We start from the raw sequence: 57,671 nt of genomic DNA, 5'->3' as shown, positions 1-57,671 counted from the left end.
TTCTGAGAAAGCTCAGTATGTACTGGAGCAATATCGTAAGCTATATGCGGTAGAAAAGCATTGCAGGGAGCAAGAGCTAAACTTTGATCAGCGACTAGAGATAAGAAAAGAGAAATCAGTGCCGGTGTTTAATGAACTTGCATCGTGGTGTAAGGATCAGTTGATCAATTTACGAAGCGATGAGAAGAAATCGCCGATTAAAACAGCACTTGGTTACTTCTGCGCAAGAGAAGAAGAACTTTCCAGGTTCCTGCACTATGGCATGTTGGAAATAGATACCAATCTTATTGAAAGGTCTATCCGTCCTATAGCGCTTGGAAGAAAGAATTACATGTTTGCCGGTTCACATGAAGCTGCACAGAATGCTGCGATGATCTACTCACTGCTTGCAACCTGCAAGCTTCAGAATATCGATCCATACAATTGGCTAAAGAGTGTGATCAAGTTAATGCCAACGCACCCTGCATCCAGGATCGAAGATTTACTTCCGCAGTACTGGAACAGCCGCATAGCGCAGTAATCCATAATTAGAAGTCTTTTAAAACAAAATTATTTAACCAAACATGGTGGGCAATAGGTTAACCCCCTGTCGTTCGCCGTACGATTACGAAGCAATCTCCCTCTACGAAGCCTCATTTTTACCCCGTCATTGCGGCCATTAAATTGTACGTCATTGCGCCTCCTTTTCTCTTTCGTCATTGCGATGAGCGTGATAAAGCTTTCGGTGAAAACTACGTCCATGCGAGGAAGCAATCTCCTTCTACGAAGCCTATTTTTACCCCGTCATTGCGGCCATTAAATTGAACGTCATTGCGCCTCCTTTTCTCTTCCGTCATTGCGATGAGCGAGAAAAACCATTCGGTGAGTAATAATGTCAATGCGAGGAAGCAATCTCCTTCTACGAAGCCTCATTTTTACCCCGTCATTGCATCCATTAAATTGTACGTCATTGCGCCTCCTTTTCTCTTCCGTCATTGCGATGAGCGAGAAAAACCATTCGGTGAGTAATAATGTCAATGCGAGGAAGCAATCTCCTTCTACGAAGCCTCATTTTTACCCCGTCATTGCATCCATTAAATTGTACGTCATTGCGCCTCCTTTTCTCTTCCGTCATTGCGATGAGCGTGATAAAGCTTTCGGTGAAAACTACGCCGCTGCGAGGAAGCAATCTCCCTTTACGAAGAACGTCACTTATGGTAGAACGTCATTGCGCGGAGCTAGAAAAACGATTCGGTAAGTAGTACCATTTTGCGACACCAGTCCCGATTCTTGCGACAACCTGTCCCACTTATTGCGGGAAGCAACAATTTCATCTAGACCAAAATAAAATAATAGCCTTCTCGATAATCCCCCTCTACGAAGCATTCTATGTGCCTATGTCCACTCTATGTGTCTAAGTGGTAAAAAAACATCCAGGGCTACGACTATTCAAAAATTATCCAAATTAAAATCCACGTCCAGCGCCTCATTTCGAGATCCTTAACTATAGCTGTCATTGCGATGAGCTGGAAAAGCCATTCGGTGAGTGAAAACGTTAGGCGAGGAAGCAATCTCCCTCTACGAAGTGTTATTATCACCTCAATTTTAACGACAACCTAAAAAACTCTCCGATCTAAAGCGTGTCTGCAGCGCCTCATTGCGGGTATTCGATTCCTGCGCTGCTTATCTTTTACCGCACCCTCCGCAATTCAGCGCCCTTTGTCCGCCGTAGCGAAGCGAAGGAGGATTCACCCTCCGCGCATATCACGTCTTCGCTTTAAAGCCTTGTACTATTTGTAATGAAGCTGCAACTGTAAATGAAAGGTTGAAATCATAATGACTGAAGTATTCTGTAGTAAAGACCGTTGTGCGTTGGCCCCGCAGGCATACGCGGAGTCCCGCCATTGCGGGATGCCCTGCGCGTCTTTTTGCCTGCCCCGACGAGCGCAGTGGAACTCGGGGCTCCACTTTTTGGGCGAGCAACTGCGAAGCACCTCAGCGAGGCAAATAAAAAATATAAACCTTCGAGCTAAAAGAAATGGACAATAAACTTGCCGAAGGCAATAAAAACTATTGCACCTTACACCGATCCATATCATTTAAGATACCTCTTTCCCCAGGCGACGACAACATAAAAACATCTCGATCTAAAGACTGCCTGCAGCGCCTCATTGCGGATATTCGATTCCTCCGGCTTTTATCGTTACCGTAATGTCCGCAATTCAGCGCCTTCAGCATCTGCGCATATCACGTGATCGATCTAAATAACGTTCTACTTCGTAGTGAGGCAAACACAGTCAAGGTAAGATTGTAGTCGTATTGAATCTACCAACCAGTAGTAAAGACCGTTGTGCGCTGGCCCCGCTGCATACGCGGAGCGTTTATGTCAGCGTGCCTTTTCTTTGGTTACTTTCTTTGGGCAAGCAAAGAAAGTGACAAACAAAACTTGCCGAAGGCAAAAAAACTACACCTATATAAAAATCACTATTAAACAATTAACCCCGGCGGCAGCCCCTCATAATTTCCTCACCACGCACCGTACAAACGCCTCTCTCGGCCTTGGCGCCGACATCTGCCAGCAGCAGGAAGCAATCGCAGCCCTGATGCTGCTCTCCATCTTACCCGGAAAATGTTTCTTTATCATTTTCACCAGGTAATCCACTTCCCAGTGCTCATCACAGGAAAAAAAGAATCGGTCAGTATATATTTTCTTCTTCTGGTCATATTCCGACCAGTCATCATTCAATATTCGGTCCGGCATGGTACTTAAGTTTATAGATTATAGCTTGTAAATGTAGGCAGCTACAACTCAACAGCATATCCGGTATTTTACGGATATTTTTTCCTCCACTTGTAGTACTAATGATTAAGCCAACCGTCATTACTATTATCCTGCCCTTGATGTTGTTTAAAGTCCATTAATCTTATTGTATGAACCAGATCTATCTCGATAACGCCGCCACTACCCGTACACATCCCGAAGTACTTCATGCCATGTTGCCTTTCCTCTCGCATTGTTACGGCAATCCTTCCTCCACGCATTTTTACGGACGTGAAGCCAGGATTGCCATTGAGGAAAGCCGTAAAAAAGTGGCCGGATTGCTGGGTGTGAAGCCTGGAACCATTGTATTCACTTCGGGAGGCACTGAGTCCAGTAACACAGCCATCACGGCAGCTGTCAGGGATGATGGGTGCAATCACCTTATTACCTCGCCGCTGGAGCATCACGCGGTATTGCATCCATTTGAGCACTGGAGCGACAATGTAGGAATAAGCTCCTCACTCGTATCCTTAACCAATGAAGGCGGCGTATATTACAATAACCTCGAAGATCAGTTGATACAGTTTGATAAAGTGGGCAGAAAATGTTTCGTCACCTTAATGGGGGCCAATAATGAAACAGGTATATTACTGGACACCAAAAGGGTGGCGGATCTCTGCCTTCGCTACGATGCCATTTTTCATTGCGATGCTGTACAAACCGTGGGTCATTACCCACTCAACCTGGAAGAATTGGGTATGCATTATCTGTCTGCCGCAGCCCATAAGTTTGGTGGTCCCAAAGGCGTTGGCCTTTTATATATAAAAGATAAAGAAACCAGTTTCAGACCATTATTGCTGGGTGGAGCACAGGAGAGGGGCAATCGCGCCGGCACGGAAAATGTAGCAGGCATTGTAGGTTTTGCCAAAGCCCTGGAGCTCGCCATGGCCGGGTATGAGGAAAATAAAAAGTACATACTGCGGTTAAAAAATTACCTGGCCCAGCAACTAAGAGACCATATTCCCGGCATTCAATTTAATGGACCAGTGAATGACACACTATATACGGTGTTATCGGTCAACTTCCCCCGCAATGAAGACTCAGAAATGCTTCTTTTAAATCTGGATATGAAAGGCATCTGTGCCTCGGGAGGTTCGGCCTGTAGCAGTGGAGCTGCTTCGCATGTCATGCGCGAATTGGGTAAGCACAATGATTATGTAACAGTACGTTTTTCTTTTTCACCGGAAAATACTTTGAAAGAAATGGATACGGTCATTGGGGCCTGCGTATCTATTTTGAATCCGCAACAACAATTAAAACAAAAAACGGCCTGATAAAGAAGTTCTCACAAGCAGACTATAAGATCCAGCATCCGTGAATTCACCAGCCGCTATTCTTTCTTATGAAAAACCAACGATCCTGATCCTGTTGATATCGAATGGCCGTTTATCCGTACCCTTTCCCTAAAAACGGATGAACGCCGCAAAGGCACTAAGGCGCCAAGGAACGCTAAGATCTGCTGCGCAGGCTTGCAAGATTTGAACCACGGATACATTACGACACATTGATGCACAGAGTGAATGGCCATAAAGACACCAAGACACAAAGAAGCACAAAGGATAAATACTCGTGCCTATTATCCTACCCGTCATTGATCGCTCAACTCACCGTCATTGCACCCCTCAAACTCACCGTCATTGCGAAGAGCGTGATAAAGCATTAGGTTAAGACCATGCAATTGCGAGGAAGCAATCTCCCTCTACGAAGCCTTCTATGTGCTTATGAATTTCCCTCTGTGTTCTATGTGGTAAAAGAATCCTTCCGGTCTTGACTGCAAGCGCTCAACTTATCGTCATTGCGAGGAGCTTGAAAAACCATTCGGTGAGTGAAACGTCATTGCGAGGAAGCAATCTCCCTCTACGAAGCCCTCTAATAATCCCAATTTTACGACAAGGCAAAAAAACTTCGATCTAAGGACTGCCTGCAGCGCCTCATTGCGGGTATTCGATCCCTCTACCTTTCATCGCCAGTGCACCGTCCGCAATTCAGCGCCTTCAGACTCTGCGCATATCACGTCTACGATTAAAGGCCTTGAGCTACAAGTAGGAAAATTGCATCTGTAAATGAAAAACCGTAATCATAGTGTAACTCCCAACCAGTAGTACTGACCCTTGTGCGCCGGCCCCCGCTGCATATGCGGAGCATTTATGGCAGCGGTGTCCTTTTTGCTCCACTTTTTGGACAAGCAAAAAGTGGAATTAATAAAACTTTGCCGAAGGCAACTCATCCCAAACTTTCCAATTACCATCTATGATTCTAAAACCAAATGAATTAGTTTAACGCAGTTATTTAATGCTTACGATTATAACTAAAACTCCATCTAAAAAACCTTTCCCAAAAAATGGCTTCCTTTCTCAATACCCAGCAAATCATCCAAAGCATTTCAACCATTATTTCCAATTCAAAAAAAGAACTAGTACTCATAAGCCCCTTTATCCAGATAAATGATTCATTTGCTGAATCGTTAACACGGATAGATGCTAACGGCAGAAAAACTACTCTTGTTTTTGGAAAATGTATTCTTAACCCATACGAAGAAAATTTTCTGACTAGATTAAAGAACCTTGACCTAAGATATTTTGAACATTTACATGCGAAGTGCTACTATAACGAATCTTATATGATAATAGGTTCCATGAATATGTATGAAGCATCAGAACGTAATAATGAAATGGGTGTTTTGATTAATGCTGAAACTGAAGACGATATGAAGTTATATAAGGATGCAAAAATGGAAGCCGAGTTTATTATAGATCATGCTGAACGAATATCCTTAAATGAGATTGTAACCTGCACATTATATGTTCCCCCTAAATATGAAAGAAAATCTCTTGGTCCGGTTTTAAATGCTATATGGCTAGATTTTAAAAACACTTATAAGAATTATGAGGTTATTCCAACTATGATTGAAGAACTTGAAATGGTAGTGATTGAAAATTGGCTTTTTCGTGGTATTGAACTTAGAGTAGGAGGTGTTATACAGGTGGTTTTTTATAACACCAACAATCACTTAATTGAATGTTTAAAAGAATCAATGGAAACTGAATTAAATGAGGTTTTGAACAACTGTAAGATATACTGGAATAAATATTGGAATCGTACACAATTGTCCATCTATCCTCAAAAAATTGATTATGATGTAAATAAAATTCATTGGATTCAGTCGAAAGTTGTCCAACTTCAATATTTATTATCCAAAAATGCTTCAATATTGAATAGCATTCCTCAGATCAGCTAGTAATTTTTAATTGCTTTTAGAAATAACAATACTGCTTATGAAATAATATTACCTATCCTAAATAAAATACTTACTTCCTCCCATTCATGCCCGACTCAACCCCCTCTATATAAAACTCCGGTTCCACAGGGAAGGCCCTGTCTATCTCCGCCGCATAGCTTGATTTCAATTCATCCACCAGTTCCTGGATATAATTCTTCTCTTTCATCCGCACAGGATCCACTAACACCCCATCCAACTCCTGGCCATGTAAGGAAATCTTTAAGGTCATGTTCTCTAAATTAATTTTTAATTCCAAATTCTTGAAATGCCACACCTCTTTCCAGGGCAAAATGCTCATAACCCAATATCTTGTTCAATATTGTAGCATTCCGGTAAGGACCCATCCCCAGGTCCGGCGCACAAAAGCCATGGCTATGCAATTCAGCATTCTGCACAAATATTCTCTTGCCCCTCACATCAATAGCATACTCCCTGCTGATGTCCAGTTGATCCTCATCCCGGTTCAGTTGATCCTTGATGGATTCAAGAAAGGTAGGCACGCCTGGCCGGTAGCCTGTGGCCAAAATAACCGCACTCGTGTCCATTTGAAATGATTGCTCCACCTCTGTATCCAAAAACTGGAGTGAAATATTTTCGCCGGTAATGTTATAACCAAGCAGCTCACTGTTAGTTTTCAAACCAATTGAACAGTCGGCGTTTTCCAATCCTTTCAAATAAAGAAGGTCATAAATTTCGTTGATCAGCGAGCTGTTAATGCCCTTGTAAAGAACATCCTGCTGACTCAATACTTTTTTCTTTTTTGCACCTGGCAAGGAATAAAAATGATCAATATAATCCAGCGAGGTCATCTCCAGGGTCAGCTTGCTATATTCCATAGGGTAGAAGCGCATACTCCTGGTCATCCAGTTCAGCGATTGCAATGAATCGGTATAGGAAAGCAGGTCATAAAACACTTCAGCAGCGCTCTGTCCACTGCCCACTACTGTTATGGATCCTTTGGTCAATAATCCCTCTTTTCGCTTCAGGTAGGCTGAAGAATGTACAATGGAATCATGTCCATGGTCACGGATGCATTCTGGAATATACGGAACCGTACCAATACCAATTACCAGGTGTTTGCAATAATAAAATTCCAGCGTCTCTGAATACAGGTTATGCACCATCACACAATAAATATCTTCCCGCGGATCATAATGCACATCTGCCACCTTGTGATTGAATCGTAATGAGTCCAGTTGGCCTGCCACCCAACGGCAATAATCATTATACTCACGGCGGGTAACAAAATTATTTTCATGAATCGCAAACCTGAATAGCCTTTTCTTTTCTCTCAGGTAATTAAGGTAGGAATACCAGCTGCAGGGATCAATTACTGTTACCAGGTCGGCATAGAAGGGTACCTGCAGACGCGCATTGGGAAGCAGCATACCTTCATGCCATACAAATTCCCTGGACTGGTCAAAAAACAGGCAGGAGAGTTGAGGCAGACTGTCCGCTATTGCTGCCATTCCCAAATTGAACGGCCCGATGCCAATGCCAATAATATCATATACTTTCTTATCTATAAACATAGTGTCCGGATTTTTATTAAGTATTAATCTAGCCTCAGTTACCCCAAATTTTCATAGCGCCAAACACGGCTATGTTCACCATCACTATCATTACCAGGGTGCCGCACATGTTCAAATCATGATAACCTACCAGTCCCAGCAACAAAAAGATTACAATCCATTGCAACAGGTAGATCAGGGTGATATGCTTACTGCAATAACAGAGGAATCTTGTCAGCTTCGCTATTTGCACCTGCAGCCATTCAAACTTTCTATTGTTCTTATTCATAAGTAAATGTTTCATCATTAATTCCACCGGCTCATCCAGGTGCATCCACAGGCTCACCCATAGCAACACAAACCCCAGGTGCATAATTGTTTTATCAGGATAGGTTCTCCAGAAGCTCGTCTCCGGGAAGTGCACATCTGCTAATCCCATCACCCATCCACTGGCCAGCAGAAAAGCGCCTGTAATGGTCAGGGCTAAAACAGAGGTCCATTGCGATTTCAGGTATTGACCCACAGCCATACCCACCAGCGGGTAGGCCAGCCAGGGAAACAATGGAAAGAAAACAGCATTCGGTTTGCCACCTATTAAATGGAGCAGGTGATCAGGAATAAAATGTTTATGGTGCATGTCCCAGAACAGGGGTGCACATAAGATCACTATATACGCCAGGAACAATGCAAATACCTGTGAATACGGAAGACGTTTTATTAGGGTTAGAACCATTAGCGATATCCCCGCGCATTGCAGTATATCACCAATCATCAGTAAATGAAATTCCACCGGCCAGTTATGCTCAAAATTCAATTCTGCTAAAAAATCAGCAGGCAATATTTCCATCCATAGCGGTACCAAAAATTTAAAAGCATTTAAAGCATACCCGGTTAGCACCAGTATCAATGCTCTTCCCAGTTGTGCAGCTGTTCCTTTTCTGGAGAAGCAAATGCTCATACCCATAACAAATAGTAGCAATTGAGCTCCCGGCCATTCGGCAATGAAAGCAAGCACATGTCCCAAAAAGCTTTGTTGTACCTCAGGTTTGCTATACAGCATCACGCAATGAATAGTAGGAATAAAAGCAACCGTGAACCCCCTCGCGAGGTCCAGCGACAGTAGTCTTGGCATCGATTATAATTTAGTGTTGGAAAAAATCTTCGCGATCCATGCAGTACAATGCTGCTGTTTTGTAGGAGAGCGTAACATTCTTTAGGAACCGGAACCTGGCTCTTTCCAGGATGGCTATGGCGTTGGTATTCCGCACATCCGGCTCACCATAGATTCTCTGTGCATTCCTGAAAGAAAAATAATAGGATAAGAAAGCATGCACCACAGCTGCTGTCAATCCATGTACAGGTTTGTCATTAGGACCCATCAGCAGGTGAAAGCCGCAATGGCTGCCTTCATCAGGCAAATGAATGCCTAATTCATCGGCAGCAATGCGGTAAACATCCACCTGGCAAATAAGTTTGTTGTCATAATAACCCACCAGGGAATGCGCGTCCGGGTTAAGGAGTATATCGGTGTATGTTTTAACTAATTCTTCAAAACTTCCGGCCATCTGCCAGAACCTTTGTGTATAGGGTAGGTTTACCCATTGGTGAATAACAGGCAGATGCTTTTCCAGGTCCAGGGAATAAAAAACGACTGGACTGGGCAAAGCAGCCGGCTTGGAATAAAATAAAGCCGGTCTTTGCAATTGCGGTTTACAAAATAGCCTGGGAAAAGTTGTGGTGAATGATTGGTGCATATACGTAAATCGTACAGCAAACCTATTAGCACCCCCCACATTTATCTGAGTGCAATCAGGAATCAGATGAATGCAATCAGGATAACCTCTGAACAGGAATGAACAAATCTCTTCCCTGTTGCTGCCACAAAGACACAAAGGAACAAAGCATCGCCAAGAGCTCGCATGCTCGCAAATGTTTTTGAACCACAGGGACACAATGACACAGAGATAGTGAGCCCGCGAACCCAAAGCTTTCAACCTTAGAAATGCCAGCTATTGAACCGCATCTTCAACCTAAAAAACTATAAACTATAAACTTCAAACTAGAAACTGCTTATGTGCCTATGTGCCCCTTTGTGCCCTATGTGGTAAAAAATCCATAGTGAGCGAAGCGGAACAAAACTTTCAACCTTAGAAATGCTTGCTATCAAATAGATTCTCCAACCTAAACAACTACAAACTTCAAACTAAAAACTTCTCTTCGCGTTACTTCGCGCCTTAGTGCCTTCGTGGCAAAATTCCCCGTGCCCCTCCGTGCCGCCTTGCCTCTGTGGTTCAATCTTCATAAAAAAAATCAGGAATTATCCGGAGTTTCCATTCCCTGCATCCGTTTAATTTTACATCCTGCTTTTGATTCCATCCCTTAACAAAACCAAATCAACCGTATGGAATTTCAACTCATTGCACCAGGTGCATCCGAATTGCAGATCATCGAAGCCTTGCCCTCCAGTTTTACAGGTCACATACTTCCCGCACCCCACGCAGTAGAAGTCAAAGCAGCCTTTGGCAATATGGTCTTCCAGCAATACAAAGGTGATGGGTTCACCATCTGGTACAGCAACTATAATATCCTCCATCCCACAGAGCTCATTGGCCGGGGAGATGTCCCGGTCCTCGAGTTGCACATGCAGTTTTTGAATGATTTCTCTACCCAATGGGATGGAGTAGGAGAAAAGCTGGTAAGGTGTTACCAGTATAACCTCACCTACACCCCATTTGTATTTAACAGGGCCAGCTTCGCTGGTAGAAATGAGTATCATACATTCGATGTTCATTTCACGCTCGCTTTCCTGGAACATTGGGCCAAAGAATTCCCGGTGCTGCATCGTTTTCTTGAAATAGTGCACAAAAAGCAACCAACAACAATCTTTGACGTTGATCATTACCTCACTCATTCCATGATCGACATAGTGCAACATGTGCTGCATGCTCCTTACACAGGCAATGTGCTTCAATATTATGTGCAATCAAAAGTTATTGAGCTGCTGCTGGCCGCATTAGAACAGGCCTCAAATATTCATCCTTTGGCTCCGGTTAAGCTAAGTCCTTATGATATCGACAGGCTTTACGAAGCCAGAGAATTATTAAAGGACTTTGGTAATCCTTTAACCATCATGCAGCTAGCACGCAAACTCGGTATAAATGACAATAAGTTAAAGAAGGGGTTCAAATACCTTTTCAATACTACCATTTTCGAATTTGTGCAAAACGAAAGGATGCTTCATGCCAAAAATTTATTATTGGAAACCAACAGTCCACTGGAAGAAATTGCCTATGAAACCGGGTATGGTCATGTTTCCAATTTCAAGAAAGCTTTTCAGCGGCATTTTAATTATTCAACTGCTTATCTCAGAAAACATAAAAAGGAGTAAGCTATTTTCTGCGATCATAGATCGCTCTCATCTTCAGGTATTCAGGATCGTTACTAGTTTTCTTTAGTTCGAATATAGCCTTTGAAATTTCATTACTTGTTTTGTATAAAGATTGATTTAGCCTTTCGGCTATTGCTTTTTGTGTGAGGTTATCCTCAAAATAAAGTTTAAGCATGAACAATGATTTATCTTTTAATAGAGACTTATCAACGTTTTCGTATAGTTGTCTTTCGTATAACAATTTATGTTTCATAAAATACTTAGTGTTTACTAAGTGGGCTCCCCATACAATTCTGGCAACTTAGCTATTGCTAAGTGAAGCCAATGAAGTCAAAGATTGACTTATACGTAATTAACAAGGTAAAAGAAAAGCGACTGGCTAATGGCTGGTCTCAGCTTGACTTGGCTATTGAGTTAGGATTATCTACCGGGTTTGTTGGCCAGGTGGAGAGTTCAAAATATCAAACCAAATATAATTTGCAGCATCTCAACCAACTCTCCAAAATATTCAACTGCAGTCCTCGGGACTTCCTTCGTCAAAAGCCTTTGTAACGCTTTCTCAAAATTATATTACAGGTCTGTTACTTAGTGTTTACTAAGTGGCCAAAATTTATAAAATATAAAAATTATCCCAATCGCATTCAATTAAGCTCTGCACAAATAGGACATTGTACGTAAATTATTCAGTCAATGTAGTATTTTAGAGCTTCGGGTAATGAAATCTAAAATTGATCTGTATGTTATCAGTAAGGTCAGGGAAAAGAGGCTTGAGAAAGGAATTTCTCAAGTCGATTTAGCCAATGAACTTGATGTTTCGGTAGGTTTTATCGGAAAAATTGAAAGCCCGAATTATTCAACGCATTATAACATCCGCCATTTAAACCTCCTGGCTTTGATTCTTGAATGTAGTCCTAAGGATTTCTTCCCTGATAAACCTATTAAGCGTTAGATACATTATAAAATAGTGGTGATTGCTTGTCTGAGCAAGATGACTAATTGTCCGGATCGCATTTATTTTGCCATCTGCAGATAAAAAATAAATGAACTTTTATTGTAAATATGAAACGAGTCAAAAAAGGCAGGACAAATTATAGGGATGACGATTTGCTAAAAGCCATTGGAGAAAAAATCAGGCTCGTCCGAAAATCAAAAGGATACACGCAGGAAGGCTTTGCCAATTTTATCGAAGTAGATTATAGCCAGATAAATCGAATGGAACTGGGCAAGGTAAATGTTACCGTATCTATGTTCTCCCGCATTGCTATCGCACTGGAAGTTCCATTGCAAAGTTTACTTCCGTAAACAATCACCCAGATTCCTATTTCTTCAAACGATCATCAAACCGAAACGCCTCTGTCCTCAATAATTTGATTTTCTTGAAATCTACATGCGCAGGATTGATCAGGTAATTAAATTCCTGTGGTATTATTGCCGAAGGCACTTGTAATAAAACAGTAGAAGATTCTTTCACCCAGGCATCACCCATGGCCTGCGTATAGGGAAAGCTTTCGTATGAAGACCAGTTAGCCTTTAGTTTTTCACTATTGATGATCGTCATCGGTAAGGTATCAGGCACCTCAATTACCATGGTCCTGAAAAGCTCCTGCAGACCCAGTGCATTCCTGTGCACCACGTTCTCCAGGCAGGCTAGGGATCGACTGGAAGCAGCATAAATTACCTTCACATCCTTTGAATTCCACCGCGCCGGGTTTCCCGAGGCCACCAGGCCCTTCGCATATTTCGCCAGTGCAATCCTGTAAACTTCCATTTATTGTATAAGAATCCGTGAAAAATGAAGGTGATTATTGAATAATGATCGGGCAGTATTATTAATCAGGCTAGATCACCATAACTGATTCTCATCAGCTCCTCGTTGATCAGTTCCAGTCCCGTCATGGTATCCATGATATCCTGGGGCACTTTATTGCCAATGCCGTAGGCAGGCTTCGACAACCATTCAGAAAAAGCATCCACCGAGCCAAATACTTCAGCACCCTTATTGTATAGGGCAAATAGTTTTAAAAGTTTTTCGCTGGTAGGAGCGTCCAGCAATGTTTTTTTGCCCTGGTAGTTTTGAAAGGTTTTCATGCTCTTGCTCAGCACAGACTCCACCATATCCTGGCTCAGGTGCGATAAGCTCACAAATTCAAATACAGCCTTAGCATCCAGTCCCTTCTTGGCCTTACCCAATAAGGAAATAGAATTCCTGAAATAGGGCTCATACTTCAGTAGTAATTTGATCGCCCCACTATCCGCTTGTTTCACACCCGTTACTGCCATACCATAAAATTAAGAAAAATTTCCAAAAATTCAGGAAAATATTCTATTTAGGACCACAGCGACAGATAGGCACAGAGATGCACGGCGAGATAGCCACAAAGGCACGAAGGCACAAAGTTGCACAAAGAAGCACAATGAAATGAAGCACAGCCCTCCCATTTGAGGAGGAGATGAGGAGGGTTTCTATGTGTCTATGTCCACTCTATGTGCCTATGTGGTAAACTTCTTATAGTGAGCCTGCGAACCCTGTAACTTCACCCTAAGAAATGCCTGATATCAAAAAGCATCTGAAACCTAAAAAACTACAAACTATAATCTAGAAACTGCCTCCGTGCCTATGTGTTTCCTATGTGTTCTACGTGGTAAAAATTTATAGTGAGCGAAGCGAACCATTTTTGGCTCTTTAATAATGCCGGGGATCAAAATGCATCTTCAACCTAAACAACCACAAACTACAAACTAAAAACCGTCTCCCGTATCCCTCCCTGTCGCTCTGCCCCCGTGGTTCCTCTCTGTTTCAAGCTTGCGCAGAAACCTTCGCGTTCTTCATTCCTTCATCCTAAGAAAACCCTGCTATCATAATGTATCTCCGACCTAACCTCCTTCGAAATTCGATATTCCTTGTTCTATTGTTCGACATTCACCTTTCCTTGTTCTATTGTTCTTCATTCTTTCTCCTTCGTGTCCCTTCGCGTCTTAGCGCCTTAGCGGCAAAAAAACTCCCTGTGATCCGCTGTGTCGTCCGTGTCCCCGTGGTTCAAATCCCCGCGAGCCAGCGAGCCCTTTATCCTCTTCCCACTCATTTCCCTCCAGCAAGCACTCATTTTCCACAGCTCACACCCCCATCTTTACACCCTCCTCATTTCAGGTTGGATGTTTTGGAAGGGTGTGGTGCGAAATGAGGAGATTTTCTCCAGCTAAATAACCACAACATATGTCCATAGAAATCATGACAAGGGCCGATTGGCAACTGTTTAAAACCGAATTACTCCAGGAAATCAAAGCCCTGGCAAATCAAAAAACAGAACCAAGAAAATGGCTCAAGTCAGAAGAAGTACGCAAATTATTAAAGATCTCTTCCGGCACATTGCAAACACTCCGTATCAACGGTACCCTAGAATATTCCCGCATTGGAAATATTATTTACTACGACGCAGAGCACCTCAATAAAATACTCGAAGCAAACAAGGTAAAGGCTTTCAAATAATACAAACCCGCAAAGCCTCATGCATTAATCATTCACCACCCAAATTATCCTTATGCAATTATCATCCTTCCTCAATAAAATTACCAAACACAAACAGGTTCAATCCACCCATATTTCCGTTTATCTTTTGCTGTATCACTATTGGCATTTGAAAGAAGACCAAAACCATATCAACATCTCCCGGTCCGAGATCATGAAAAAAACCAAGATCCTTTCCACCGCCACCTACCACAAATGCATTCGCGACTTGCAGGAACTGGGTTATATCAATTATTATCCTTCCTATCATCCGCAACAGGGTAGCAGGGTAGAGCTGGTGGATATGGAATAATAAGAAAGTGCCGTGAACTACATCCGCCACCTCAATGCCTTCTTTGCCAGGATCAAAAATGAAGATTCAGTCAAACCCTTCCACATCAGTCTCTACCTGGCCCTCTTCCAGTATTGGAATTTCAACCGATTCCGTAATCCATTTCCTGTGTATAGAGAAAATATCATGCAGCTAAGCAAAATAGGCTCCAAGGCCACCTATCACAAGGGTATAAAACTATTGCATGGCAAAGGTTATATCATTTATCATCCTGCACCATCAAAATACATCCCGGTTAACATAACTGTCATCAGGCTCGATGTGAAAAGCATCAATCCACCCTTCAAACAATTAAATCTTTTTACAAAAGTAGGCACTCAAGAACCTGAACTCACACCCTTATTACTCTCAAAGGCACAAGTACCACATCTGGCCCTTGCTGGTCCCATAAATGATACTTGCCGGGTACCATTTGCGGGACACACTATAAAACAGGAAAACATTGAAATAAACAATGTACAGCACACACACATAATAGCAGAAGGAAAGGATAAGGAAAAAAATAAAGCACCGAAACAAGTTGCCAGGATCCCATTGCTTGCAGAAGTGGAATTGTTCTTTCAAAAAGAAAACATGTCCATCCTGGATGCACAGAAATTTTATTATTACAACCAGTCCAAAAACTGGATGATCAGCGATACGCCCATCTGGCAATGGAAAGCACTGGCCCGCAAATGGATCCTGAACGTCAGAGATAAACAGGAAACCAACCTGCCCGAATCAACCCACACGCAGCAGGAGCTTCAATTCATTTACGATCTCTTTCTCCAGGGGCAGCCAGTATCAAAATACATTAAACCCCAATTTTTTGAATTCCTTCAGCTTCACCTCTCCGAAGACCATATGAAAGAAGCCGTCCGCCGCCGCATCAACCAGCTTTCGGGTAGTAATGAGTATGCACATAGCCAGTTATGGCAACATTATACCAGCGGCCTGTGGACCAGTGAAATAATTCAAAAAGATAACGACAATCTTATTAATCTTGCCCGCCGTTTAGCAGTCTTAAATTATTTTGAACAGCTAAAACTTGAAGGGCAAGCCATCATAACCATTCAAAAACACTAACCATGGAAAAATTGGATTTTGAAAATCACCAGTTCCCCTCGAAATTATTCACCAGCTACCTGTCCATTTCCCATATTCTTTTTTCCAATGCCCATTCCCAGGTCACCTTACTGGGATGCTATGGCAATCTCCTTGATGGCTTGGTCTCCAGCATCACCATAGAAACCAATTTTCGAATGTTGAATACCTTGCTTGACCAGGCAGGGGAGCAGGCTGAAACTGTCATTGAGCAGTTAGCCGACAAGATCTCCCATCCCGAAAGAGAATTGGATATCATCGATATTTCAGTGGAAGGCATCACTTTCGAAGATCATCTGTTTGCTCTCTCAGCAATGATTTATGAAAATGAAGAAGGGGAATTAGAAAAACCGGAAGGATTTGCGTACAGGTTAGCGGGCTTCATGTACCGGGAAGATATCCTGGATGAATTCAATGTCTATGGTCCTCCTGCAGATCAACAGGAGCTCGCGGTTTATTTCAACAAGCTGCTCGCCATGCAATATCATTTTTATCTTTTGTTTAGCACCCAGCTTTCCATTGAAAAGGGTTTGATCTGTTCCAATCTCACTGATCCTTTCTATTTCTACCTGGCTCAGAACCAATACAATTTATTGAACCCTCCTGCGCAGGAATAATTTCAATATCGGCTACCTGGATTCTGTACAGAATAATCATGCTTCATGCAATAAAAAGTATACTTCGAACAAATAAGCTATTGTTGGTTTGTTTATTACAGCATTCGCTATCCATATTTGCAACTTTCTGATACATCTTTTTAGCAGTCACCCCCGGTCTCTACCAGGGGTTTCTTTTTGCACCAAAAGAGAGAACCGCTTATTACTGTAAGAATATTTTAAAGGGGTAACTGTGCTTTAAATAATTTCTTCCGTCCAAAGTTAATGACCACGGATTGACACTTTTTGTTGAAACGGTCTGATAATAAGTTAATAGAGAATTCACCCTTAGGCACGCTCCAGGAGACATTTCATGGGGTGTCATTTAACTTTTTTAGCTCTTCCCAAGTTTTAGAATACGGCTTCGGAAAACTCATACTAAACTTGTAAGGTATTTGTCTGATATGGACTTGAGGCGAAGGATTATCATCAAAGAATTGCTGAATCCTTTTAAGTTGGCTGAAGTCTCTATCGGAAGGATTGGGAATCTGAACTGGTATAATACATTTATAATCTATTTCTTTTATTAGTGCAGGTATATTCACGAACATTGACATAATTTCTTTTGGGTTTTGGATATATACCATACCTGTAGGAATTTTGATTCCCTTGTGTATTTCGGGTTTGTTATCAAACCAGAGAGTTGGGACTTTAATAGGGTAATCGCATTTATCATTTAGTACATTTCTGAACAATTCCCCGGCAAGTGAAAATACAAATTCATACCCCCAGTAATCAAAACAATAGAGATACGCGGCCTTTAGAATTGCTTTAGCAGCTTTATTGTCATTTACTTCCTGGATTTTGATAACCATTTTAAAACCCTTACCATCATTGTTCGTGACATGCTGATGCTCCGTCAATTTCGGAATTCTATTTAGGGCCTTCTCATTTAATTTTAGTCCTAATGTAATGTCCTGGTTTACTAAAACATTGCTATGCATCCAGCCCTTCACATTCTCTAGATTAGCGATGGCAGGCATAGATATATTTGGAATTTTCCTATTATAGCCTTCCTTAAGAACTCTATCTCTAAAGCTGCTTTCAAATGAATAGCCAGCGGTATTGTTGCAGTCTTTGCAGATTAGCATTTTCATTTTACCACCTACATTCTTAGGAGGAAAATGATCCAGAGAAAACTGCGCTTTATAATACCAAGCCGTATTTTCTGCATAAAAGAAATTTTCCACACATAAAGGACATAGATAGGCCAAATGCTTCGTGGGTTGGTTGTATTCTTGAAAGACTAGTGGCAAATATTTTTCTGGATATTTTTGTAATGCGCCAAAAAATCTAAACAAATAGCTTTTCAGAACCTCCTCTGTTACTTCTAACTTCATATCTAAATTTACGAAAGCAATATTTTCTATTCACAACCACAGGAAATAAATAGCAGGCAAAAAATGAAACATCATTAGATGCATTTTTGACACGCCTACTTTTCATAATACTTAGCTACAGTAAAATAAGAATTCGGCTGAATACAAAAAAGGGAATTCTACCTGTTTAATTTCAAACTTTATGATAATCAATACCTTTTCAAATTTATAGATTCACAGCAAAAAGGGAGTTACTCTTGAAGCCCCTTTTTTGTTGTCATTGAGGGACAATGTCATGTCATTAACTTATTAGTCCGATTTCAATCAGTTATCTATAATTACTTAGAAAACTTTGTTTTACCACCTTGAGTAGCCAATTTTATAATAAAACTAAATTATGACAGCTCGAACAGTATTAGTATTTATGGTCGTAGCAATCTTTTTTTGCTTCGTGGCCATATGGATTTTCTCTCTTCCGGCGTTAATACCAGGTTTTAACCTTGCAAATGACGCAAATGGTAATATAGGTTCGGCAATTGGAGGTATTACTTCTCCAATTATTGGCTTGCTCTCTACTGTGTTATTAATACTTACTTTAAACAAACAAATTGAATCAATACGAGACCAAAGACTACGAAATGATACGGACTTAATTTACTCGCTGATAACTCAAATGGAAAAAGAATTAGACGGAATGTATTATAAGTTTAATGAAGAAAAAACCGAAAATGGTGTGCGGATTAGAAGAGAAATTCGGTTTACAGGTGTAGAAGCTCTGGATGAATTTACAAGGAAACTGAGATATGAATTTGATCTCAGCAAATTGGGCTTTACTTTCAGGCAATTTTTCCAGGCACATCAGTTACTGATCATCATACAATCTTTCAAAATGATCCAACATCGTATTGAAAATTCTCTTTTGCCAAAAGAAAGCAAAAATCTTTTTAAGGAAAAAACCAAATCGTTTTACATCTGTAGACTACATTTCCCATTAAAGAAACTTAATGAGACGATGGAAAAATACCCTCATTTTAAAGATGAACTATCAAATGAATTGAATGAGTTTTATCATTTAATGGAAGAGAAAATACATGAAATGCCATCGGAATGATATGATTAAAATTCAGATTGAAAATCCAAATTCCTTTTCAAAAGAATAAATAGAGTTCGTATGTATAACCCTTTTAAAAACAAGCAATTAGTTGAATTAACTCACGATGATATCTTTTCGTTATTGGAATCCGAAATTGGTGAAGGCTGGTACATTGAATATAAACAAGATGTACCAAAACTTGGTTCCAACAAACTCGATACTATTAAAATTGCAAAATCTATTTCGTCTTTTGCAAATACAAAAGGTGGCTGGATCTTTTGGGGTATTAGTTGTGACAATAAAAACAAACCTATCGCAATTGATGGGATCTGCTTGACAGCGTATCCGGACTTCGACGACCAAGTCGCGAAAATCATTAATTCCAATATCAGCCCTCAACCCTTTTATCACTTCAAAAGAATTGAATTGGATAATGGGAAATCAATTTTTATTATCCAGGTGGAAGAAAGCCCCACACCACCCTACATAACAAGTCAGGGAGTTATCTATCAAAGGGAGAATAATGAAAGCAAACCAATTCGGGATAGATACATACTTGAAAAACTACAGGAAAAAACCGATGAATATTATGAGTCTATACAACGTTTTACCAATTTTGAACTAGGTGAAACCAGGGGACAATCGGAATCAGATCAGGCTTACTTAGAACTTTATCTCTTTCCGTTACCTTTTGATAGTTATCATTTCGAAGACTTCTATTCCTCTGATTTCTTTAAAAACGTGGCCTTGCGTTTTTATCAAAATGTTGACGTGAGCTTCGATCTTGGCAACGACGAGCAAAGTGTAATACCTCTTAATCTTGGCTTCAATAGCATTTACAGTTCCGAGCGATCATTAATCATACGACCACTAAATGAAAAAAACCTCATTTACAAGTCAACCACGACGGAATTATTTTCAAATGGAAATCTTAAATTTCTAATGCCCATTTTTACATTCGATACCAAAAGCATTCCCAAACACTATAAAGACTCGAAAACGATTGAATATCTTTTGGACAAGTATTCTCCATATGAAACTGTTCAGCAACTATCCTACTTGCGGTCAACAGCCCTTAGCTCAGTACCGGTTACAAGAAGAAAGGATACGGATTTTGTAAATCACATACAGTTAATTGATGGATTGGAGTTGATATTTTCAATGTTGGTTCTTATTTCCAAGTATAAAGCGGTATTGGAAGACAATAAGTTTGATATGGATACACAGATTGGATTTAGAGCGAAGGTTATAAACAGTTGGAGAAAATTTGTATTCTTTGATGGCGATGACTACCTGGAAAAAATTAAATTATATAATCTTCCGGTTGCGCCCAAAAATGACATTGAAATTCCATCATTCACAAAGGGAAGTGCCTATAAGGTCAAGCTAATTGAAAATGAAACTTTCTTTGACATCTCTAGACTTATCTTAAATGGGATTGGATTGCCCGATGCCCACTCAATTAATTTCTCGGACATCATCAAAAATGGAATCAACAGATTTGAAACCAAAATGTAAATATTTTTTTCAAATGTTCTGAATACATGGTATCATTCGAAAAAAAAATAAATCTTTAAAGATTTACCTCAGGCAATGAAAAACTATATTAATAATCATGAACCAACCAATAATGTAATGACCGAAGTGCTTTGGCCTTGCAAGCCTGCGGATCAGGTATGCCCTTCGCGTCTTTTTTGCCTGCCCTGACGAGCGCAGCGGAACTCGGGGGTTCTTTTTTGGGCAACTATCCCGCTGAATTGCGGGAAGCAAAAAGTGACATATAAAATTTGCCGAAGCAACAGATTTAACCCCATAGTTAGTAATGAAATAACCTCTCACACTATAACCTTACAGTCTTCCCCTTGGGAATGGGACGTCGAATAGGGATCAATTAAAACCCATATTTTTTTATTAAGTATAAATAATTACTTAATTTAGTACAAATATATACTATGGCTAAGCAAACTAAACATCCGGCCAGGGTAAACAAGGGAAAGATCAAAGGCACTTCTCCTAAGGAAAGCTATATAATAAATCCTCGTAAAGAAGCTGCAGTTAATGTGCTTAAAGAAGCCCAGGTTCCATCAGCTGCCATGATAGAAGAAGCTCAACTTCCTTATTTACATAAAAAAACCTCTCAGCAAAGCAAGAGAATACCCGAGAGAAAAAACGATTATTTTTCAATTTTTTTGTTTTTCAACCAGAATGAATTATCCGAATTTAACTATACCACCCTCGATAAAATGGCAATAATCGAAGAAGGTGTAAGTAAAAAAACATTGGAATTATTCAAAACATCCGCTCAATTGGATTATGACCAGCTTGCAGATAATTTACATGTTGCAAGAGCCACCCTTATCAATAAAAAAGGTGATGAAAAGTTCAACCAGGATCTTAGTGATAAAATAGTAAGCCTGATTGATATTTATTCTTATGGTTACCAGGTATTCGAAGATAAAAATAAATTCAACGAATGGATTTTCAGGCCTAACAAAGCTTTAGGAAAAAAGCCTCCATTTGATTTTTTAGGTAATTCATTTGGAAGACAGGAAGTGAAAAATCTGATCGGCAGAATTGATTACGGTGTTTATTCTTAATTATGATTGTATATAGACTTTCTCCCACGCGGTGGGCAAATCTATTAAATGGGGAAGGAGCCAGGTTAAATGGCGGGCGATGGAATGAAATCGGAACTCCGTGTGTGTATACTTCCGAAAGCAGGGCGCTGGCTGTTTTAGAATATACTGTCAATATTGATATACATAGCATACCTAGAGCTTTGAGCATTGTTACTATTGAAATTCCGGATGATTACTATGCAAATCCTGTTTCGGTTCTTCCGGGTGATTGGACAGATTACCCTGCACCTGCTTCCACGCATGCCTATGGAACCAGGCTATTGAGATCCGGCAGCCATTGTGTTATCCAATTTCCTTCCACCATTATCCCCGAAGAAAATAATTACATATTAAATCCCCTTCACAAACTCGCTTCTGACATTAAAATCCTTGATATCTCAGACTTCATATATGATCTTCGCATCAAAACAACCTAACACTTTTCCTGGCTTTTGCAAATTGTCATGTAAAGTATTTTTATGACAATGGAAACTCTATAATTTGCCCAAGCTGTTCTACTATGGCCTTCCGACACTTTAAAGCAAAATTATTATCGTTGTGTTCTATGATATGTCGGCAAACTATAAATAAATCGGAAGTTTTAATCAATCCAAATTTTTCTCTTTTGGCTCCTGTTACACACTTTATTGTAAACGATAAAGTCCTCTCGGCAGGGTCCATAACCCTTTGTGGATTTCCAAAAAGCAAACCAAATGCTTTTTCTTGAACAGTTTCTTTTTCAAAATCTGCATTTAAACCATCAAGCAGCTGTCTAAATTTAGAAACATCAATGTCTTTTGTATCTTTTCCTTCACATTCACCAATAAATCTTTCGCCTTCTGGAGACAAAATAATCTGATCTAATTCCAATGTGCCGTCATTATAATTTTCAGCTTTATAACCTAGAATTTTCAAAGCTTTTATAACCGCTTGTTCAAGCGGTTTGCCAGTCTCAAATAATAAATCTTTTAAACTTTCATTTTCTTCAAGTCCAAGTTCTAATTTTTCAATTTCCTTTTGCCTTCTTAAGATCTCAGATTTATTTGTGTTTATTAACTCTGCGATTTTTTCGGATTCTTGCAAAATAAAAGATTCGTTCTGAAGCCAGTTTGGTTTAGGGGATTTCTCCATCGACTTTCTTAGAACCTTGTCAATTTCTACAATAGAATTTATAAACATTTTGCCTACTTTGATAGCCTCAGGCGTCCAAAGACTTTTTTCAGTTTTTTCATTATACTTTCTAAGTTTAAGGTCTTTAAAACTTATGTCTGGAACGAATATTACATTTCCTTTATTTATCTGTAATGATGCCCCTAATATTCGATCTTTATTTTTTGTTGTAAATAGTATGTTCGAAATTTTATCACCTTTAATATAAGTCTGAAAAGAAAGGTAATCTTTACAATTTTGGTATAGATCATTTACAATATTGTTATTTGGAAAAACTGATTTGCCGCTTGCAGAGTGAAATTTAATTGTAGAAAAAGGTAGAAAGTTATAATTCGAGTAGGGTATTACGTGATAAGTTGTTTTTTGGTTTTTTCCAGTTCCTGTAAAAGATTTTTCCCCAGTGTAAATATAAAAGTCCTCTATTTTGGATAGAACAACAATCATCATTCCACCATTTTCCACAAAATGTAATATTTCACTTTTCCAATGATTTGTATGATCAATGATTTTTGCAGAAGACACTTTATTGTATAATTTTTTTCCCTCGTATTGCTCATTTCCATTAAAACTACTGCTATCATAGCTGGAATATATAGTATTGCTAAAGTCAGGGCAGAATATTGCTATATCTGTTTCTGACAAGGATTCATTACTATCTAATCGTATGTAATTGTCCTCGTCAGAAGGTATGTCTATACCAATGTTAGATATTCGTTTCATTTACTTTAAAAAATTTGATAAGTACACTAGTAAATCTATTTATAGCTAGGAATATATCCAATAAATTTCATGATTCTGGGTTCTAGAATAGTTTTTTGCACCCCCAGCATCAAAGGCAAACTCGTTATTTATGAGTATTAAATTTTCGCGACACGGATCTTGAAAAACCATTCGGTGAGTAATACGTTCATGCGACAACCTGTCCCGATTATTTCGGGAAGCAACTACTTCATCGAGACCAAAATAAAATAATTCCCTTCTCGATAATCTCAGTTTACAGAGAAATCAATTCCATTAGCAAATCAATCTTGCAACAAAAACCTGGTTGTACCACATAAAGTTTCTCGCACTTTCCTCCAGGCATCCTTAACGCAAAAACTCTCCGAATTAAAACCTGCCTGCAGCGCCTCATTGCGGAAATTCGATACCACTGCCCATAATAGGCCGAAGCCCGCCGTCCGCAATTCAGTGCCTCCAGTCTTCCCGCATATCACGTGATCGATCTAAAGCCAGGTACTACCAGTAAGAAATTGCCACTGTAAATAAAAGATTGTATTCATAATGCATCAACTACCCAATAGTAATGACCGTTGTGCGTTGGCCCCGTAGGCATACGCGGAGCGATTATGTCCTGCGTGTCCTTTTTGCTCCACTTTTTGGACACCTGTCCCGCAGAATTGCGGGAAGCAAAAAGTGGAATAAAAAAAATTGCCGAAGGCAACAAAATCTTTTAAAAGTAGGGTATCTATCATCCAACAGTCCTGACCGTTGTGCGCTGGCCTTGCAAAGCCTGCGGTCCCGCCATTGCGGGCCTTTTTTGACTGTCCCGACGAGCGCAGTGGAACTCGGGGGTTACTTTCTTTGGGCACCTGTCCCGCAGAATTGCGGAAAGCAAAAAGTGGAAATGAAAAAATTGCCGAAGGCAACACATTTATTTCAATAAGTTAAAATACTAAACGAATTAAGCCAACCAAAGCAAGAAAGTCATTAAGTATTTTTTTTAATTTTAAATTCAGTTTATAAAAATCCATGACCAAAGTAGACCCCATCATAGCTGTCAAAGATGTGGAAGCCAGTACAAATTGGTACCAACAGGTACTTGGATTGAGAAGAACCTCAGGCGCCAAAGACATATTTGCCGTTTTAGTATCAGAAAATGATGAAATTGTTCTTTGTTTGCATAAATGGGAATCCCATGAACACCCTACAATGAAAAATCCTGCAATTACACCCGGTAATGGTCTCATCCTTTACTTCAGAACACAAAATATCAATGCGATAAGAGAAAATATAAATAAGATAGGCGTCACCTTTGAAGAAGAACCTCATTTAAATTCCAACTCATTAAAGCATGAGTTTTCACTTAGAGATCCAGACGGTTACTATTTAACGATAACTGAATTTCATAAGTACGAAGGATAAAAACAATAATAAGTAATGCTTTCCAACTATGCCAACGTATACCACTTTTCAGAATTTCGCTTTGTTTGTTTTAAGGCTCATAATTGCTGCCATATTCTATGTAGCAGCTTACTACAAGATATCTATTTGGAGTTCAGCGCCTGAAGGCATGTCACCCTTTCTGTTATTTACAATGAAGTTGCTTTCCATAGCAGAACCCCTGGGCGCTACGGCCATCCTTATTGGTTATTTAACCAGGTGGGCAGCAGCAGGCCTTATTATTATCATGTTAGGCGCCATTTATGTCTCCCGGTTTGTTTATGGGATCAAATTTGTAATGCCCACCGGTGCAGGATGGAACTTTCCCCTGGTGGTGCTTGCCGCTTGTCTCATTCTCTTAGCTTTCGGACCAGGACAATGGTCTGTGAGCAAATCAAAAAGATAATTTCCTGTAATTGCTCAACCCCTTATCTAACCTGTAATCTGTTTCTACGAAGAAAATAATACCATTTGGATAATTGTTCTCCAATAAAAACCTGGTCGTAATAAATAAAGTATCCTAAATTTTCGTCCAGGCAATGACAACTCAAAAACTCTCCGAACTAAAGCCTGCCCGCAGCGCCTCATTGCGGAAATTCGATTCCTATACCGCTTGTCGTTACGATATCCTCCGCAATTCAGCGCCTATATTCTCTCTGCATATCACGTGTTCGACCTAAAGTTTGTCTGAATGTATAGTAAGCCATCACCACCAAGGAAAGACTGAATTCATATTGCATCTCTCATCCAATAGGAAGGACTGTTGTGCGCTGGCCCCGCAGGCATACGCGGAGCGTTTTTGTCCTGCGTGTCCTTTTTGCTCCACTTTTTGGACAAGCAAAAAGTGGAATAAAAAAAATTGCCGAAGGCAACAAAATCTTTTAAAAGTAGGATATCTATCATCCAATAGTCTTAACTATTGTGCGTTTGCCTTTCAAAGTCTGCTATCCCCCCATTACTGGATTGCATGCCTTTTTTGCCTGCCCCGACGAGCGTAGCGGAACTCTGGGGTTACTTTCTTTGGGCACCTGTCCCGCAGAATTGCGGGAAGCAGAAAGTGACAAACCTTGCCGAAGGCAAGCTCATTACCCCATCCCCCCCAAATAATTTTCAAAAAAATCCCCCTTCTCTCTGTGCGTTCCCTCTTCCCCAATCGTCTTACCCTATACAAGCCATCATTTTTGGCCCAAAATCAATCAATTTTATGCCCCAGGCAGACCGGCTCAAACACTTAATGGAAAAACATTCACTGGACACTCTGTCCAGGGAGGAGTTCACCGAGCTGCTTGACATGATCCGTGACCCTGGAAATGAATCCCAGGTCAAATCCCTGCTGACCTCCGACCTTGAAAATATCCCACGGGAAAATTATGACCAGCCCTTCTGGGACCAGTTCTTTAGCGGCATGATGCAAAGCCGCAAGGCACCAGTCAGGAAGCTCTTCCCGGGCAGTAGGCCAGCATTCATCCGTTGGGTAGCCGCAGCAGCCATCCTGGTCTTTGTGGTCATGGGAGTATGGTTTTTAACTCGCTCACCATTCGGCAACGATAAACAACCACAGGCAAAGATTGAAACCAACATCAATGATATCCCGGCTCCAACCGCTACAAGAGCAGTCATCACCCTTGCCGATGGCACCAGGGTCTATCTCGATAGCGCTGATAGTGGCACCATAGCCCAGCAGTCGGGTACCAACCTAATCAAAAATACAAACGGGGAGATCAGCTACCAGCTAAATACGAATAGCCATCAGCTAACGACAAATAGCCCTTTAGCTTACAATACCTTGCAAAACCCCCGCGGTTCCCGCCTCATCATGCTTACCCTTACCGACGGTACCAAAGTATGGCTCAATGCAGGATCCTCACTCAGGTATCCAACAGCATTCACCGGTACCACACGTGAAGTTGAAATCACTGGCGAAGCCTATTTCGAAGTAGCCCATGATGCCTCCAAACCTTTTAAGGTAGCATTGCCCGGCAAAGTAGGAGAGGTTGAAGTGCTCGGTACCCATTTCAATGTAAACGCCTACGAAGATGAAGACGCCTTAAAAGTTACGTTGTTGGAAGGAAGTGTAAAGCTTACCAGCCATCCTCAAAAGTCAACAGCTAACAGCCATCAGCTAAAAGACAATAGCATAACCATCAAACCCGGCCAGCAGGCGGTTCTTACTAACAGCTATCAGCTAACAGCTAATAGCCAAGTCGACCTCGATGCCGTCATGGCCTGGCAGCATGGCACCTTCGAATTCAATAAAACAGAATTGCCGGTCATTATGCGGCAGATCAGCCGTTGGTACGATGTAGACATAGTGTATGAAGGTCAGCCTTCCAATACAAAATATGGAGGAGGTATCTCCAGGAATTTACCGTTATCAGATGTGCTGGATCTGCTAAAGGCAAATGGAGTGAAGTTCAGGCTCGAAGGCAAAAAATTAATTGTCCAATCATAGCCCTATGAAGATATACAGCCAGGAAATAACCAAAACAAATAAACACTAAAACTAAACGGGTTATTAAAAACAAAACCGCCTCGTGGTCAGACGAAGCGGTGAAAGTTCAGTAATAATAAACGCTTCGACAGGGAATCATTTATTAAATCACCAAACCTATCCGGCAGGACTGCCGGAGAATGCAAAGCTATGCATTTAACAGTTGAAAATCCCGCTTATTGCGGGGACAAAATTTGCTCCGTAAGCAGTAGGAGCAAAAGAACCAAAACAGATACAGGATCTACCTGGTTTACAAACCTGGTAGCCTGTAGCAACAAGATAAAAACTGTTATCCGGTCAATGAGATGTATCCCGCCAAAGTGGGAGAAGTCCCCAGGCTTCATAACAAAAACAGTAGCGAATGCTATGAAACTAACAGCCTTCATACTACTAATTGCCTGTTTAGGAGCCGCTGCTAAAGGAGACGCGCAAACGGTTACGCTTTCCCTTAAAAACGTGCCTGTCCAAACCGTATTCCGAGAGGTCATCCGTCAGACCGGCGTCTCCATTATTTACAATGAAGACATCTTCCAGGACATGCCCCCTGTCTCCGTCCAGGTAAAAAATGCCACGGTAAAGGAGGTTCTCGACAACTGCCTTTCTGGCCAGTCTTTTACCTATTCACTTGAAGGCAATAAGATCATCATCACAAAAAAGTTAGAACCCGCCTTGCCCACCGAAGCCCTGGCACAGGCGGCGCCAATTGATATCACCGGTAGGGTTACGGACGCTGACGGAAATCCACTGGTAGGTGCAACTGTGAAAGTAAAAGGCACAGGCAAAGGAACAACAACCAATACTGATGGTGTATTTACGCTTAAGGGTGTTGATGATGATGCGGTGTTGGAAATTTCGTATGTCGGTTTTCTTACGCAAACAATTTCTATTAACAGCAGAACTAGCATTGTTCTTAGTTTGAAAAGAAACGAGAGCCCTCTTGACCAGGTTCAAATAATTGCCTATGGTACTACAACAAAGCGGTTATCTACTGGAAATGTAAACACTGTAAATGCCTCTGATATTGAAAAGCAACCTGTAAATAATCCCTTACTGGCTTTGGAGGGACGTGTGCCAGGTTTATTCATTACACAGAATACTGGTATTGCAGGTGGTGGCGTCACTGTTAGAATACAGGGAGAAATTAGTTTGTTAAGTGGTAGTGACCCTTTATATGTTGTTGATGGAGTTCCGTATAACTCGCAAAATTTACCAGATATATTAGGCACTAATGGTATTTTGGGCTTTAACGGTAATAACTCACGAAGTTCTCTTGGAGGTGGAAGCCCATTGAGCTATATTAACCCTAGTGATATCGAAAGTATTGAAATTTTAAAGGATGCTGATGCAACTTCAATTTATGGAAGCAGAGCTGCAGCTGGAGCGATTCTTATAACGACTAAAAAGGGTAAATCAGGGAAGACTTCGGTTGAAGCTAGTTTTGAAAAAGCATGGGGAAAAGTGGCGGGTAAACTTAAACTGCTCAATACTGACCAGTACCTGCAAATGCGAAAAGAAGCTTATTTTAAAAATGATGGCTTGACAACTTCGTCTCCCCGCTATTTAACTTCTTTTGATATTAATGGAACGTGGGATACTACGAGGTATACGGATTGGCAAAACGTATTAATAGGAAATACATGTAATTATTATGACGCACACGTGAGTTTATCTGGAGGAAATGACTTTACACAATTTCTGATTGGAGGAACATATCACAGAGAAACAGCAGTATTCCCAGGCGATTTTGCTGATACAAAAAACAGTGTTCATTTCAACTTGAACCATTTGTCTGCTAACAAAAAATTACATTTCAATTTTACTGGAAATTATCTAATTGATGACAACAAGTTACCGGGAGAAGACCTCACGAACTACGCTATCAAGCTGGCTCCAGTGGCTCCCGCTTTGTACAACTCAGATGGATCGCTGAACTGGGCGCCATTGCCAAATGGAAACTCTTCCTGGTATAACCCATTGGCGTATACAAATGCTAAATACTCGAGAAAGGTAAATAATCTAATAAGTAACGCCGTGATTAGTTATGATATTATTACTGGCTTGACAGTTAGCACAAACTTGGGATACTCAAATCAAAACCTAAATGAAAAAAGTGTCTATCCGTTAAGCGTTAATGCACCAGAATTGCAACCCACATCAACGCGATATGGAGAATTTGGCGATGGTTCTGTAGTATCGACGATAGCTGAGCCTCAGATTAGTTATAAAAGGAAATTCGAAGTTGGTTCTTTTGATTTTCTCATTGGAGGCACATTTTTAAAATCGGAAAATAATGCGCAACAAATTTTTGGGTCTGGATTCAGTAGTGATTTGGTTATGGAAGATATAAAATCAGCTCCTACTGTAGTAGTTTCAAACACTTTATTATCCACATATCGATATAATGCAGTTTTTGGCAGACTGAATTACAACTACAGAAATAAATATATATTGAACCTGAGTGCTAGGAGGGATGGTAGTTCTCGTTTTGGATCAGAAAATCTTTTTCACAACTTTGGATCAATAGGAGGCAGTTGGATTTTTTCAAATGAAAAATTTATTGCTGATAAAATTAAGTTTTTATCATTTGGTAAAATCAAAGGCAGTTATGGAAACACAGGAAACGATCAAATAGGGGACTATCAGTTTATGGGTCTGTATAATGCAGTATCTGCAGCAACACCGTATCAAGGTGCAACCGGTTTGGCAACTGATCAACTGACAAATTCATTACTTCAATGGGAAGAAACGAGAAAACTTTCTCTCGGAGCAGAGCTGGGATTTTTGAATGACAATTTACTGTTCAGTTCAAATTATTTTTTGAATCGTTCGTCAAACCTGCTTCAGTCATACACCCTTCCAAATCTAACTGGTTTTACAAGTATAATGGAGAACTTTCCTGCTACAATTCAAAATTCAGGCCTTGAATTAGGAGTAGATGCTAAAATTATTTCTTCCAAAAAATTTAGGTGGACAACGTCCATTAATTTGACCCTACCTAAAAATAAATTAGTCAAATATCAAGATTTAGAAAAATCGAGTGTGGCAAATTCATATGTTTTGGGAGAACCTATTCCAATTGGCAAATCATACAAAATGAACGGAGTCGATCCTGTCACAGGCTTGTTTACTTTTATTGACTCTAAAGGTACTGTTACTTCTCACCCTGTATTTCCGACAGATTTGACAGTCCTGAATAATGGTTTTCCCTCGTTATACGGTGGTATTCAGAACAATCTTAATTATAGGCACTTCGAATTAAGCGTGCTTTTTCAATTTGTGCGACAAAAAGGTCCCAATTATTCTTTGGGCAATAGACCAGGCGCTTTTACTAGTAATAATTTCGGTACAGTTAGGGCTAATCAGCCGCTTACTGTGTTCAATCGTTGGCAGAAACCTGGCGATATAGCAACATTTCAAAAATTTAGCGTTACTTATCCCGCAGATGCAGGGACAGCTATTATTGCCGCAGGAGAATCCGACGCAGCATTTTCAGATGCTTCTTTCGGAAGAGTCAAAAATCTGTACTTGTCTTGGCAATTGCCCGATAGAATAAAGAATCGCCTTCATATTCAAAATGCTACGATTTTTGTTCAAGGGCAGAATCTATTTACTTTCTCAAATTATCAAGGCTTAGATCCTGAAACAAAAAGCATTAATAACCTTCCGCCATTGAAAGTCATTACTGCAGGTTTAAAAATAAAATTATGAAATCCTAATTCTGTTTACAATGAAAAATTTTGATACAAAAAAGGATAAAAATACTAGATTGTCTATTCACTGCTCTTTTCGAATTTTGTACGTAAAGTTCATCACGGTTGTTTCATTAATTCTTATATGTTTCATTCTTCTAGGGTGTAAAAAAAATATCGAAGTTGGTCCTCCTCCAACAAGTATAAACACAGCTAATGTCTTTACAAATGATGCAACTGCAGCTGCAGTCCTCACTGGTGTCTATACAGAAATCAGCAATTTAAATGAAGATCTCGGCGGCGATGGATTGACAAGTATATCGTTGTATGCAGGACTTTCTGCCGACGAATTCTCATTATATGATTTGGGTGATGTGAGGTACTCTCCCTTTTATATGAACGACTTAACACCTATGACAAACTCAGGAACTTTTTGGAACAGAATATATTCAATGCTATATAACATAAATTCGGCCATCGAGGGGGTTACACGTTCAAATAGCCTGACAAGCGGGGTTAAAGATCAGCTTATCGGCGAAGCATTATTTCTTAGAGCGTTTTCATATTTCTACCTTGTTAATCTATATGGAAATGTACCTCTTATTCTAAGCACAGATTACAAGCATAATGCACTCGCTGAGCGTTCATCAGCCACAGATGTTTATAAGCAGATTATAAATGATTTAATCAAAGCAAAAGGATTGTTGAACTCATCTTTCTTACAATCGGATGCTGCTACGCCTTATACACCTTTGTCCATTTTGAGAGTAAGACCTACAAAGTGGGCTGCTTCAGCCTTGTTAGCTAGAGTTTACTTGTATACGAAAGATTACAGTAATGCTGAACTGGAAGCTTCCTTGTTAATTAATAATTCCTTGTTTTCACTAAGTCCAATTGCAAATACATTTAAAATGAACAGTAGCGAAACTATATGGGCATTACAACCAGTTGGCTCTGGAACTCTAAGTAACACAGGAGACGGGGCACTTTTTATTTTGCCTTCGTCCGGGCCGAATTCAAATCCAAATAATGTTTATCTCAATTCTGATTTAGTTAACAGTTTTGAGGCTAATGACCAGAGAAAAGTTAATTGGCTCGATAGTGTCATTACTAGTGTCGGTACGTATTATTATCCATACAAGTATAAAGTTGGATTGTCCGCTGAACCAACTAGTGAATACATAATGGTTTTAAGGCTTGCTGAACAATATTTAATTAGAGCAGAGGCAAGGTTAATGCAAGGAAAATATCAAGAGGCTATTGATGATATAAATACAATTAGAAATCAGCATGGGGGATTATCCACTCCTCTTCTTGCGCCAAATACATTGGATGATGGAATAAATATTATCCTACATGAAAGAAGGATAGAACTATTTTCTGAATGGGGACACAGATGGTTTGATTTGAAAAGAACTAATAAAATTGATAGTGTTATGATGATAGTTGCCTCTCAAAAAGCCGGATCATGGAACTCCTATAAAGCGTATTATCCAATTCCTCAAAGTGAGTTAGATGCTGACCCTTTTTTGAGACAAAACGATGGTTACTAAGTGTCGGAGATAAACGACTATTTTAAAATGTTTTTGGAATCTACTATTAATTCTACAAACACAAATTATAATCGCAGGTTGGTTTACAAAACTTATCATTTAGCTTAAAATCAATTTAACAAAATCGAAGGAACAAAATGACATACTGGGTGACCTCTCGGAACTTTAAAAATTCTAAGTTATAACAAGAGTGTTTATTTGTTCAATTTTCGTCAAACACATTTTATTACAAAATGAAAAATGCTATTATTTACTTAATACTAGTTTTCCCACAATTTGTTACAGCGCAAGTATCCGAGAAAGGAATTCAATTTGACGTTAAGTCATCATGGGGTGAAGTAAAGCAAAAAGCTGCGGAAGAAAATAAGATGATATTTATTGATGTATATACTACGTGGTGCGGTCCATGCAAAAAAATGGAAAAGGAAGTATATACAAATGATACTGTCGCGCAATATTTTAATCAAAATTTTATTTCAGTTAAAATACAGTTTGATAGCACCAAAAATGATTCAAAAAATGTCAGGATGTGGCGGCCAATAGCCATCGAGTTTGCTAATAAATATGAAATAGAAGGTTTCCCTACATTTCTTTTTTTTAATAGCAATGGCGAAATAATAAACAAAGGACTTGGATATCATACAACTTCTCAGCTGATTTGGACTGCGAAAGAAAGTAAAGGGTTATCTGGCTTAAACAATGAATTAAAAAGATACCTTTCAGGGTTTGTAGATTCAATTCACTTTAAGGAGTTAGCAGTATATGCGAATAAAATTGGCAATAAAAAGCTCTCAAAGAAATTAGCAGATTTATATTTGGTAAATATTGACAAATCTTCTCCCTCGAAGGAGTTAATTGAATTTACGAGGAATATTGCAAAAAACTATAGATTGGCTGATAGTCTGTCTTTGATTTATAAGCGTACAGTATTTGATACACTATCAGATAGAAGTTTATTGCAGGCTGAAATTTTGAATTTTGCATATTACTATTTATTAAAATTTTGCACGCCCTCCGACAAGCTATTTCAAATTAGTTATAATAATCCCACCAAAATAAATAGCGTGGCATTAAATGAGCCGTGGTTAGCCCAAAATATCGTTTATTCGGTTATATACAAAACAATAACCGAAAGTCTAAAAGCAAATGCTGGACCTCCGGATTGGGACACTCTCTTGTTAATGTTAAAGGATCGGTTTCCGAAGGTGAATGGTGACTCAATCATTAGTGACTACAAAGTGGGATACTATTATCAAAAAAAAGATTGGAGTAATTATACAAGCTCAATAATCAAGAGGGTTAAAAAATATGGTGAGTTCGGTATGGATGGAGGAGAAAATGCAGACTTAAATTTTAATAATTTGGCCTGGGAATTATTTCAACACTCCAATGATGCATCTGAACTCCAGATTGCTCTACAATGGTCAGATAAAGCGGTAAACTTGCAAAAGAAAACATTGAAACGCATTGACCTCGGCAACTTTATGGATACCAAGGCTAATATCCTTTACAAGTTAGGACATAAGAAAAATGCAATTAGGCTTGAAGAAGAAGCGTTGGCTTTGAATCCTCCCGAAGCAAAGACAATCCAACAAAACCTGAATAAAATGCGGAAAGGTGTGCGCACCTGGTAGAATATTAATCTTTAATTTATGGTTTCTTTATTAAGAAAGGAAATAGGCTCTTTAATTGTATTCTTTGCTATTGGCATAAATATTTTTGCGAATCCTTTTCAGCGGACAAAGCCAGTTATTGATACTTCATCTTATTCCTGGCCAATGGTTAATGGTTCTGGGATTTCTAACAATGGAAAATATTGTTATTATTTCACGAGTACGGATGCATATAGTAATCAAGGTCAACTTACACTTACTGATCAGAATGGAAGCTCTATTTTGAAACTTGATAAAATAAATTTAAGAAGTGCTTCTTTTAGCAAAAGAAGTGAAGATTTGATATTCATGAACATTAATGATAGCATTGGAATCATTAATGTTCGATCTAAGAAAATCAATTACATAAGTGATGCAAAAGATTATCGACTAATTGAAGATACTATTAATAGCTACTGTCTAATTGAGAAGAAATCAATCACACAACAAATATTAATACGAGATCTTTATAACAATAGTAGCCTCACTTTTGATTCGATATCATCATATTCACTTAGTCCAACAAAAATGGAACTTATTTTTAGTAAAGTCCAATCGTTGTCCGGCAGGTTTCTTTCTTGCTTAAGCAAAGTTAATTTGAGGTTTGGTACTTCAGAACTGCTATGGAAGGGTTCTGATATATATAAACCAGTATTTAGCACTGATGGTGAAAAAATAGCTTTTTTTGGAAGGCGATTATTGACTGACTCTCTGAAGTTGTTTGTTTTAGATAGGAATAATAAATCAGAAAAAAATATTTCTATTCAATTTGATGGTTCGCTAACTATAGATACTAACGTCCTTAATTTTAGCCCGAATGATTCTGGTTTATTTTTTAATCTGCGTAAAAATGGGAATGTTGATTATGAAGATATGAAAGCATCTGTAGAAGTTTGGAGTTATTCTAAATTATTTTTGCCAACTCAATTTTTGGAGGAAATAAGTAGCGATTATATATCTAACAAAGAACTTCATGCATTTTATTCTCTTCAATCGAATAAAAGTATATTATTAGACACCGGAGACATACATCTTATTACTGGCGTGGGTGGTATTAAGTATGTAATTGCGGTATCTAAAAATTATCCTGATAAGTTTTACAAAAAAAGCTTGCGGCCTTCATTTTACTTAATCAACTTAAAAACAGGAAAGAGAACAAAATTTCTGAATGAAGCTTCGTATGGAAGTGTGTTATTGTCTCCTAATGAAAAATATGTTGTCTGGTTTAGCACGGATAACCTCAGTTACTTCTGTTATAATGTAAACAGAAATCAAGTATTCAACTTATCAAAGGAAATCAAAACATTTTTATACGATGATCAGGAATTGAAAAACGGCCGAAAGAATCCTTTTGGAATTGCAGGTTGGTGTAATGAAGGGAATTCTATTATAATTTATGACCGATATGATGCATGGCTGATTGATTTGAGCGGGCAGCATCGGCCTATTAATATAACGCAAGGTACTGGTTCGAAGGATAAAATTGTTTTTGGACTTATTTCAAAAAATGAGTCGAAAGATATAGCACATTATGACTTAAGTTCTGGTGATTTCTTGCTTTCCGCATTTGAGACCAAGACCAAAAAAAGTGGTTATTATAAATTAACAATCGGCGCGCGGTTAAAGTTGCAAAAGTTGGGGCTATATAACGAAGCGCACTACATTTCAAAATCAAATACTTGCTATAGAATTGGGAGAACCGGTTTCGAAGAATTTGCAAGTGCTTCATTGAAACCAACAAAAGCACTAGATTCTAATGTTTGGCTTGTTGAAAAAATGAGTGCTGTTAGTTCTCCCAATTATTTTGTAACAAATGATTTTCAGAACTTTTCGGAGATTTCCAATATTCATCCTGAAAGGAATATAAACTGGATAACTTCAGAACTATTAACTTGGAGTTTTGATTCCAAAAAAACTATTCAGGGTATCATTTATAAGCCCCAAAACTTTGACTCATCAAGAAAATACCCATGCATTATAACTTACTATGAGAAGAGAAGTGATGAATTGAATAAGTTTTTAAGGCCGAATTTTAGTGATTCAAGAATTGACATTCCAACATTTGTTAGCAACGGATACGTTGTCTTCGTTCCCGATCTGCTTTTTGAGCAAGCACATAATGGTAAAAGTGCAGTTAAAATAATCGCTTCATGCAAAGTTCTCTTGAGTAAATTCAATTTTATCGATCACTCTAAAATTGGATTACAAGGGCATTCGTTTGGGGGATGGACAACCAATTATTTGGTTACGCATCTAAATGGTTTCAAGGCTGCTTGCGAGGCCTCAGGCGTCAGCGATCAGGTTAGTGGTTATGGGCAATTAGTGGGCGGCACTAACTCCCGACAAGAGCTTTATGAAGTAAGCTCTCAAGGGAGTGCCTACGGCATAGGCGTCACACCTTGGACAAAACCTGACTTATATATAGAGAATTCTCCGATTTTTTTTATTGACAAGATAAAAACTCCACTGTTAATGATGCATGGCGAAAATGATCAGTCGGTGCCTTTTGCACAGGCCTTAGAATTTTTTTTGGCTTTAAGGCGGGCGGCCAAGCCTTCATGGCTATTGCAGTACATAGATGCAGGTCACACTTTAAATGGCCTTTCTGCAAAAGATTATAGTATAAGGGTGCAAGAGTTTTTTGATCACTACTTGAAAGGTGCACCGGCACCACTTTGGATGACGCATGGCATTCCTGCAAAACTCAAACAAATCATTACTGGCTATAATCTAGATCCATCCGGCAACTGCGGTAAGGATTGCAATGTTTGTAAATTTTGGAATGAGAAGATGAAGAAAGATAGTGCGGCAACGCGGAAGGAGATTGAAGAAAAAACAAAGAGTGAGCATTGGATGGGTGGAAAGTAACGACTTCGCCGCCCGCAGGCGGGGAGATTGCTTCGACTCAGATGTTAAATTGTGCACCACAGCACCATTACGGAAATATTAATGGCTCTTTAAAAATTGCAAGATGGTATTTAAAATGGGCCAGAATGCAACCATTAAAATTGCAAAATGGTTCGGATTAACCTCACCGGCAAATTATTAATTAAATTATATTATTAAAAGTCAATTTTCGCACGCCCAATAATCTTCTTTGAAAACCGCATAAAATCTGGATTTTTTCGATTTTTCTGACATGGTAACCGGCGAACTGCCACAGGCGAAAATCGCTTGAATCAAATAAAATATTACCTAGGTCATTCGGCGAAAGGTTCTCTTTTGCAAAACTAAGTCTATCTGGTTAAATGGAGTTTTAGATTGGTTTTATAGTGTTCCCTTTTGAAAACTTAAAGATTTATAATATGCAAATTGGTTCGTTAAGAGTAAAAAGCTCATCTACAAAATGCCGAATTGGATTAAAGTAAACCACAAAGGTGATAATTATTCTGATTAATATTTAGGAACACATTTTTCTCTACAACCAACTTAACATTAAATTTTCTTTGTAATAATTTATCCCCTAAAATGCCTCAATACGATCATCACCACAGCCACACTTGTTCCTCCTTTGCTTTGCAAATACTCTTTAATAAATTGCAATGCACTGGTCACCTGATTACTCACTGTTCGTTTTGAAATATTCAGTTCCTGTGCTATTTCCTCATGACTCAATCCCTTTTGCCTGCTCAATAAATAGATTTTCCTTTGTGCAGGTGGAAGCCTGTCCACTGCCTGGTTTACCAGGCTTTGTGTTTCATTAAAGTCAACCATTTCTTCAGTAGTCGTTCTTTCGGCTTCTATGGCATCCCAAAGTTGTTTTTGTACCCTGGTTTCCAAAGCTGCTCTTTTAAAATGGCTATACGCCAGGTTCACCCCCATCATAAAAATATACGAACGGTAATTATCAATCTCATGCAGCGAGTTTCGTTTGTCCCACAACTTCAAAAAAACATCCTGCACCATTTCTTCCGCCAGCTCACGTGACTTCACCTTGCTGATCAAAAATGGAAATAAACTTTTGTTGTAATGATGAAATATTTTGGCAAAAGCATCTTCATCCCCACCAGCCATCCGCGCAAAAAGCTGCCTCTCATCAGCAAGTATCGTATTGTTTTCTGCCATGGTGGTGATTGACTATAAAATTAAGAAAAATATTCCCGCTAAACACCTCAAAAATGCTTCTCAATTCCATATCTTATTTGAACCACAAGTTCACTTCCGCACAAAGCCGCAAAGAAAAAATTCAACCCCAATCACCTAAGACACAAAGCCACCTTATGTTGCTGCACACTCTATAAATTAACCACCAATTTCATCTAATACGGGCCATAGGAAATTGTGACTCAAATAAAACATTCAGACCCCTGTCCCTTAAGTCCCTCTTGTCCCCATGGTCTTACTTTTCCCTTAGATTATTCTCTAAAACAACGACAATACAAATACTCTCCGAACTAAAAACCTGCCTGCAGCCCCTCTTTATGCAAATTCTAAATCTTTTCCCTCATTGCGTGGAGCTGGAATATAATTTCGGTGAGTAGTCCGCTTTTGCGACACTCGTCTAGATTATTTCGGGAACCTGTCCCGCTTATAGCGTGAAGCAACAACTTCATCGAGTCTAAAATAAAATAATAGCCTTCTCGATAATCTCACTCGCGGAGAAAATAATTCCATTAGCTACTCCATCTTGCAACTAAAACTTGATTGTATTCCATAAAGTATCTCCAACCTTCTCCCAGGCAATGACAACGCAAAAACCCTCCGAACTAAAGCCTGCCCGCAGCGCCTCATTGCGGAAATTCGATTCCTATACCGCTTGTCGTTACGATATCCTCCGCAATTCAGCGCCTTTAGTGTCTGCGCATATCACATATTCGATCTAAAGGCTCTTACCACCCATAGGAAATTACCACTGTCAATGAAGGACAGTAATCATAGTGAATGACGCCTCCTGTAGTAAAGACTGTTGTGCGGTGGCTCCCTTGTCCCGCCATGGCGGGAGAGCAGTTGTGCAAGGCGCCCTTTTCTTCGTTCTTTCTTTTGGGCGAGCAAAAGAAATGGACAATAATAATCTATTACACCTTACACCCATATTCATAAGTATAGATCTCGCACCTTCCCCAGGCAATGACAATGCGAAAACACTTCGATCTAAAGACTGTCTGCAGCGCCTCATTGCGGATATTCGATTCCTCTGCCGCTTGTCGTTAACGAAATGTCCGGCAATTCAGTGCCTTCAGCCTCTCACCATATTACGTGGTAAATCTAAAGCCAGGTGCTACCAGTAACAAATTACCCCTGTAAGTGAAAAAATGTACTCATGATGCAAGTAGCAACTAGTAGTTTTAACTGTTGTGCGCTGACCCCGGCTGCATACGCGCAGTCCTGCCATTGCGGGAGCAGCGGCGCCCTGTTTTGCTTGCCCCGACGAGCGCAGCGGAACTAGGGGCTCCACTTTTTGGGCGTCAACCACGAAGCACCTCAGCGAGGGCAAAAAAATAATAATCATCGAGCTAAAAAATGGAAATAAAAAAATTTCCCGAAGCCAGACATCTCTATAACATTCTACCAATCCTATTCACATACTCACCAACTATCGGGTGCTGGTATCTTATTATTTTGCTCCATAACTTTTTTAATTATGTACCCAATTCAAAGAATTGGTCTCAGCAAATTATATACTCTTTCCAAAATCATTCTCTCAATTTGTTCCACTAAATGAGGCTGAATTCAATCTCCATAAATAAAACTTATAATATTTTTAAAATGTAAAGATTCTTTTAATAGTTATATAAGCTTATAGTTGCTATAATTCTATATATATCGTTTTATTATTATTGAACGATTGCCAGCAAACTGTGGCATCATTTTATCACTTATTATCGTAATACTTAAACAATCCCTGATGCCAAAGTCCGGACCTATACTTATCATTGAAGATGATCTTGATGATCAGGAAATATTAAAGGAGGTATTTGATGCTTTGCAAGTACCCAATGTCTTAAGATTTTTTGCTACCTGCAACTCAGCATTGGATTATCTGCATAGCACTTTAGAAAGGCCTTTCCTTATTATTTCAGATATTAACCTTCCGGCTATGACAGGTATCCAGTTAAAAAAGGAAATTAATGGCAATGAGGTCCTGAGTAAAAAATGCATTCCCTTTATTTTTCTAAGTACAGCCCAAGATGAATATTTTATTTCATCTGCCTATGAGGTCCAGGTCCAGGGATATTTTGTCAAGCCCCCCAGGTTAATAGATTTAAAACTAATGATGTCTCATATAGTAGGCTATTGGAAATTCAGCCAGAATCCGGGTTACCCTTATGCTGTAATGGTTAGTTCAAAATGATGTTCCTTTTAAGGGAAGGATGTAAATTTATCAAACAGTTTAATAATGAAGCTCATTGGTTATATATTGATCCTTGCCGGTTTTGTCATGTTGGTAGTAAGAGCCATCAATTATACCCAGGATAAAAAAGTTGTTGATACAAACGTTATCAGCATAAGTGTAAAAGAACACAAATCACTTACCTGGCCACTCTACGCCGGCATCATTGCCATTGTTGCAGGTATCACCCTAGTTTTAGTAGATAGGAGAGGAACCAAAGGTTAATATTACCTCATCTCTTTCCCGGTAATTATAAATAAAGATCGTCCATTACTTAATTCAGTAACAGTAACTATTATCGTCATTGCACGGTCCTGGAATTAGGTTCACTAAGTAGGTATGTTCATTTGACAACCTATCCTAATTATTTTGGAAAGTAATATCATTCTAAGGAGAAAGCAATTCCATTTGCAAAAATAATCTCTATCTAGAAAGACAAGATTGCATTACTTGAAGTTCCTTCAACCTTCATCCAGGTGATGATAAGAAAAGAACACTTCAGATTAAAAGTCTGCCTTCAGCGCCTCATTGCGGATATTCGATTCCTGTGCCGCTTGTCGTCAACGAAATGTCCGCAATTCAGCGCCTTCAGCCTCTGCGCATATCACGTATTCGAACAGAGGATTTTTACAAACTATAGTAAACCTTGCACTGTCAACGAAAGACTGTAATCAAAATGATTGTGGGATCCTGTAAAGACCATTGTGCGCTGGCCCCCGCTGCATACGCGGAGCGTTTATGGCAGCGGTGTCCTTTTTGCTCCACTTTTTGGACAAGCAAAAAGTGGAATTAAAAATTGCCGAAGGCAAATCAAACTGCTGCAGCTTCCGTATCTTTCTTATGAATGAATCCTACAAATCATACATTACACAGCATCCGGAGTTTCCGGCTCCTGAGTCACAGGTATAGGTATTTTAAGTATTAAACCTTAAACATCACATAGTAATAGTCTACATAATTCCACCTATTGCATTCCAGTCTGTCCGAATCTTTCTTTGTATTACCAATCCTTATGAATAAATCAACCTATACAGGTATCCTGCTTCTACTATCAACATGGCTTTTCATTTCCTGTCAAAAGCAACACCTGGAGGAAGTTATAAGATGCCAGTCCATTGCCTATGTTATCGATAAAACAGATGCCAGTAAAAATGTTATTGCTACAGATACAAGTATTTACTGGCCACAGGTTTGCGGAGAAGACTTGCAACGCTTCATGGCCATGAGTAAAGAACCACAACCCATGTGTGGCCAGCCAGGGTCATATTTGCGTTTAGTCATCTGGATACCCCAACACCCAAAAGAATTGCACTAAAATCTCGGTATTAATCCACTACCCAAAGATGTATTAGAAACGCATTGTGTTAACCTTTGATACCTGTGGGTGCTTTGATCCCCGTAATTATACGGATTGTACAAATTAATTATTCAGATATCTTGGCTAAAAATCTTAATGAAGATTGCAAAGATAAAAATCAAAAATTCCGCTTAATCAACTAGGCAGCATCTGTACTCTATGTCTTTAGTATAATTCCTGGACAATACCCAGGCTTTAAAATGATGGCAACAGGTTTACAATTAATGAGAACTAGGATATAAAGGAAATTATATTTATTTTATCTACCACATAATCTATTGTTATGACTGTCGAACTAATACTTACAATTTTTATATCCTTCTTTATTGGAGCTATCATCACCTGGTTCATTGTGAAAAACCGCTTGTCAATAAAAATGGCTGACCTGGCAAATAAATTATTTAATGCTGAACAGAAAAATGCCGAAATAGAAGCAATTGTTGCCAAACTTTCAACAGCCAATGAGACGCTTAACGAAGAAAATGTTTCCTTTGAAAAAGATATTACACGTCTTACTACTGAACATTTACTTACTGCAAAAGCACTTGACGAAAAACTGGCGGACTTAAAGTCTTTGAATGAAAAATTAGATAGCCTGCAAAAAGAAAATAGCATCGGGTTACTACAAAAAACAGTTGCCGAACAAAACCTTGAAAATGCCCTGGAGGCCAATACCCAGTTAAAACAAACGATTGTTAGTTTACAGGAAGAAATAAAGAAATTAAGCCAGGAACTTTCTCACACAGAAAGATCAGCCGCTATTTCTGCTACAGAATTGGCAGAAAATGTCAAAAGACTTAAAGAGCAGCAAGAGTTTATTGATGGTGCTGAGAAAAATCTAAATAACGCATTCCAGGCTTTATCTGCAGAAGCGTTAAAAAATAACAATATTTCATTTATTACACTGGCTAATGCAAAACTTGACGAAAAACTTGCTGAATCAAAAGGAGTTTTCGAAAAGAAAGAGCAGGCCATAGATGCATTGGTTAAACCCCTTTCTGAAAGTTTAAGCAAATTCGATTCAAAAATTCAGGAGTTGGAGAAAGTACGACTAGAGCAGCATGGTCAGGTCAATCAATATATACTTGGAGTTCAGCAAACCACTGATAAACTTCAAAAGGAAACTCATAATCTCGTAAGTGCATTGAAAACATCACATGTACGAGGAAGATATGGCGAGGTAGCACTCCGGCGTGTTGTTGAATTTGCAGGTATGACTGAACATTGCGATTTTCGGGAACAAGCTTCGGTTCAAACTGAAGAAGGCATGTTACGGCCGGACATGAACATACTGCTGCCTGAAAGTAAAACAATCGTAGTTGATTCAAAGGTTCCCTTAGCAGCATATATGAGAGCTTTTGAAACTGAAGATGAAAATGAGCGTAGAAATTATTTGCTGCAACATGCAGTCGCGGTTAAGGAGCATCTTAAAAAATTAAGTGCAAAGGCCTATTGGAGCCAATTTGGCGATTCGCCTGATTATGTCATTTTATACATGCAGATAGAATCATCCTTTGGTGCAGCACTTCAGTCAGATCCATCACTGCTTGAGGAAGGTATTCGCAATAAAATTGTATTTGCTACACCCACCACATTAATTACATTGTTAAAAACCGTAAGTTTTGTATGGCAACAACGATCCGTTGCCAATAATATAGAATCAATACGTGACGCAGCAATTGAACTTTATAATAGAACCACAGTTCTGCTAAATCATTTTGGTAAAATGGGGAGCAGTTTAAAAACTACTGTTAATCATTATAATAGTGCCGTTTCCTCATTGCAGACCCGTTTTATTCCGCAGGCTAGTAAATTATACACTATGGGTTCTGCCTATACGAAAAATATAATACCTCAAATTGAGCAAATAGATATTGCGCCACGGTTAGTAGACAACACGGAACCGTCAGCAACATTAACCGACGAAGAGAAGGTCGCCGCGTCACTTCGGTTAGAAGAATAAAATCAGGGATATAGTTTTTTGATTTCTATATATAAAATGAGTGCACTGTATATATAATATGTAATAGCAAACTATTTCAAACTTACCGTGAGTACGTATTGGTTGTAATATCTTGTCATCATAATTCACAATTTCTAAATAAGTCATCACAATGCAAGCGCAGCGCCAAACCATGGCAACAGCACACTCCGTCACAGAAATAAAGCTATAGTAAACTAAAAGAGTTTCATTCCTGTTTAATGCCTCTGGCAGTGTGCACTTGCCATGCCCTTCATCTGCCTCCGTACCTCCGGCAGCTTCGGGTGCTTCGTTGCACTACGCAGTTTGTCACAGCGCTTGCCCGTGTTCCTTTAAACTCCTCCAGCCCCTTTGCCTGTAGTCCTCGCTGCGTTCCACTGCATTGCACCACGTTCGTTCCCAGGCTTTATGCTGCAGCATGGCACCTTCCACAAGCGCCCATGCACATAGCCCAATTCTTGTTCCAGGATGTACCTGCCTACGCATCCCACCCACATCACTCACTGGGTTCCATTTCGCTCCACTCCGCCGTCCTCCATGCAAACAGGCTTCCGGAGCCTGCCACTTCTTACGGCAGCATTGCCCTTTTAATGTTATCGGTAAAAAAGCACTTATACGATACTCCGTTCAACACCTGTTGCACCGTCTTTTATTATAAATGCCTTGTTTTGGAAAACAAAATACATAGTAAGGAAGCGCCAAAACTTAATATTCCTTGCCTTTATCCCACAATATGCACTATCAATACATTTCCTGCTCTGGATATAGCACAAGGGTATGTCTCAATTAGGCTTATCCGTAATTTTCCCTATTTTATTTATAAAATATCTTTTATAACCTTACACCCTTAATTTTTCCAAATAATACCTAAACCAAACTAATTGTAAATGCTGATTTCAAATGTTTCTATTTCCAATTACAGGGGAATTAAAAAGGACAGTTTCGAAGCATCTCCGTTTAATTGTGCTATTGGTGAAAACAATGCTGGTAAATCATCTATACTACTGGCAACAAGTCTATTCTTTTCAGGGGCCTCGTTAAGTTCTTCTGATTACTATAACCCCAATGAGGAAATAGAAATTGAAATATCATTTTGCAATATTGAAGAAGGAGATTTTCATCGCCTTATTTCCGAACACAGGGATAGAATTAAAGAACTAATATTGGATGGAAAATTAACCCTGACGCGTCTTTATTCCTTGGATGGCAAATCAGAACTTCTTTGCCAGCGCTCTGCACCAAAAGATGCCCGTTTCGGAAAAACAGTTATTAGTGAGTTGCTAAAAGGCAAAAAAGGAAAGGATCTTGAAACTGCAATAGTTACACTTTTCCCTGAGTACAAGGAGCGCTTTAGCGGACTTACTACCCAGGCGGCTATCAATAAAAAAATAGAAGATATCATTTCAGAGCTTCAACCTGATCAGATGGAAATGAAAAGATCTTCCCTGCCAACTGGAATTGACAATAGCATCAAAACATTTTTGCCCGACCCCATATATATTGCTGCAGTAAAAGATCTTAAGGATGAAGTAAAAACCAAGGAATCCACAACATTTGGCAAATTATTGGGCATACTCCTGAAATCCCTGGAGGATTCCAAACATTTTGAAGAAATAGCACAGTCTTTTAATAATCTTTATTCCATGTTGAATGTTATTAGGGATGATCAAAATATTACTGACAACAGGATTGATAAATTAAAAGCTATAGAAAATCAGATAACTGGTTATTTAAAAGAAAATTTTTCGAAGTCTAGCGTAGAAATTGAAATTCCAAAGCCAGAATTAAAACAGATCTTTTCAAATGCAAAAATTTTGATTGATGATGGCGTAAAAGATGTAATTGAAACAAAAGGCGATGGGATCAAAAGAGCAGTCACTTTTGCCTTGCTACGGACCTATGTAGATAATTTTAAAGAACAACGAAAAGAGCAGTCTCGTGCAAAAATGGTAGCAAGCGAAGAGGCATCTATAGAAGACTCCACTGAGGTCAGGCCCTTGGAACAACCATATTTATTTTTATTTGAAGAACCAGAATTGTTTTTACATCCCAATGCCCAGAAAATATTGTTCGAAGCACTGGAAAACCTGTCAAAGGAGAATAACCAGGTTTTTGTCACTACACATTCGCCACTCTTCTTTTCACCTTATTCTACAGGTACGTTTATAAAAGTTGTAAAGGAGTATCCATCGGGTTCCAAACCTTTTGGAAAATTTATTTCAGTCAATTTGCTTAAAGAGGTTGAAGCCAAAGATGCGTTCCAGATAATGTGTTATGAAAATAATGCTGCTGCTTTTTTTTCTAATAAAGTTGTACTGGTAGAAGGAGATTCCGATATGATTTATCTGAAAGAAGTATCCCGCTTATTAAACCCTGACTGGAATTTTGATTGCAGGAATATTCCCATCATCAGTATAAATGGCAAATCCAATGTGAAACGATATATTGATTTTTTCAGTCGTTTCAATATCAAAACATATACTATCGTTGATTCCGATGCATTAATAGATGGTTTTGAAAAATTTGATGTTTGTGATGAAAGCAAACAAAAAAGAGACCGTTTATTAAAGCTCATAGATCAATTAGCAGAGGAAACATTAGCAGAAGCTCAATTAAATGCTGACAAGATCAAGGAACTGATCAGAAAATATTCATTCAAGGAAAGATATAACAGGTTGAAAATTTTGGTTAATAAAATAAAGGCAAAAGAGGAAATACTCGATGATGAACTTACGGAAATTGAACATTTATTTTCTGAAGAAACGCTCAATTTGCGCCGCCAAATATTTAATAATAAAGCACTTGAGTTGGATGGGAAACATGATTTGCTAGAACTTTTAAGAACCCAGTCCATTTTTATCCTGGCAGATGGTACTATAGAGAATTATTATCCTTCCGGCATGGTTGGGGCAGATAAACCTACTAAAGCATTAAATACAGTTAAGTTTCTAAAACAACAGGAAGATTGCAGGAAATTTCTTCCAAAATTTAAAACTGGTACCAACGAAGTTTGTGAATTAGACCTGATTTTTGAAAAAGTTTTTGAATAAATTTCACTTTCTAGGTATAGCGTAACTGATTCCATTTATGAAGGAATTCTGTTTCGATGTTCATTTAATCAATGTCAATATTTTAAATGAACCACAATCTGCAAGCGCAGCGCCAAACCATGGCAACAGCACACTCCGTCACAGAAATAAAGCTATAGTAAACTAAAAGAGTTTCATTCCTGTTTAATGCCTCTGGCAGTGTGCACTTGCCATGCCCTTCATCTGCCTCCGTACCTCCGGCAGCCTCGGGTGCTCCGTTGCACTACGCAGTTTGTCACAGCGCTTGCCCGCATTCCTTTAAACTCCTTCAGCCCCTTTGCCTGTAGTCCTCGCTGCGTTCCGCTGCATTACACCACGTTCGTTCCCAGGCTCTATGCTACAGCATGGCACCTTCCACAAGCGCCGCATCACAAAGCCCAATTCTTGTTCCAGGATGCACATGCCTTCGCATCCCACCCACACCACTCACCGGGTTCCATTCCGCTCCACTCCGCCGTCCTCCATGCAAACAGGCTTCCGGAGCAATAACTTCAAAACCCCACGTTCCTTAAAAAGCGTCCTCGCACGTTTTATCTTATCCTGGTACACATTATTTCTCGCCCATGTGACTCTTGAAATTCTTTTCGTTCACTTAGGCTTTATAAAATTAATTCTCTATGTCCCTTAGTGTCGCCAGTGTCCCCTGGTTCAAATCTCTCATTGCAAGTCTGCGCAGCGACCTTTGTGTTCTTCTTTCTTCAATACCATGAAAACCCTACTATCAAAGCGCTTCTTCAGCCTAACTCATTTGACATTCCAAATTCATTATCTATCTGTTCTCTTTCTCCTTTGTGTCCCTTTGAGCCTTAGTGCCTTCGTGGCAAAAAATACTGTGAACCGCTGTGCCTCTCTGCCACCGTGGTTCATTCCAGTAACTTAATGTATAAACGCCAACAATTTTTCAAAAAAAATCATCAGCAAGTTAGGCGGCTACCACAAACCCGCGCGAAGGGAAGGCAAGGAACTACGGCATAAACACAATGCCAGCAGGCACAAGGCCTTCATTTATTCCGTTCCTCCTTGCCTTCCCGCCACGCCGCCTGTAGCAATGCTTTCTTTTTTCTTTTTTTCCCTTTTTTCTTTTTCTCTTTTAAAAAATAGTAGCGAAGCGCAGCGAGCAAATTAAATGCGCATACTATGTGTTATCCTCAAATCAACTGTTACCAGGCTCAGGCAGTCTGTCAGTACAACAACCAGTCCTTTACTTTTTACATTTTATCTAAAGGCGCGAATGCGGGGCAGCCCAACCTGTCACCCTGGGTCAATTCCTTTGCTGTGCATTGCACCAGCAGCGAACAACTTGACTTCTACTTCTGGCTGGCTTATTCACTCTGGCAATCAGGTAGGTTCAAACCACTATTGCGTGGATCTGTAATCCCTTTTCTTTCCATTGCCGAAACCCGTGAGCTGTTTGCAGAAGTGGCAAGTTCCATTTACCCGCACTGGCAGCATTTGCAGGGAATCATTGAAGCACTCAATAAGCTCAAAACAGCGAGGGCTCACCTGGCACAATGCATTATCTCCAATGAAAAACTGCAAAATATGCTCTTGAAGATCCATTTCTAAAATCAAAGAGGCTGGCTTAGGCGGTCAGCCTCATTTTTTCCACTTTTAAAATTTGTAAAGATGTCTAAAGTCATTCCAATCAACCCCAAACCAAAAGAAAAGAATATTGCTGAGTACATCTCACCCTACGACGCAAAAGTTAATGAAGGCTTTATTGATTTCCTGGACCAGGTCTTTGCAGCTTACCAGAAGTCGCATCGATATGAATACCTGCCATTTAGTGATAAAGTCAATATGACTTTTAAATATCACTGCATGCGCGAGTTTATTCTGAATCTCAAACGCTGACACATGTTGCAGGAAGAGGCAGCCTGCCTCTTCTTTTTTTTAATCTCTTTTAAATAACTTGAAACCGAATCAATCAAATATGTATCCCTTACAATCAATAGAAGGTCTGCTCCTCAGGATCTACCTCACACGTAACAATCTATCACTGCTCCATAGATGCATAAAAATGCAACAGGAAGATGTTACATCTCCCGAATTCTTTAAAGCTTCCATGGCCACCGGCACAAGCGATTTTCAGCAAAAACTTTCTGTGGCAAAGCGACATACAGAAAAGGCATTAGCATTATTCCAGGATCAGGGCATCATATGCATTCCATATTTTCATAAAACTTATCCTACATGTTTACTTAGCACTAAATATTTTCCACCATTGCTATTTGTCAAAGGCCAGCTACCTAAAGGTCAAAATATGGCCATTGTGGGTTCCCGGCATTGTTCACCTTTAGCAGATGAAAAAACAGCGGCCGTTGCCAGGCAATGTGCCGAAAAGAATTTAGGAATTATTTCAGGTCTGGCGCTGGGCATAGATACAATGGCCCATAAGGCTGCAATAAGCCATGATCTTTATACCGCCGCCATTCTTCCCACATCCCTGGTTGATATCTACCCACCACAAAACATTCAATTATCTAAAAAAATTCTGGAAAGGGGCGGGGCCCTTATTTCCGAGCAAACACCGTTTATGGATCCTGTAGCCAATCCTTTTGTCCTTCGCAACCGCATCATCGCGGCCTTTTCTGAATTTGTATTTCCGGTAGAAATGAAGAAAAACTCCGGCACCCGCCACGCCCTGCAGTATGCTGTGCGTTATAAAAAAACAATCATTCTTTGTTTACCGGGTGCAACTGAGATCGGCAAGCACCTGCTTTACTACGAAGGCATATTTACCGCCATTGCCCATTATAAAAAGCATAAATACCCACAGCTAAAAATCATTAAAAGCATTCCGGATATCTCTGGACATCTATTAAAAAAAACAATTGATCAAACGAGTTTATTCTGAATAATAGTCTGGGGATAGGGTAGAGGTGTGTAACGGATTAATTAATCCATACTTGTTTTTCCTGCACCACAAGTTTCTGGCCTTTTATTTCTTTACCATTTAAATTTTTTATGGCTTCCAGTCCACTGGCAAAGGACCTCATTTTTACAAACGCTAATCCTTTCGAATATCCATTATACCTGTCATAAATTACTTCTGCAGATTCTATCTCTCCATAGGGTTCAAATAGGTTTTTCAGCTCCGTATTGTCTACATCCAGCGGCAAATTGGTGATCTTTAAATTCATTTTTTCATAATCGACGTTTTCAACAAGGGTAAGTACTATTGGCATTTTATTTAGCTTTTCAGTAATGACTGTTCACTAATAAATGTCAATCCTTTCAAGGAGTCGCAACCCGGCAGCAGGGCAACACGTCCTTTTTGCCACCTACGAGCATAGCGTGACCTGGGTCGCGGGTTTTTAGAAAAGTAATGGCCAGGCACCTCAGCGATAACCACTAAAAAATAAATATCCTGCAGCAGAGAATTAGAACATAAAAACCTGCTGTTACCCATCATTAACCTTCCCTTAGTACTAACGCCTTTGCCAACCGTCTTTCCCTTAACATTCATTCCTATGCTTCAAAAAAACACTATTATCACTTTATTGCTTTTCACTATTATTTGTTCTTGCCATAACGATGATTTCAGAACAACTACCACAGGTTTGAAATACAAGATTTTCCACACCGGCCAGGGGGATAAAATAATCCCGGGGCAATTTTTGAAATTAAAAGTTAAGCAGGTATACAATGATTCTGTGCTGGGTGATTCACCCATTCCTCAATACCAGCCCTACGATTCCCAACTCTTGTCAAAAGAAGCTTACGAACTATTCAGCAACATACGCTGCGGTGATAGTCTTGTATTCAAACTGTCATCAGATTCTGCATTCAAAACCTCCCGTCCAGCCTTCGCCAAAAAGAAAGGTTGGCTCATTACCTATGTAAAAGTGCAAAGCATACTCCAAAGCGAAGCCGAAGCAAAGGCAGATCTCGAATTGGAGAAAAAAATGCATCTGGCTGACTCAAATATTACCAAACCTTAATTATTAGGTTGTTTAAAATGTATAAAATAATACTAATAAAATTAGCATTCAGTTAGTACTTCCTTCATTAATCTTCGTCTTATAAGTAACAAAACATTCAGTAAGTCAGGTATGGAACTACAAATTAAATCGGCCATAGAAGGAAATCGATTAATACAGTTTGATTATATCAATCTTCCCCGGGTGGTAGAACCCTATTTCCTGGTCACCAATAAGGAAAACGAAAAATACCTTTTAGCCTACCAGGTCGGTGGCAAAAGTATAACAGCCGAAAATGGCTGGCGACAATTCCAGGCATCAAAGATCTCAGGACTGTCATTAACAGATGAATTCTTCATGCAACGCAATTACGAATTCATCCTCATGGTAGCCGATATACAGGAAATCATCTATGCCATCAACTACAGGTAAGAAAATCTATATTACAGAGCGCCAACTGAAAGCTATCTGGCTTTAGTCTCTCAAACCTAGATCATACTCTACGCATACCACGTGTTCGATTTAAAGCCATATGTCAACAGTAGGAAAATTATCAATGTAAATGATAGACTTATTCATCTACCAACCAGAAAGTAAGGTTGTTGTGCGGGGTGCCTTTTGCACGCATAGTCCCGCCATTGCCGGATCAGCGTGACTTTACGCCTGCCCAGATGAGAGCAGCGGAACGCGGGGGTTCCTTTTTGAGCACCTGTCCCGCAGAATTGCGGGAAGCAAAAAGGAACAATACCTTGCCGAAGGCATTAAAAACCATAAGCCAGTCAACTACACTTATTAACGGCTTGCCTGTAACCCATTAATACTTGCTTACTCCTTACCCCTCCATTTGCCTTTCCCCCCAACCAGCCCCACCCGGTTTATTTCTCTTCGCATTAGGAACAGATTTCGGAAGGATCAATGGAATATTCCTGGCCTTTCCCTGCGCAGGCTTATCAATATGATCTATAATAATTCTTAGGGTGCGCTCACTAATGCTTCTGCCCTCCACCTGCTTCCAGTCTATACGCCTTCTCTTTAATCCTTTCAGCTCACGAATAAAAGGCCGGTTATTTTCAATGATGATAAATTTATCCGGGTTAGCCTGCGCAGTTATCTTATACCTTTCATGCATCTTATCCTTATGCACCAATGACCATTGCAAATGAAATCTCTTATGTCCCATGTCCACTACAATCATACCCATAGTGCAATTTAACCTCTGTGTGTCAATTGCTAAAAAATTTATCAAATGGAGTTGATGTGCAGGCAGGCACAGCCATAGGTTGCCATTTCATTCGCAGAGTTTGTTAAACTTACAGGTTACTGATCCATTCCTTGAATACCGATGCTCTTTCCTGGCTCACTACCAATCCGTCAGGCAATCCTTCCACGGTAAGTTCAATTTTCAGTTTTACAATCTCATAGGCCTTATAACTCCTGATGTAATTACAGTTCACCACAGCTTTGCGGTTCACGCGGAAGAATATATGAGGGTCCAGGGTATCAATGATATTGATCAGGTTTTTATCGATCACATATTTATTCCCTTCTCTATCAAATACAAAAACAATACGGCCGAATACCCAAAAAAGTGCCACATGCTCCAGGCGAAGCACCAGGTGTTCAATCCCACGTTTTACAATAATGCGTGTACGTTTTTTCCCCACAGCTGCTAGTTCCATAATTAAGATATAAGGTGACTCAGGACAATACTTTTCCCCTGTATTGATTACAATACCCTTATTGCTTAGACGTTTGATGAATTACTAAGTACTATTCCTTTTTTCGTCTCAAACGCCATTTATAAAAATCGTTTATAAGCTGTTGATTTCTTTATCCGGATGGAGGACGTAGACAGGCCCGGGAACCAATACCTTAGCTCCGCATAAAGTTTTCATAGGGTACGGATTAAAGAAACGGGCTGAGGTTTCCACCTCGGCTCTTTTATTTTGAGAATGGCCACAAAGACACAAAGACAGAAAGAAACGCAAAGTGCTCGCAGGCTCGCAAAGAGAAGGAGAGGGGAACCACAGAGACACAACGGCACAGTGATGCACAGATAGATTGGCCACAAAGACACGAAGGCACGAAGGAGCACAAAACGGCAGGAGAGTTAACCGTTGATATGTTGAAAAGGAATGAATCTTAAGCTACATCTGCTTACATCTCTTCAAACGCATCCCATAAAAACTTATACTTAAAGCCTGTTCCAGAGCCTCATTGCGGAACCTAAACTTTAACGTCATTGCGCGGAGCATGAAAAACCATTCGGTAAGTAGTACGTCTATGCGAAACCTGTCCCGCTTCTTGCGGGAACCTGTCCCGATTATTTCGGGAAGCAACTATTTCATCGGGGCCAAAATAAAAATAATATTCACCTTGATAATATCCATCTACGAAGCCTTCTATGTGTCTATTGTATCCTCTGTGTTCTATGTGGTGAAATAAATCTTTTTCACCTAACAAATAGCTGCCAATCAAAAGGCATCTTCAGCCTATGCTACAACAAACTATAAATTACAAACTACCTCTGTGTTTATGTGTGCCTTTTGTGATCTATGTGGTGAAAAATAATTTTCACTACAACAATGCCCCTGGCAACTGTTATCTAATTTATCCACATTCACCCCCTGATCATCCCCACCACTTGCATCTACCAAACCATCACTCTATCTTGCACCCGGTTTTTCATAGGATATTGGATTTTAAAAACGAGGCCGCATTTCTATGCAGCCTTTTTTTTGTCCATTCCGCAATGACTTCATTAAATCACCTGCCTTTAACCATCTGCAACGTAAACTTCCAGCACTATCTTTCGTATAATTACGAACCTCTAAGTAAATACCATACACCAAAAATCAGGTAATAAAGCTATTGTTTAGCGAGCCTGGCAGTGCTAGTTTTGTGTCAGAAGTTGATTGATACCTAATCAATCGAACCAATATCCGAAAAACCCGTCCAGTAAGTTTTTGTTAATCCATATCCAAAAGAAAAACAATCCTAATCCAATATCGGTCAACTTCTATTTTTCCATTATCGCTGAAAAGACCAACATCCATAGTCCTGAAAAAAACCGTTTCTGTAATCCGAAAAATCTTATCCTATCCTATAAAAAGACCACAGGCTTCCAGTCCTATCTAACCTAAACATTCAAAACCGGCTGCCTGAAAATATTGTCCCCTCTTTTGAGGGGATTTTTATTGCTATAAAGATGAATCATTTGGGCGTGCCCCGGCTCCCGCACCAGGCCATCCCTTCGGGTCGGGCTGTCCGCTTGTAGTCCTCGCCACAATGTCCTGGCACAATGCCCTCAGCTGTGGGCTACCGCTTCCATCCCTCACGCGGGAGAGAAGGAGAGATGGCCACAGAGAGAGGCCACAAAGGCACCAAGACACAAAGGAGCACTAAGGAAAAGGGAAGAGTTGACAAGTTGAAATGTTGAAAAGGAATGCATCCTAAAGCAAGATATTCTTACATCAATTGCCAACGCAGCCAAAAACTCTTCGAATTAAAACTCCTGGCAGCGCCACATTGCGGTTATTCGATTCCTCTGCCGTTTTTAGTTTACCAAAACCTCCGCAATTCAGCGCCTTCAGCCTCCCCGCATATCACGTGTTCGATTTAAAGCTAGTAAGTGCTCTGTAGTGATCTTCCTCTATCAAGGAAAGACAGTGATCATAGTGTATCTAATTACCAGTAGTAATGATCGTTGTGCGCCGGCCCCCGCTGCATACGCGGAGTCCCGCCATTGCGGGAGCAGCGGTGCCTTTTCTTTGGTTACTTTCTTTGGGCAAGCAAAGAAAGTGACAATAAAGCCGAAGGCAATAAAAGCGTGAACTAGTCTCTTTTATGTGTCTATGTGCAACCTATGTGGACTATGTGGTGAACTGTATTCTATGTGTCTATGTCCACACTATGTGTCTATGTGGTGAAAAAGAAAATCTTCCTTAATATTCTGTCACAAAAACAACGAAATTGCGAACCCTGCCCCAAACAGGGCACGAAACCCATCATGCCATATAAATCATATTTCAACTGGAGTGGAGGTAAAGACAGTGCCCTGGCTTTGTACCATGCATTGCAGGATAAGCATTATAGCATAGATCGGCTTCTCACCAATGTCAATGGCCACCATCGCCGCATTTCCATGCATGGCGTACGAGAAGAATTATTAGACGTTCAGGCTGCATCCATTGGACTGCCACTCCAAAAGATCCTGCTTCCTGAGGAGCCCACCATGGCCGAATACGAACAGCAGATGATGGAAACAATGAAGCAGTTTAAGGCAGAAGGGTTTACCCATTCCTTCTTTGGTGATATTTTTCTCGAAGATTTAAAAAACTACCGGCAGCAGCAATTGGCAAGGCTGGGTGTCCAGGCCTGCTTCCCTTTATGGAAAAGGAACACAATGCAATTAATGCATGAATTTATAGACTTCGGTTTCAAAGCCATTGTTGTCTGCATCGATTCCAGGGTTTTGGATCAATCCTTTGCAGGCAGGATCCTTAACCGTGAATTTTTGAAAGACCTGCCTGCAGGCGTAGATCCCTGTGGAGAGAATGGCGAGTACCACAGTTTTGTTTTTGATGGCCCCATATTCAAAGAACCGGTAAAATTTGAAAAAGCTGAAAATGTATTCCGTGAATACAAGGCTCCGGGTAACACCAATGATCAAAACTTCAATCAACAACCTTCCTCCATTGGTTTTTGGTTCACCGAACTATATGATTAGCGCTGCACAATGGGCCACAAAGGCACGAAGGCGCTAAGCAGCACCAGGACTGATGTATATTCTATGTGCCTATGTCCAGACTATGTGACTATGTGGTGAACTGTATTCTATGTGTCTATGTACAGACTATGTGGTGAAATTGCATTGGTGAGCCCGCGAACCCTTCGCGTTCCTTTCTGTCTTAGCGTCTTCGTGGCAAATATCCCTGTGTCACTCCCTGTCTCCCTGTCCCCGAGGTTCAAAATTCTGGTGAGCCTGCGAACTACCTTCTTCCTCTTAAGAAAAAGCCTGCTATTAAAAAAGCCTCTCCCACCTAAAGAACTAAAAACTAAAAACTCTCTATGTTTCTATGTCCATTCTATGTGTCTATGTGGTAAACTTCTTATAGTGAGCTTGCGAACCAAAGCTTCATCCTAAAAAATGCCTGCCATTAAAAAGGTCTCCAACTTAAACAACTACAAACCACAAACTACAAACTACAAACTCTCTATGTGTCTATGTGTTTGCCTATGTGTTCTCCTATGTTTGTAATTGTTATGATTTAGTTCTTTGAGATTCTATTTAGTTCCCAATAGATTTGAGTTTTTAAAAGTGAAAAAGGGTGGGAGTGATATGTTTTTAAACCGCCTTTATGGCATGTTGTCACATAGATAATGCCCCATCCTTTTTATCTCTTAGAGTTTGAACAGAATGTAAGGAATACGCTACAGGTGTATATCCAGAATATCCAGCCAGGAGACAAAACGAAGGGAGATTTTTCACTTTTATACTTTTAAATGATTGGAAATGAAAAAAATTGTTAAGCAGGCAGTGGGCATAGATGTAGCCCAGAATGAGTTAGTTGTTACTGTAGGCAGGATGTTCGATGACCTGACACCTGAACTGTATGCAAACAAAACCTTCCGTAATACAAAAGAAGGTTTTTCAGCGCTGGTATTGTGGGTAAACAAACTGACCGATCCTTCCTGCCAGCTGCGTTATGTGATGGAAGCAACGGGAGTGTATCATGAGTCGCTGGCTTATTTTTTAAATGAGAAAGGCCTGGAGCTAACCATCGTGCTGCCTAACAAGATCAGCAATTATCAAAGGACACTGGAAGTAAAAACAATTACCGACAAAACTGCTTCAGAAACGATTGCAAGATTTGGCCTGGAACGAAAGCTTGATGCATGGCAAAGGCCTAAGCCCATATTTAAGAGAATCAGGCAGCTAACCAGGGAAAGGGGTCAGGTGGTACAGGCAAGAACGGTAGCCAAGAACCAGTTGCATGCAGAGCAGGCGGAAGCTGAACCCGGAAAGAGAACCATTGAAAGATTGAAAAAGCAGATTGCCCTTTTCAATGACCAGTTGCAGCAGATTAGCCAGGAAATACAGGAATTGGTGAAAACCGAGGAGCAGGTAGATAAGGCAATTAAACTAATTACAACGATACCTGGAATTGGGATATTAACGGCAGCCACGGTGCTTGCAGAAACCAATGGTTTTGAACTGATCAGGAATAAAAGGCAGCTCAGTAGTTATGCGGGTTTTGATGTAAAGGAAAAACTATCCGGCACTTCGGTGAAGGGGAAGCCGAAGATATCGAAGAAAGGAAACAAACACCTGCGAAAGGCGATGCATATGCCAGCTCTTGCAGCGATACGACATGAGGAGCGGTTTAAGGATGTCTTTGCAAGGTTGGTATCCAGGCATGGAATAAAGATGAAAGCAGCGGTAGCTGTTCAGAGGAAGTTATTGGAAATGACTTTTACCATTTACAAAACCAATACACCATATCAAAATGACTACCACACAAAAAATGAAACGGAAGAAAGTATCACAGTATAAAAAAATTAGAGCGGTCAATAAATGACCGCCCTAAACAGGCTGGCTCAAGGCCGCCTAAAGCACAAAAATAAATAAATTAACTATTGGATCTTAACACAGAATCTATGTGGTAAA

The 57,671-nt window shown here is 39.8% G+C and carries 50 protein-coding genes (1 of these 50 running past the window's edge); 34 read left to right on the top strand and 16 right to left on the bottom strand.

Translation table 11 applies throughout. The features are described from left to right. Positions 1 to 520, top strand: part of the annotated coding region (gene tnpC, locus BP74_RS19645) for an IS66 family transposase (protein ID WP_496376893.1) (this coding region is incomplete at its 5' end). Its footprint begins 139 nt before the window's first position; 520 of its 659 annotated nt are in view. 1,974 nt (positions 521 to 2,494) lie between these two features. On the opposite strand, the gene BP74_RS19640 is transcribed toward tnpC, so the two are convergent. Next, the gene (locus BP74_RS19640; protein ID WP_496376891.1) at positions 2,495 to 2,740 is read right to left on the bottom strand and encodes a hypothetical protein; all 246 of its coding nucleotides are present in this window, start codon (positions 2,738 to 2,740) and stop codon (positions 2,495 to 2,497) included. 170 nt (positions 2,741 to 2,910) lie between these two features. Between BP74_RS19640 and BP74_RS19635 the strand changes: the two genes are divergently transcribed. Beyond that, complete coding sequence (locus BP74_RS19635; protein ID WP_496376889.1) at positions 2,911 to 4,074, top strand: cysteine desulfurase family protein; 1,164 nt, start codon at positions 2,911 to 2,913, stop codon at positions 4,072 to 4,074. A 1,067-nt stretch (positions 4,075 to 5,141) separates the two neighbouring features. After that, entirely contained in the window at positions 5,142 to 6,038 is an 897-nt protein-coding gene (locus BP74_RS19630; RefSeq protein ID WP_496376887.1) for a phospholipase D-like domain-containing protein, read from the top strand. Between the two features lie 70 nt (positions 6,039 to 6,108). Here BP74_RS19630 and BP74_RS19625 read toward each other — a convergent pair whose 3' ends face one another. From BP74_RS19625 to BP74_RS19610, 4 genes are read right to left on the bottom strand one after another with little or no spacing between them, the layout of a single operon-like run. Continuing rightward, positions 6,109 to 6,309 (bottom strand): hypothetical protein, encoded by a 201-nt coding sequence (locus BP74_RS19625; RefSeq protein ID WP_496376885.1) that lies wholly within the window; start codon positions 6,307 to 6,309, stop codon positions 6,109 to 6,111. Between the two features lie 10 nt (positions 6,310 to 6,319). Then, positions 6,320 to 7,612 (bottom strand): lysine N(6)-hydroxylase/L-ornithine N(5)-oxygenase family protein, encoded by a 1,293-nt coding sequence (locus tag BP74_RS19620; protein ID WP_496376883.1) that lies wholly within the window; start codon positions 7,610 to 7,612, stop codon positions 6,320 to 6,322. A 34-nt stretch (positions 7,613 to 7,646) separates the two neighbouring features. Then, the gene (locus BP74_RS19615; RefSeq protein ID WP_496376881.1) at positions 7,647 to 8,723 is read right to left on the bottom strand and encodes a heparan-alpha-glucosaminide N-acetyltransferase domain-containing protein; all 1,077 of its coding nucleotides are present in this window, start codon (positions 8,721 to 8,723) and stop codon (positions 7,647 to 7,649) included. 10 nt (positions 8,724 to 8,733) lie between these two features. After that, positions 8,734 to 9,255: a GNAT family N-acetyltransferase gene (locus BP74_RS19610; protein WP_496376879.1), complete on the bottom strand. Its 522-nt coding sequence runs from the start codon at positions 9,253 to 9,255 to the stop codon at positions 8,734 to 8,736. A gap of 737 nt (positions 9,256 to 9,992) precedes the next feature. On the opposite strand from BP74_RS19610, the gene BP74_RS19605 reads away from it, so the two are divergent. Continuing rightward, positions 9,993 to 10,979 carry a helix-turn-helix transcriptional regulator gene (locus BP74_RS19605; protein WP_496376877.1) on the top strand — a complete coding sequence of 329 codons (987 nt, stop codon included), beginning with the start codon at positions 9,993 to 9,995 and terminating at the stop codon, positions 10,977 to 10,979. A 1-nt stretch (position 10,980) separates the two neighbouring features. Here the strand turns inward: BP74_RS19605 and BP74_RS19600 are convergent, their stop codons facing one another. Further along, positions 10,981 to 11,154 (bottom strand): hypothetical protein, encoded by a 174-nt coding sequence (locus BP74_RS19600; RefSeq protein ID WP_496376875.1) that lies wholly within the window; start codon positions 11,152 to 11,154, stop codon positions 10,981 to 10,983. 149 nt (positions 11,155 to 11,303) lie between these two features. Between BP74_RS19600 and BP74_RS19595 the strand changes: the two genes are divergently transcribed. The 3 genes from BP74_RS19595 to BP74_RS19585 all read left to right on the top strand — a co-directional run bounded on the left by BP74_RS19595 (position 11,304) and on the right by BP74_RS19585 (position 12,281). Further along, a complete protein-coding gene (locus tag BP74_RS19595; protein ID WP_496376873.1) occupies positions 11,304 to 11,531 on the top strand; it encodes a helix-turn-helix domain-containing protein in 228 nt (75 codons plus the stop codon). 163 nt (positions 11,532 to 11,694) lie between these two features. Further along, positions 11,695 to 11,928 (top strand): helix-turn-helix domain-containing protein, encoded by a 234-nt coding sequence (locus BP74_RS19590; RefSeq protein ID WP_496376871.1) that lies wholly within the window; start codon positions 11,695 to 11,697, stop codon positions 11,926 to 11,928. A gap of 110 nt (positions 11,929 to 12,038) precedes the next feature. After that, positions 12,039 to 12,281, top strand: a complete 243-nt coding sequence (locus tag BP74_RS19585) for a helix-turn-helix domain-containing protein (protein ID WP_496376869.1) — start codon at positions 12,039 to 12,041, stop codon at positions 12,279 to 12,281. A gap of 16 nt (positions 12,282 to 12,297) precedes the next feature. Here the strand turns inward: BP74_RS19585 and BP74_RS19580 are convergent, their stop codons facing one another. After that, positions 12,298 to 12,747 (bottom strand): RES family NAD+ phosphorylase, encoded by a 450-nt coding sequence (locus BP74_RS19580; protein WP_496376867.1) that lies wholly within the window; start codon positions 12,745 to 12,747, stop codon positions 12,298 to 12,300. 65 nt (positions 12,748 to 12,812) lie between these two features. Further along, positions 12,813 to 13,259, bottom strand: a complete 447-nt coding sequence (locus BP74_RS19575; protein ID WP_496376865.1) for an Xre family toxin-antitoxin system antitoxin — start codon at positions 13,257 to 13,259, stop codon at positions 12,813 to 12,815. 934 nt (positions 13,260 to 14,193) lie between these two features. Here BP74_RS19575 and BP74_RS19570 point away from each other — a divergent pair. Genes BP74_RS19570 through BP74_RS19555 form a run of 4 tightly spaced genes read left to right on the top strand, consistent with a single transcriptional unit; the run spans position 14,194 to position 16,536 of the window. Further along, positions 14,194 to 14,466, top strand: a complete 273-nt coding sequence (locus BP74_RS19570) for a helix-turn-helix domain-containing protein (protein WP_496376863.1) — start codon at positions 14,194 to 14,196, stop codon at positions 14,464 to 14,466. Between the two features lie 52 nt (positions 14,467 to 14,518). Further along, positions 14,519 to 14,797, top strand: coding sequence for a hypothetical protein (locus tag BP74_RS19565; protein ID WP_496376861.1), 279 nt, complete (start codon positions 14,519 to 14,521; stop codon positions 14,795 to 14,797). A 12-nt stretch (positions 14,798 to 14,809) separates the two neighbouring features. Next, the gene (locus BP74_RS19560; RefSeq protein WP_496376859.1) at positions 14,810 to 15,901 is read left to right on the top strand and encodes a hypothetical protein; all 1,092 of its coding nucleotides are present in this window, start codon (positions 14,810 to 14,812) and stop codon (positions 15,899 to 15,901) included. Between the two features lie 2 nt (positions 15,902 to 15,903). Further along, positions 15,904 to 16,536 carry a hypothetical protein gene (locus BP74_RS19555; RefSeq protein ID WP_496376857.1) on the top strand — a complete coding sequence of 211 codons (633 nt, stop codon included), beginning with the start codon at positions 15,904 to 15,906 and terminating at the stop codon, positions 16,534 to 16,536. A gap of 350 nt (positions 16,537 to 16,886) precedes the next feature. Here BP74_RS19555 and BP74_RS19550 read toward each other — a convergent pair whose 3' ends face one another. Beyond that, entirely contained in the window at positions 16,887 to 17,915 is a 1,029-nt protein-coding gene (locus BP74_RS19550) for a hypothetical protein (protein ID WP_496376855.1), read from the bottom strand. Between the two features lie 376 nt (positions 17,916 to 18,291). On the opposite strand from BP74_RS19550, the gene BP74_RS19545 reads away from it, so the two are divergent. From BP74_RS19545 to BP74_RS19530, 4 genes are all read left to right on the top strand, one after another. After that, on the top strand, positions 18,292 to 19,005 hold the full coding sequence (locus BP74_RS19545) for a hypothetical protein (RefSeq protein ID WP_496376853.1): 714 nt from the start codon (positions 18,292 to 18,294) through the stop codon (positions 19,003 to 19,005). Between the two features lie 60 nt (positions 19,006 to 19,065). Continuing rightward, on the top strand, positions 19,066 to 20,505 hold the full coding sequence (locus BP74_RS19540) for an AlbA family DNA-binding domain-containing protein (RefSeq protein WP_496376851.1): 1,440 nt from the start codon (positions 19,066 to 19,068) through the stop codon (positions 20,503 to 20,505). 434 nt (positions 20,506 to 20,939) lie between these two features. Further along, positions 20,940 to 21,584 (top strand): Xre family toxin-antitoxin system antitoxin, encoded by a 645-nt coding sequence (locus tag BP74_RS19535; RefSeq protein WP_496376849.1) that lies wholly within the window; start codon positions 20,940 to 20,942, stop codon positions 21,582 to 21,584. A 2-nt stretch (positions 21,585 to 21,586) separates the two neighbouring features. Next, complete coding sequence (locus BP74_RS19530) at positions 21,587 to 22,042, top strand: RES family NAD+ phosphorylase (RefSeq protein WP_496376847.1); 456 nt, start codon at positions 21,587 to 21,589, stop codon at positions 22,040 to 22,042. Positions 22,043 to 22,082: 40 nt separating this feature from the next. Here BP74_RS19530 and BP74_RS19525 read toward each other — a convergent pair whose 3' ends face one another. Continuing rightward, a complete protein-coding gene (locus tag BP74_RS19525; protein ID WP_496376845.1) occupies positions 22,083 to 23,495 on the bottom strand; it encodes a hypothetical protein in 1,413 nt (470 codons plus the stop codon). Between the two features lie 1,029 nt (positions 23,496 to 24,524). On the opposite strand from BP74_RS19525, the gene BP74_RS19520 reads away from it, so the two are divergent. The 7 genes from BP74_RS19520 (at position 24,525) to BP74_RS19490 (ending at position 37,188) form a co-directional block, all read left to right on the top strand. Next, complete coding sequence (locus tag BP74_RS19520; protein WP_496376843.1) at positions 24,525 to 24,917, top strand: VOC family protein; 393 nt, start codon at positions 24,525 to 24,527, stop codon at positions 24,915 to 24,917. Positions 24,918 to 24,945: 28 nt separating this feature from the next. After that, positions 24,946 to 25,341: a DoxX family protein gene (locus tag BP74_RS19515; RefSeq protein WP_496376841.1), complete on the top strand. Its 396-nt coding sequence runs from the start codon at positions 24,946 to 24,948 to the stop codon at positions 25,339 to 25,341. 798 nt (positions 25,342 to 26,139) lie between these two features. Further along, complete coding sequence (locus BP74_RS19510) at positions 26,140 to 27,387, top strand: FecR family protein (protein WP_496376839.1); 1,248 nt, start codon at positions 26,140 to 26,142, stop codon at positions 27,385 to 27,387. Positions 27,388 to 27,792: 405 nt separating this feature from the next. After that, on the top strand, positions 27,793 to 31,134 hold the full coding sequence (locus BP74_RS19505) for a SusC/RagA family TonB-linked outer membrane protein (protein ID WP_496376837.1): 3,342 nt from the start codon (positions 27,793 to 27,795) through the stop codon (positions 31,132 to 31,134). A gap of 19 nt (positions 31,135 to 31,153) precedes the next feature. Further along, positions 31,154 to 32,668 carry a RagB/SusD family nutrient uptake outer membrane protein gene (locus BP74_RS19500; RefSeq protein WP_496376835.1) on the top strand — a complete coding sequence of 505 codons (1,515 nt, stop codon included), beginning with the start codon at positions 31,154 to 31,156 and terminating at the stop codon, positions 32,666 to 32,668. Positions 32,669 to 32,901: 233 nt separating this feature from the next. Continuing rightward, complete coding sequence (locus BP74_RS19495) at positions 32,902 to 34,302, top strand: thioredoxin family protein (RefSeq protein WP_496376833.1); 1,401 nt, start codon at positions 32,902 to 32,904, stop codon at positions 34,300 to 34,302. 18 nt (positions 34,303 to 34,320) lie between these two features. Then, entirely contained in the window at positions 34,321 to 37,188 is a 2,868-nt protein-coding gene (locus BP74_RS19490; protein ID WP_496376831.1) for an alpha/beta hydrolase family protein, read from the top strand. 588 nt (positions 37,189 to 37,776) lie between these two features. Here the strand turns inward: BP74_RS19490 and BP74_RS19485 are convergent. Then, the gene (locus BP74_RS19485) at positions 37,777 to 38,385 is read right to left on the bottom strand and encodes an RNA polymerase sigma factor (protein WP_496376829.1); all 609 of its coding nucleotides are present in this window, start codon (positions 38,383 to 38,385) and stop codon (positions 37,777 to 37,779) included. Positions 38,386 to 40,165: 1,780 nt separating this feature from the next. On the opposite strand from BP74_RS19485, the gene BP74_RS19480 reads away from it, so the two are divergent. From BP74_RS19480 to BP74_RS19465, 4 genes are all read left to right on the top strand, one after another. Continuing rightward, entirely contained in the window at positions 40,166 to 40,612 is a 447-nt protein-coding gene (locus tag BP74_RS19480; protein WP_496376827.1) for a response regulator, read from the top strand. A 45-nt stretch (positions 40,613 to 40,657) separates the two neighbouring features. Further along, entirely contained in the window at positions 40,658 to 40,876 is a 219-nt protein-coding gene (locus tag BP74_RS19475) for a hypothetical protein (protein ID WP_496376825.1), read from the top strand. Between the two features lie 787 nt (positions 40,877 to 41,663). Further along, on the top strand, positions 41,664 to 41,966 hold the full coding sequence (locus BP74_RS19470; protein WP_496376823.1) for a hypothetical protein: 303 nt from the start codon (positions 41,664 to 41,666) through the stop codon (positions 41,964 to 41,966). Between the two features lie 325 nt (positions 41,967 to 42,291). Then, positions 42,292 to 43,971, top strand: a complete 1,680-nt coding sequence (locus tag BP74_RS19465; protein ID WP_496376821.1) for a DNA recombination protein RmuC — start codon at positions 42,292 to 42,294, stop codon at positions 43,969 to 43,971. 327 nt (positions 43,972 to 44,298) lie between these two features. On the opposite strand, the gene BP74_RS19460 is transcribed toward BP74_RS19465, so the two are convergent. Next, complete coding sequence (locus BP74_RS19460; protein WP_496376819.1) at positions 44,299 to 44,493, bottom strand: hypothetical protein; 195 nt, start codon at positions 44,491 to 44,493, stop codon at positions 44,299 to 44,301. A 383-nt stretch (positions 44,494 to 44,876) separates the two neighbouring features. Here BP74_RS19460 and BP74_RS19455 point away from each other — a divergent pair, with 383 nt between their 5' ends. The 4 genes from BP74_RS19455 (at position 44,877) to BP74_RS19440 (ending at position 49,935) form a co-directional block, all read left to right on the top strand. Then, the gene (locus BP74_RS19455; protein ID WP_496376817.1) at positions 44,877 to 47,039 is read left to right on the top strand and encodes an AAA family ATPase; all 2,163 of its coding nucleotides are present in this window, start codon (positions 44,877 to 44,879) and stop codon (positions 47,037 to 47,039) included. Between the two features lie 1,176 nt (positions 47,040 to 48,215). Then, positions 48,216 to 48,644 (top strand): DUF6943 family protein, encoded by a 429-nt coding sequence (locus tag BP74_RS19450; protein WP_496376815.1) that lies wholly within the window; start codon positions 48,216 to 48,218, stop codon positions 48,642 to 48,644. A 60-nt stretch (positions 48,645 to 48,704) separates the two neighbouring features. Further along, positions 48,705 to 48,932 carry a hypothetical protein gene (locus BP74_RS19445; RefSeq protein ID WP_496376813.1) on the top strand — a complete coding sequence of 76 codons (228 nt, stop codon included), beginning with the start codon at positions 48,705 to 48,707 and terminating at the stop codon, positions 48,930 to 48,932. Between the two features lie 79 nt (positions 48,933 to 49,011). Then, the gene (locus BP74_RS19440; protein WP_496376811.1) at positions 49,012 to 49,935 is read left to right on the top strand and encodes a DNA-processing protein DprA; all 924 of its coding nucleotides are present in this window, start codon (positions 49,012 to 49,014) and stop codon (positions 49,933 to 49,935) included. 37 nt (positions 49,936 to 49,972) lie between these two features. On the opposite strand, the gene BP74_RS19435 is transcribed toward BP74_RS19440, so the two are convergent. Beyond that, positions 49,973 to 50,266: an RNA recognition motif domain-containing protein gene (locus BP74_RS19435; protein WP_496376809.1), complete on the bottom strand. Its 294-nt coding sequence runs from the start codon at positions 50,264 to 50,266 to the stop codon at positions 49,973 to 49,975. A 5-nt stretch (positions 50,267 to 50,271) separates the two neighbouring features. Further along, positions 50,272 to 50,547 (bottom strand): hypothetical protein, encoded by a 276-nt coding sequence (locus BP74_RS19430; protein WP_496376807.1) that lies wholly within the window; start codon positions 50,545 to 50,547, stop codon positions 50,272 to 50,274. Between the two features lie 4 nt (positions 50,548 to 50,551). Here BP74_RS19430 and BP74_RS19425 point away from each other — a divergent pair, with 4 nt between their 5' ends. Beyond that, on the top strand, positions 50,552 to 51,022 hold the full coding sequence (locus BP74_RS19425) for a hypothetical protein (RefSeq protein ID WP_496376805.1): 471 nt from the start codon (positions 50,552 to 50,554) through the stop codon (positions 51,020 to 51,022). A 111-nt stretch (positions 51,023 to 51,133) separates the two neighbouring features. Next, on the top strand, positions 51,134 to 51,433 hold the full coding sequence (locus BP74_RS19420) for a WYL domain-containing protein (protein WP_496376803.1): 300 nt from the start codon (positions 51,134 to 51,136) through the stop codon (positions 51,431 to 51,433). 400 nt (positions 51,434 to 51,833) lie between these two features. Here the strand turns inward: BP74_RS19420 and BP74_RS19415 are convergent, their stop codons facing one another. Both BP74_RS19415 and BP74_RS19410 read right to left on the bottom strand, forming a co-directional pair. Next, on the bottom strand, positions 51,834 to 52,202 hold the full coding sequence (locus BP74_RS19415) for a hypothetical protein (protein WP_496376801.1): 369 nt from the start codon (positions 52,200 to 52,202) through the stop codon (positions 51,834 to 51,836). A gap of 109 nt (positions 52,203 to 52,311) precedes the next feature. Further along, a complete protein-coding gene (locus tag BP74_RS19410) occupies positions 52,312 to 52,680 on the bottom strand; it encodes a LytTR family transcriptional regulator DNA-binding domain-containing protein (protein ID WP_496376799.1) in 369 nt (122 codons plus the stop codon). 2,330 nt (positions 52,681 to 55,010) lie between these two features. Between BP74_RS19410 and BP74_RS19405 the strand changes: the two genes are divergently transcribed. Together BP74_RS19405 and BP74_RS19400 are read left to right on the top strand one after the other, a co-directional pair. Further along, positions 55,011 to 55,730: a Dph6-related ATP pyrophosphatase gene (locus BP74_RS19405; RefSeq protein WP_496376797.1), complete on the top strand. Its 720-nt coding sequence runs from the start codon at positions 55,011 to 55,013 to the stop codon at positions 55,728 to 55,730. A 786-nt stretch (positions 55,731 to 56,516) separates the two neighbouring features. Beyond that, positions 56,517 to 57,557: an IS110 family RNA-guided transposase gene (locus BP74_RS19400; protein ID WP_496376795.1), complete on the top strand. Its 1,041-nt coding sequence runs from the start codon at positions 56,517 to 56,519 to the stop codon at positions 57,555 to 57,557. Positions 57,558 to 57,671: the final 114 nt, after the last annotated feature.

The organism is Flavisolibacter ginsengiterrae DSM 18136, assembly GCF_059568575.1.
The sequence above is the reverse complement of the archived record's forward strand: the minus strand, read 5'-3'. Positions and strand labels throughout refer to the sequence as shown.

What these genes read in the sequence shown, in the direction of transcription:
- BP74_RS19640 (WP_496376891.1), bottom strand. Translation starts at nt 2,740, where the DNA reads ATGCCGGACCGAATATTGAATGATGACTGGTCGGAATATGACCAGAAG.
- BP74_RS19635 (WP_496376889.1), top strand. Translation starts at nt 2,911, where the DNA reads ATGAACCAGATCTATCTCGATAACGCCGCCACTACCCGTACACATCCC.
- BP74_RS19630 (WP_496376887.1), top strand. Translation starts at nt 5,142, where the DNA reads ATGGCTTCCTTTCTCAATACCCAGCAAATCATCCAAAGCATTTCAACC.
- BP74_RS19625 (WP_496376885.1), bottom strand. Translation starts at nt 6,309, where the DNA reads ATGACCTTAAAGATTTCCTTACATGGCCAGGAGTTGGATGGGGTGTTA.
- BP74_RS19620 (WP_496376883.1), bottom strand. Translation starts at nt 7,612, where the DNA reads ATGTTTATAGATAAGAAAGTATATGATATTATTGGCATTGGCATCGGG.
- BP74_RS19615 (WP_496376881.1), bottom strand. Translation starts at nt 8,723, where the DNA reads ATGCCAAGACTACTGTCGCTGGACCTCGCGAGGGGGTTCACGGTTGCT.
- BP74_RS19605 (WP_496376877.1), top strand. Translation starts at nt 9,993, where the DNA reads ATGGAATTTCAACTCATTGCACCAGGTGCATCCGAATTGCAGATCATC.
- BP74_RS19600 (WP_496376875.1), bottom strand. Translation starts at nt 11,154, where the DNA reads ATGCTTAAACTTTATTTTGAGGATAACCTCACACAAAAAGCAATAGCC.
- BP74_RS19595 (WP_496376873.1), top strand. Translation starts at nt 11,304, where the DNA reads ATGAAGTCAAAGATTGACTTATACGTAATTAACAAGGTAAAAGAAAAG.
- BP74_RS19590 (WP_496376871.1), top strand. Translation starts at nt 11,695, where the DNA reads ATGAAATCTAAAATTGATCTGTATGTTATCAGTAAGGTCAGGGAAAAG.
- BP74_RS19585 (WP_496376869.1), top strand. Translation starts at nt 12,039, where the DNA reads ATGAAACGAGTCAAAAAAGGCAGGACAAATTATAGGGATGACGATTTG.
- BP74_RS19580 (WP_496376867.1), bottom strand. Translation starts at nt 12,747, where the DNA reads ATGGAAGTTTACAGGATTGCACTGGCGAAATATGCGAAGGGCCTGGTG.
- BP74_RS19575 (WP_496376865.1), bottom strand. Translation starts at nt 13,259, where the DNA reads ATGGCAGTAACGGGTGTGAAACAAGCGGATAGTGGGGCGATCAAATTA.
- BP74_RS19570 (WP_496376863.1), top strand. Translation starts at nt 14,194, where the DNA reads ATGTCCATAGAAATCATGACAAGGGCCGATTGGCAACTGTTTAAAACC.
- BP74_RS19565 (WP_496376861.1), top strand. Translation starts at nt 14,519, where the DNA reads ATGCAATTATCATCCTTCCTCAATAAAATTACCAAACACAAACAGGTT.
- BP74_RS19555 (WP_496376857.1), top strand. Translation starts at nt 15,904, where the DNA reads ATGGAAAAATTGGATTTTGAAAATCACCAGTTCCCCTCGAAATTATTC.
- BP74_RS19550 (WP_496376855.1), bottom strand. Translation starts at nt 17,915, where the DNA reads ATGAAGTTAGAAGTAACAGAGGAGGTTCTGAAAAGCTATTTGTTTAGA.
- BP74_RS19545 (WP_496376853.1), top strand. Translation starts at nt 18,292, where the DNA reads ATGACAGCTCGAACAGTATTAGTATTTATGGTCGTAGCAATCTTTTTT.
- BP74_RS19540 (WP_496376851.1), top strand. Translation starts at nt 19,066, where the DNA reads ATGTATAACCCTTTTAAAAACAAGCAATTAGTTGAATTAACTCACGAT.
- BP74_RS19535 (WP_496376849.1), top strand. Translation starts at nt 20,940, where the DNA reads ATGGCTAAGCAAACTAAACATCCGGCCAGGGTAAACAAGGGAAAGATC.
- BP74_RS19530 (WP_496376847.1), top strand. Translation starts at nt 21,587, where the DNA reads ATGATTGTATATAGACTTTCTCCCACGCGGTGGGCAAATCTATTAAAT.
- BP74_RS19525 (WP_496376845.1), bottom strand. Translation starts at nt 23,495, where the DNA reads ATGAAACGAATATCTAACATTGGTATAGACATACCTTCTGACGAGGAC.
- BP74_RS19520 (WP_496376843.1), top strand. Translation starts at nt 24,525, where the DNA reads ATGACCAAAGTAGACCCCATCATAGCTGTCAAAGATGTGGAAGCCAGT.
- BP74_RS19515 (WP_496376841.1), top strand. Translation starts at nt 24,946, where the DNA reads ATGCCAACGTATACCACTTTTCAGAATTTCGCTTTGTTTGTTTTAAGG.
- BP74_RS19510 (WP_496376839.1), top strand. Translation starts at nt 26,140, where the DNA reads ATGCCCCAGGCAGACCGGCTCAAACACTTAATGGAAAAACATTCACTG.
- BP74_RS19505 (WP_496376837.1), top strand. Translation starts at nt 27,793, where the DNA reads ATGAAACTAACAGCCTTCATACTACTAATTGCCTGTTTAGGAGCCGCT.
- BP74_RS19500 (WP_496376835.1), top strand. Translation starts at nt 31,154, where the DNA reads ATGAAAAATTTTGATACAAAAAAGGATAAAAATACTAGATTGTCTATT.
- BP74_RS19495 (WP_496376833.1), top strand. Translation starts at nt 32,902, where the DNA reads ATGAAAAATGCTATTATTTACTTAATACTAGTTTTCCCACAATTTGTT.
- BP74_RS19490 (WP_496376831.1), top strand. Translation starts at nt 34,321, where the DNA reads ATGGTTTCTTTATTAAGAAAGGAAATAGGCTCTTTAATTGTATTCTTT.
- BP74_RS19485 (WP_496376829.1), bottom strand. Translation starts at nt 38,385, where the DNA reads ATGGCAGAAAACAATACGATACTTGCTGATGAGAGGCAGCTTTTTGCG.
- BP74_RS19480 (WP_496376827.1), top strand. Translation starts at nt 40,166, where the DNA reads ATGCCAAAGTCCGGACCTATACTTATCATTGAAGATGATCTTGATGAT.
- BP74_RS19475 (WP_496376825.1), top strand. Translation starts at nt 40,658, where the DNA reads ATGAAGCTCATTGGTTATATATTGATCCTTGCCGGTTTTGTCATGTTG.
- BP74_RS19470 (WP_496376823.1), top strand. Translation starts at nt 41,664, where the DNA reads ATGAATAAATCAACCTATACAGGTATCCTGCTTCTACTATCAACATGG.
- BP74_RS19465 (WP_496376821.1), top strand. Translation starts at nt 42,292, where the DNA reads ATGACTGTCGAACTAATACTTACAATTTTTATATCCTTCTTTATTGGA.
- BP74_RS19455 (WP_496376817.1), top strand. Translation starts at nt 44,877, where the DNA reads ATGCTGATTTCAAATGTTTCTATTTCCAATTACAGGGGAATTAAAAAG.
- BP74_RS19450 (WP_496376815.1), top strand. Translation starts at nt 48,216, where the DNA reads ATGTGTTATCCTCAAATCAACTGTTACCAGGCTCAGGCAGTCTGTCAG.
- BP74_RS19445 (WP_496376813.1), top strand. Translation starts at nt 48,705, where the DNA reads ATGTCTAAAGTCATTCCAATCAACCCCAAACCAAAAGAAAAGAATATT.
- BP74_RS19440 (WP_496376811.1), top strand. Translation starts at nt 49,012, where the DNA reads ATGTATCCCTTACAATCAATAGAAGGTCTGCTCCTCAGGATCTACCTC.
- BP74_RS19435 (WP_496376809.1), bottom strand. Translation starts at nt 50,266, where the DNA reads ATGCCAATAGTACTTACCCTTGTTGAAAACGTCGATTATGAAAAAATG.
- BP74_RS19430 (WP_496376807.1), bottom strand. Translation starts at nt 50,547, where the DNA reads ATGAATGTTAAGGGAAAGACGGTTGGCAAAGGCGTTAGTACTAAGGGA.
- BP74_RS19425 (WP_496376805.1), top strand. Translation starts at nt 50,552, where the DNA reads ATGCTTCAAAAAAACACTATTATCACTTTATTGCTTTTCACTATTATT.
- BP74_RS19420 (WP_496376803.1), top strand. Translation starts at nt 51,134, where the DNA reads ATGGAACTACAAATTAAATCGGCCATAGAAGGAAATCGATTAATACAG.
- BP74_RS19415 (WP_496376801.1), bottom strand. Translation starts at nt 52,202, where the DNA reads ATGGGTATGATTGTAGTGGACATGGGACATAAGAGATTTCATTTGCAA.
- BP74_RS19410 (WP_496376799.1), bottom strand. Translation starts at nt 52,680, where the DNA reads ATGGAACTAGCAGCTGTGGGGAAAAAACGTACACGCATTATTGTAAAA.
- BP74_RS19405 (WP_496376797.1), top strand. Translation starts at nt 55,011, where the DNA reads ATGCCATATAAATCATATTTCAACTGGAGTGGAGGTAAAGACAGTGCC.
- BP74_RS19400 (WP_496376795.1), top strand. Translation starts at nt 56,517, where the DNA reads ATGAAAAAAATTGTTAAGCAGGCAGTGGGCATAGATGTAGCCCAGAAT.